Raw genomic sequence first — 57,671 nt, 5'->3', positions numbered from 1 at the left:
CACTGCGGCGAAGACATTCAACGCCCGCGGTTTGCATGAAGATGCCAGAACCATTGTCGAGAAGACGCTGGTAGAAGAGTGGGACGACCGCTTGATGCGCGTGTATCGCGATGCTTCGGCCGCCGAAGGTTCTGCCGCCTTGTTATCGCAGATTGAACATTGCGAGCGCTGGACCGAGCAACGACCTACCGATCCTGAGCTGGCTCTGACCTTGGGTACTTTGTGCCTGAAACAAAAATTATGGGGCAAAGCACAACGTCATATGGAGCAAGCGCTGTCGGATGCGATTGAATCCAGGACCGTGCGCGAAGCCAATCTGAAACTCGCACAACTTCACGAGGCCTTGGGCCAGGCTGAAGAAGCAGCGCAACATTATCGCCAGTGCGCGATTGCAACATTGTTATAGAGCAATCGATTTGAGGATGTTGCTGCGCACAATCCGAAGCACGAATTGCGCCTGAAAACGGCTATAATCCATCCCCATCACAGTTTTGATTTTTACTTTGAAAGAGCACTATGAGCTTGAATAACGTTCCTGCCGGCCGCGACTTGCCGAAAGACTTCAATGTCATTATTGAAATCCCGATGAATGCTGATCCGATCAAATATGAAGTCGATAAGGATACCGGCGCGATTTTTGTCGACCGTTTTATGGGTACGGCAATGCACTATCCATGCAACTACGGATATGTGCCGCAAACCATCGCCGGCGACGGCGATCCGGTAGATGTGTTGGTGATCACACCTTTCCCTTTGATCCCTGGCGTGGTTGTGCGTTGCCGCGCGGTCGGCGTGTTAAAAATGACCGATGAAGCTGGTAACGATGCCAAAGTATTGGCGGTGCCTGTGGATAAAATCCTGTCGATCTACTCACATTGGCAAAAACCGGAAGACATGAACGAATTGCGTTTGCGCCAGATCCAGCATTTCTTTGAGCATTACAAAGATCTGGAAAAAGGTAAATGGGTCAAAGTCGAAGGCTGGGGCGGTCCAGATGAAGCGCACGCAGAAATCATGGACGGCGTCGCCAACTACGCCAAGGCAAAATAACCGGCATCTTGAATTTGAACGCCCATTAATAATTGGTATTCACGAATAACAAAAAGGCACAGTTTTCTGTGCCTTTTTATTGGACGATGGATTTATTTCAGCAGATACGCCGCAACCAGTGCGATTGCTGCGAACAATGCGACCCAACTGATCCAGGAAATAGTAGGTTTGTCCTCCACGCTGGCGCTACTGCTGTCATTGCCGCCTTGTTTGCGCTTACGTTTTAAGCGTTGATCCCGTTCCAGAACTTTTTGCAAGGATTGCGCCATTTCTGCAGCGCTCGCATAACGATCCGCGGGATTTTTTTGCATCGCTTTTAATACAATATTCGACAGACTGACAGAAACATTCGGATTCAGCTCAGACGGCGGTTTGGCTTGTTTGTGCGCGATCTGGTGCAGGAGTTTGTCCAGGTCGTTCGATTGAAACGGTTTTTGTTGCGTCAGCATCTCGTACATTACTGCACCCAGCGAATACACATCGGTCAAGGCGTTGACCTGTTGACCCATGGCTTGTTCCGGCGACATGTAATTCGGTGTGCCCAGAATATTATTATTGAATAAGGTTTGCTGGGGATTATTCGGGTCAGCCAGGATGCGATTCGGCGCACGGGCAATACCGAAATCCACGACTTTCGGTTGTTTGTTCGGCAGTATGAAAATATTCGCCGGCTTGATGTCGCGGTGTATCACGCCATTATCATGGGCATAGGCGAGTGCTTCGGCGATTTTGTGGATGATATTCGCGGTCTCGATGCTGTCGAAACGTTTGCCGCTTGCCAGCAATTCCCGCAAATCCTGACCTTGCAAAAATTCCATCGCGATGAAGGTCGTGCCTCCCTCGCTGGAGGCATCAAAAATCGTGACGATGTTGGGATGAGACAGCCGGCCGGCGGCACGGGCTTCGTTAATGAATTGCTGTTCCCGCTGTTTTTTATCCGCAACACCGTGGCTGGTGCCGAGTATTTTGATGGCAACGGCGCGATCAATCACTGGATCATGACCTAGAAATACGGCGCCATTCGACCCTTTACCTAACTTGTCGGTCAGATAAAAACGGCCAATTCGGCGCATAGGCAATCCCTGTGCAGAGCTTTGAACGCTGGATGGAGTAGTCGAAGAAGAAGTCATGAATACAGCATGCCTTGGACGGAGAAGAAATTCAAGTGTTTATAAAACGAATTATTCCTTTGGGCTTTTAAAAGGGATGCGATCATTGAGTTCGTTCAAATAATCAGCGACGCCATTTGTCTCGCGCTCTAAAAAATGGGCAACCGCATCGGAGAACTCAGCTTGCGCCAAAAAATGGGCGGAACAGGTTTTTTGCGGCAGGAAACCGCGTGCCATCTTATGCTCACCCTGGGCGCCGCCTTCAAACAAGCCGATTTTTTTAGCGATACAAAACTCGATCGCCTGGTAATATGCGGTTTCAAAATGCAGGCAAGGTACTTGCTCAATACAGCCCCAATATCGACCATATACGCGTAATTCATCATACACCAGCAGGGATGACGCGATTTTCCTGCCATTGCGTTCAGCGAAGATAAGATGAAGGTGCTGAGGCATGCTGGCCCCGATTCTCAAAAAGAAATCGAGATTCAGGTAAGGCGATGAATGATGGTCGGCATAGGTATGGTCATAGCAACGCTTGAAGAAGCGCCAGTCTTCCTCCTGCATTTCCTCGCCGGGAATATGGCGGAACGTGACGCCTGCCTCAGCCACTTTGCGACGTTCGGCGCGAATATTTTTTCGTTTTTTCTGTTCCAACTGGGAAAGAAAATGTTCAAAATGGAGGTAATCTTGGTTTATCCAATGGAACTGGATCCCGGCTCGGAGTAAATAAGCTCTTGTCTGTAACAGCTCGGCTTCTGACTGAGTGGGGAAGAGTATGTGGATTGACGAGTAAGCGCCGCTTGCTTGCTGCGCCTGGAGCGCGTCCAGTAATGCAGTACGCGCCTCCTGATCCCGGGCGAGCAGGCGATTGCCAGTCACAGGGGTAAATGGAATCGCCGACAGCAATTTGGGATAATAGTGAAAACCATGTCTTTGATAGGCATCGGCCCAAGCCCAATCGAATACATATTCGCCATAAGAATGCGTTTTTTCGTATAGCGGCATAGCGGCAAGCAAATGGCCGGCATCCCAAATCGTCAGATAGCGAGGCTGCCAGCCAGTGTTCGCCGAGGCCGACCCTGACTCATGTAAAGCGTGCAGGAAAGCGTATGACAGGAAAGGGTTGCCGTTGCTCTGCTGGCTAAGTAAAGCATCCCATTGGTTTGCTGATATTGCTGACAACGAATCGAGCACTCGCGTGCGATAATGTATTGGTTTCGACATGCTGTTCGTATTATCCCTATTTCAAATTCAATTCAAATTCAATTTTCTTCATCAATTTTTTCGAATTCAGACCAAGTGCTATGACAGTCAAAGTTGCAATCGCCCAGATGAACAGCGTGGTCGGTGATCTCGCCGGTAACGCTGCGCAAATTATTCAATATGTTCAACGCGCTTTTGAACAGGGTGCGGATATTGTCGTCACGCCTGAATTATCGTTGGTTGGTTATCCGCCTGAAGATCTGTTATTGCGCAGTGCATTCTACGCAAAAACTCAAGAAACCTTGCTGAGTCTTGCTAACAGTCTGGCGAGCGTGCCGGATGTGTATGTGCTGGTCGGTCATCCAGAGGAGAGTAATGGTGTTCGCTACAACGCGGTCTCAGTGCTGTGCAATGGCGCTATCGTCGGCCGCTATTGGAAACACGACCTGCCGAATGATATGGTCTTTGACGAGAAGCGCTATTTTTCGTCAGGCACAGAAACCTTAGTATTTGAAGTGAAGGGCACCCGTTTTGGGGTGAATATTTGCGAAGACACCTGGTATCGCAATGCGCCCGGCCTGGCACGTCAGGCTGGCGCTGAGGTGCTATTGGTGCCGAACGGCTCGCCATACCATATGAGTAAGCAGCATCAGCGTTACGATGTCATGCGCGCCAACGTTACGGCTCAAGGCATGTCCTTGGTCTATGCGAATTTGGTCGGCGGGCAGGATGAGTTGATTTTTGACGGTAATTCTTTCGTCATGAATCAGCAAGGCGTGTTGCTGACGCAGCTCAAGCATTGTGAAGAAGACTTACAGATCATCGAGTTTGACGGTGCCACACCGCTTGTGACTAAAGCCAAGCTATCAGAACAAAGCCATGCAGCCACCATCGAGGCGCTGGTGTATCAGGCGCTGGTATTGGGGGTGCGTGATTATGTCGGCAAAAATGGCTTCCCCAGCATTGTGCTGGGTTTGTCCGGCGGGGTCGATTCTGCCCTGGTGCTGGCGATTGCCGTGGATGCTCTGGGTGCCGACAAGGTCAGGGCGGTCATGATGCCTTCCCCGTATACGGCAGAGATTTCCTGGCTGGATTCGCGGGAAATGGTGGAGGGCCTCGGCGTGCGCTATGATGAAATATCGATCGCAGATTGTTTTAGCGCCTTCCGCAACACACTGAGTCAGGAATTTGCCGGTCTGGCAGAAGATACGACTGAGGAAAATATTCAGGCCAGGATACGTGGCACTATCCTGATGGCCTTGTCGAATAAGTACGGCTCTATCGTGTTGACTACCGGTAATAAGAGTGAAATGGCGGTCGGCTATTGCACTTTGTACGGCGACATGGCGGGTGGTTTTGCCGTCATCAAGGATATTGCGAAAACACTGGTATACCGTCTATGCGCTTACCGGAATACTCTGTCGCCGGTGATACCTGAGCGTATCCTGACGCGCGCGCCCTCTGCTGAGTTGCGACCGGATCAAAAGGATCAGGATTCATTGCCACCTTATGAAGTGCTGGATGGCATCATGCAGCGTTATATGGAAGAAAATCAAAGCCGTGCCGAGATTATTGCAGCCGGGTATCGTGAAGAAGATGTTGAACGAATTACGCGTTTGATTAAAATTAATGAATACAAGCGCCGTCAGGCGCCGGTCGGCATCAGGGTCACGCATCGTGCCTTCGGACGCGACTGGCGCTACCCGATTACTTCAAAATTCCGTGATTGAGTGCAATATATTTTTATCGATCACATTTCAAGTTACAAAATTCAAGGATAAAAAATGAAACAAATTACCGCAGTAATTAAACCCTTCAAACTTGACGAAGTACGTGAGGCACTGGCTGAAGTCGGCGTCACCGGATTGACTGTGACGGAAGTCAAGGGTTTCGGTCGCCAGAAAGGGCATACAGAGCTTTATCGTGGCGCAGAATATGTCGTCGATTTTTTACCGAAAGTCAAAGTCGAAGTCGTGGTTGATGACAATGTTTGTGACAATGTGGTGGACGCCATCATCAAAGCCGCTCATACAGGCAAAATCGGCGACGGCAAAATTTTTGTGCAAAACGTGGAACAGGTAATCCGCATTCGTACCGGTGAAACTGGTTCCGATGCTGTTTAGTGCCAAATAAACCGATTGGTCGACCTGTTGCCCGCATAGACGGGCCTGGCGCTGGCTTGATGTTATTGCTCCGTTGACGCAAGCCAGGCCGACGTTAGTCTCGTGACATTGGTACTGCTATTGACTTTGATTCATGCAGATTGACGGCGATTTTAGGCAGACTTCAGCAGCACAATCAGCGCGCCGGAACCGCCGTCCGGCGCAGTTGCCTGGCTGAATGCCAATACTTCATCTTTTTGGATCAACCAGTTTTTTACCTTGTTTTTTAACACAGGCTCTTTGTTGATGGATCCTAGGCCTTTGCCGTGAATAATCCTGACGCAGCGATGTTCATTGCGTAAGCAGCGGCGCAAAAACTCACCGAGACTGTCTCTGGCCTGATCGCGGCGCATGCCATGCAAATCGAGTTGTGCCTGTATCGTCCAATGACCGGTGCGCAATTTCTTCGCGACGTCGATACCGACCCCCGCCCTTGTATAACTCAGGCCATCATCGGTATCGAGCAAGCTGCTGGCGTCGAATTCGTCTGACAGCGACTCGTGCAGCGCCGCACGCTCATCGGCGATGTGCTGAAAGGGAATGGGTTGTGGGTGAACTATGGGCGCGCTGTGTTTGGCCGCCGTTTTCAGCGGCGCTACTTCACCAACGCTATTGCGGAAAATATTCGCTTCCAGCTTGGCCTGATGCTCGCGCTTGATGCGTTCAGCCACTTCTTTTTGGCGCAGCTCTTCTCGTTGTTTTAGTTGCTGACCTAAACTTTTCAGGTCAGCAAAATTTTTTAATGAAGCAGGCATGGGAGAAAAACGACTCGATCAGGTTTCCAGGTAGCGTTGCGCATCCAGCGCCGCCATACAACCGGTACCGGCACTGGTGATTGCCTGGCGATAGACATGATCCTGCACATCGCCTGCGGCAAACACGCCTGGGACGCTGGTAGCAGTTGCCATGCCTTCGAGGCCGGTCTTAGTCTTGATATAGCCGTTATGCATGTCGAGCTGACCTTCGAAGATGCCGGTGTTCGGTTTGTGGCCAATCGCGATAAACAGGCCATGTAAAGTCACATCGCTGACGCTGCCGTCCTTGACGGACTTGATCTTGATGCCGGTCACGCCGGAGTCGTCGCCGACGACTTCTTCCAGAGTGTGATTCCACTTGATTTCAATTTTACCTTCGGCGACTTTGGCCATCAAGCGGTCGATCAGGATGGCTTCCGCACGGAATTTATCGCGACGGTGCACCAGGGTGACCTTGCTGGCGATATTCGACAGGTACAAGGCTTCTTCAACTGCCGTGTTGCCGCCACCGATGACCGCGACTTCTTTCGCGCGATAGAAGAAACCGTCGCAGGTCGCGCAGGCAGAAACCCCTTTGCCCATGAATGCCTGTTCTGACGGCAGGCCCAGATATTGGGCGGAGGCGCCGGTTGCGATGATCAGGGAGTCACAGGTGTATTCCGCCTGGTCGCCGATTAGGCGGATCGGTTTTTCGTTCAATTTGGCGGTGTGAATATAGTCGAAAATGATTTCTGTATTGAAGCGCTCCGCATGTTGCAGGAAGCGTTGCATCAATTCAGGACCCTGGACGCCCATCGGGTCTGCCGGCCAGTTTTCGACATCGGTGGTCGTCATCAATTGTCCGCCTTGCTCGACGCCGGTAATCAAGACGGGCTTCAGGTTCGCGCGAGCCGCATACACCGCTGCCGAGTAACCTGCAGGGCCAGAACCGAGGATCAAGACATGAGCGTGTTTTGGTGTTGTGGGAGTTGACATAAGCTAACCTGAAAATGATGTTGAAATGAGGTATGAATGATGTAACGACGATAGGTGCAGGCAAAACAGCAGGCAAAAGCACGTAATAACCGGAAATCTACTCTTTACAGATGACAGAAATGGCGCTGACCGGCAGAATTTCAAGGGAAATCGATGATTTTGCATTCCCGCTATCATGCAGGACAATAACAAGGCGAGATTATAGACGATTACAGCGAGCCGGACTTTGCGCCCCGGTTTTCCGGTGCCAAATGCGGGGATTGAGGTGGGAAGCGCAGTCAGATTTGGCGACACTTATCAGGCATGCTATCTTATGCTGGTTTTTCACTTGATTGCGTCTGGCGGTTTATCCTGAAATATGACTACTAACAATAACGAAGCCTACACACGCAACCGCAATAAAACCCCGGCACCGCCTCTGCCGAATCGCCTGGTGATTTTATTGACCGAGGCGCGCTGGATGGTGTTTGCCGCGTTGTGCGTTTATCTGGTCTTGATCTTGTTTACATATAACAAACTCGACCCGGCCTGGTCGCATGCCAGCGTGGTTCCCAAGATTCATAATGTCGGCGGCAGAGTCGGCGCCTGGTTCGCCGATCTGTTTCTGTTCATCTTTGGCCTGTCCGCATGGTGGTGGACGGTCGTCCTGATTCGCCTGGTATGGGAAGATTATCGTCAGCTAAGCAAGCGTTTTTTGGTGGAAGTCGATCACGAAAAAGCCCACCAGTACGAAAAATTCATCCAGGCAGCAGGATTTACCTTGTTGATGATAGGCAGTATGGGGATCGAGTATCTGCGCATGTACTCGCTGAAAACGCCGCTGCCGCGGGCACCTGGCGGCGTGTTGGGTGAATTGGTCGGGACTGTCGCCTTCAATGCGTTTGGTTTCACCGGATCGACCTTGCTGTTGCTGCTGTTTTTTGCGCTCGGACTGAGTTTGTATTTCCATATTTCATGGTTGCAGATTGCAGAAAAAATCGGCGCCGGTATCGAAGGTGCATTCAACTTCATTCAACATAAATATGCGGCACGCGAAGATCGGCGTGTCGGTCAAACCGCCGCCGTCAAACGTGAAGAAATTGTGGTGACCGAGCGTGCCAAGATCGTTGAGGCACCACCGATTCGTATTGAACCGCAGGTGGTGTCGGTACAAAAATCCGAGCGCGTCGAGAAAGAGCGCCAGGTTTCTCTATTCAACGATATGCCGGACAGCCATTTGCCGCCGCTGTCGTTACTGGATGATGCGCCGCCGGCGCAAGAAACCGTCAGTATAGAAACCCTGGAATTCACCAGTCGCCTGATTGAGAAAAAACTCTCGGACTTTGGCGTAGATGTGAAAGTGGTTGCCGCCTATCCGGGGCCGGTTATTACTCGTTATGAAATCGATCCGGCGACCGGTGTCAAAGGTAGTCAGATCGTTGGTCTGGCACGCGATCTGGCGCGTTCTTTGTCGCTGACCTCGATCCGTGTGGTGGAGACGATTCCCGGCAAAAATTATATGGGTCTGGAATTGCCGAATCCTAAGCGGCAGATCGTGCGCCTGACCGAGATTTTGGGGTCGAAAGTGTATAACGACAGCGCCTCGAGCCTGACCATCGCGCTCGGTAAGGATATCGGCGGGCATGCCGTGGTGGCCGATCTGGCCCGCATGCCGCATCTGTTGGTGGCCGGTACCACCGGCTCCGGTAAATCGGTCGGCATTAACGCCACGATTTTGTCACTGCTGTATAAGTCCGACCCTAACGATGTGCGCATGATACTGATTGATCCCAAGATGCTGGAGATGTCGGTATACGAAGGTATTCCGCATTTGCTGGCACCGGTGGTGACGGATATGCGCCAGGCCGGCCATGCCTTGAATTGGGCCGTGGCTGAAATGGAGCGCCGCTATAAATTGATGTCGAAACTGGGTGTGCGTAATCTGGCCGGCTACAATGCCAAGATTACCGAAGCCACCAAGCGTGAAGAGCATATTCCGAATCCGTTCAGCCTGACGCCGGATGCGCCGGAGCCTTTAGAAAAGTTGCCGACCATCGTCATCATCATCGACGAGCTGGCGGATCTGATGATGGTCGTCGGCAAGAAGGTCGAAGAATTAATCGCCCGTATTGCACAGAAAGCGCGTGCCGCTGGTCTGCACCTGATCCTGGCGACGCAACGCCCATCGGTCGATGTGATTACCGGTCTGATCAAGGCGAATATTCCAACCCGTATCGCGTTCCAGGTCAGCAGCAAGATCGACTCGCGTACGATTCTCGATCAGATGGGTGCAGAAGCCTTGCTGGGCATGGGCGATATGCTGTACATGCCGCCAGGCACCGGCCTGCCGGTACGCGTGCATGGTGCTTTTGTATCGGATGAAGAGGTGCACAGGGTGGTGCAGCATTTGAAGGCGCAAGGGGAACCAAATTATATTGAGGGCATTCTGGAAGGCGGTGTTCTCGAAGAAGGCGGCGAAGCCGGTGCCGCGCCCGGTGAGGGCGGTGGCGAGGCGGACGCCTTATACGATCAGGCGGTCGCGATCGTACTTAAAAATCGTCGTGCTTCGATTTCGCTGGTGCAAAGGCATTTGCGCATAGGCTACAATCGCGCCGCCCGTTTGCTGGAGCAGATGGAGGCCAGCGGCGTCGTCTCTACCATGCAATCGAATGGCAATCGTGAAATCCTGGTACCAGCCGGGAATACTGAGTAAGCACAAAATCAGCAGTAAACGGAACCAAGGCATTGGTTCTGTACATGAAACGGAATCTCTGTGAAAAAAAATGGTATGAATTTCAAATCGGACAAGCCGGGTCGCTGGCTTGCAGCGCTGACACTCAGCGCATTAAGTTTGCCGTTATGTTTGCCGTTATTGGCGCAAGCGGCGGCGGTTGAGCAATTCAAAACCTTTGCCGCCGGTAGCAAAAGCGCCAAAGGCGAATTTATCCAGCAACAAATCAAGATGGTTGATGGCAAGCCGAAAGTCACCAAGACATCGACCGGCAATTTTATTTTTGCACGCCCAGGCAAATTTATCTGGACCTACCTCAAACCTTACGAACAGACCTTGCAGACCGATGGCGAGCAACTGTATATCTACGATAAAGACCTGAACCAGGTCACGATTAAAAAGATCGGTAGTGTCTTAAGCGCCAGTCCAGCCGCGATTTTGTTTGGCGGCGGCGAGATAGAAAAAAGCTTCCATCTCAAAGAAGCCGGTAGTAAGCAGGGACTGGAATGGCTGGAAGCCGTACCTAAGGAAAAAGACCCTAATTTCGAACACATCGGTATCGGCATGAAGGACGGTGTGCCGGTCGCGCTGGAGTTGCGCGACGGTTTTGGTCAGGTGTCCCTGCTGACACTGAAAAACATAGAAAAAAATCCCGCGATCAAAATAGATCAATTCAAATTTATCGTGCCTGCCGGAGCCGATGTTTCTCGACTATGAATGCAGCACGTAACATCCCGGTGCCGCTGGCGCAGCGCATGCGCCCAGCCAATCTGGACGAGGGCATTGGGCAGCGGCCTCTGTTAGGCGATGAAACCCATCGTTTCAACAAAGCAGTCAAACACTTTATCGATCAATTGTTGAGCAAACTGATGGTGCGGATTTTAGAGATGTCCCCTGTTCCAGCGGGGCGAAATCATGTCTGATCTCTTCAAAGTGGAGCCTACCCCGCCACTGGCAGAGGCGCTCCGGCCCAAGACCCTGGATGAGGTGATCGGGCAGTCGCATCTGCTGGGTTCAGGCAAACCGCTCCGCCTGGCTTTCGAGTCGGGTAAGCCGCACTCCATGATCCTTTGGGGGCCGCCTGGTGTTGGCAAAACCACCTTGGCACGCCTCACCGCCACTGCCTTCAAGTGCGAATTCATCGCCTTGTCCGCCGTCTTTTCCGGTGTCAAAGATATCCGTGCTGCCATGGAGCAGGCCGAGCAGAATCTTTCTATGGGCAAGCACACCATCTTGTTCGTGGACGAGATTCACCGGTTTAATAAGTCCCAGCAAGACGCTCTGTTGCCCTATGCCGAATCCGGACTCGTCACCTTCATTGGCGCAACCACCGAGAACCCTTCTTTTGAAGTGAACTCGGCCTTGCTGTCGCGTGCTCAGGTGTATGTACTCAAATCGCTTACGGAAGACGAGTTGAAGCAACTTGTAGCGATCGCACAGGATAAGGCGCTCTCTCATCTTCATCTGGAAGACGCGGCGATAGATACCTTGGTTGGCTATGCCGACGGCGACGCTCGTAGATTACTCAATCTGCTGGAGCAGACCAGCACCGCAGCGAAAGCAGCAGGCACCACGCAGATCACCCCAGAGTTCATCCAGAATGCGCTCACCCTGAATGCCCGCAGGTTTGACAAGGGCGGCGACAATTTTTACGACCAGATTTCCGCTCTTCACAAGTCAGTTCGCGGCTCCAATCCTGACGCCGCGCTCTATTGGCTATGTCGCATGTTGGACGGCGGCGCCGATGCCCGATACCTGTCGCGCCGTATCGTTAGAATGGCATGGGAAGATATCGGACTGGCCGATCCACGCGCTATACAGCTAGCCAACGATGCGGCAACTACCTATGAGCGACTTGGTTCACCGGAAGGCGAGCTGGCCCTTGGGCAGGCCGTGATCTATCTGGCAATCGCGGCCAAGAGCAATGCAGGTTACAACGCCTTCAACCAGGCAATGGCATTTGTGAAGCAGGACAAGTCGCGTGAAGTGCCTGTTCACCTACGCAATGCACCTACCAAACTCATGAAAGAGCTGGGCTACGGGCATGAGTACAGATATGCTCATGACGAACCCAATGCCTATGCTGCTGGTGAAACCTACCTTCCTGACGGCATAGAAGAACATGGCTGGTATCAACCAGTTCCAAGGGGCTTGGAAATCAAGATCGCTGAAAAACTCGCTTTATTGAAGAAGTGGGATGAGGAAGCGGGAAAAGAATAATTGCAGGAGGCTATTTCACTGGTCAGATCATCGATGCGCTGACGGCGGTTTCCCAGCCGGTCAAGAGCAGGGCTGGTCTTCAGCTTTTTGATCTGAATCCGCTACCTTGAGAATTTTTTCAAAGACATCCTGAACATCGTTTATGGCTACAAGCTGATCAACCTCAACGAAGAGCGATCAAACAATCCGGGCTTGGCTTGGGCGATGAAGCGGGTCGGGGAATTTCCGAAGCTTCTAAATTTTTTCCAGAATATTGTGACGGTTGAATGAGCTTCCCCTGAAATTTAGTCTGCCACAGGTGACGTAAAATTAACGTTACTTGAGAAAGACAGAAAATGAAGAGAATACCGAAACAAGCGTACACAACCGAGTTCAAGGAACTGGCGGTCAAACGCGTCCAGGATGGTGAATCGGTTGCGGTCGTGGTCAAGGAGCTGGGGCTGGGCGACCAGACGCTGCGAAACTGGATCAAGGCGGCCGCCGAAGGAAAACTCAAAGGCGCCAGCAGTAAAGTGGTGACGCCAGAGGCGATGGAACTCTCCAGACTGCGTGCGGAAAACGCCCGCCTGAAGCGGGAGAATGAAATCATAAAAAAAGCAGCGGCGTACTTCGCGAAGGATGTTCTGTGAAGTACGCCTGGATGGACGGTCAAATCAAGAGCTATGCGTTGACCGAAATGTGCGTCGTCCTCAACGTCAGCATCAGCGGCTATCGGGCGTGGAAGCGTGGCGGCACACCTGAGCGCAAACGGTTGACGGATGCGCAGATGCTTGCGCTGATACGCGCCATTCATGCCGAACTCAAGGGTGCTTACGGCAGTCCGCGCATCGTGCGCGAACTGCGGCAGCGAGGCTTCACCGTTGGCAAGGAGCGTGTCGAGCGTCTCATGCGAGAAATGGTATCCGTGCCCGTCATAAACGGCGCTATAAGGTCACCACGGACTCCAAACATGGTTTGCCGGTGGCGGAAAATCTGTTGAATCGGAATTTTACGCCGACCGCCCCCAACCAGGTCTGGACGTCGGATATCACCTACCTGTGGACCACCGAGGGTTGGTTATATCTTGCAATTGTTCTGGATCTGTTCAATCGGGAGGTGGTCGGCTGGTCGCTCAAGCCGCGCATGACGAGCGATATTGTGACGGATGCTTTGACGATGGCCTGGTTTCGCCGGCGACCGGACGCCGGCCTTATGCATCATTCTGACCGCGGCAGTCAATACGCCAGCCAGGCCTTTCAGGACAATCTCAAGAAATATGGCATGACGTGCTCGATGAGTCGCAAAGGGAACTGCTGGGACAATGCGCCGACCGAGAGCTGGTTTAACAGTTTCAAGAACGAGCGATACCATGGCGTGCGTTACGCTACCCATGCTGAAATGAAGGCAGCCAGCTTCGAATATATTGAAGTCTTTTATAATCGAATCCGTCAGCATTCAACGCTCGGCTATCAATCGCCGGTGCAGTATCTCAATCACTGGAAGCGTGACCAAAATCAGGAAAAACTGGCTGCATAAAATTCATCTGATGGCAGACGAAATATCGAGGGAACCTCAGAATTCAAAAGTAAGGAAAAGGTAAATATTACAGACGGAAGAGTAGGAGGAGATTATGAAAAGCGGAATGAAACTTGTTGTGATGGCCGCGCCTGCTGGATTTTTGTTCTTGATTACGATGCTGGCTATGCCTGGCAGCGCGGCACAGGCGACTGTGCCAGCAGACGATGAATCGCCGGCCTTCAAGCGTGCCTTACCTGAACACTATTTCAAATGTCATACCGACAGCGAATGTGTGATGGTTCAAGGGTGGTGTTCTACCTTCTCCATCAACAAAGCATATGCTGACAACTACAACAAGATCCCAAATGATCCAAAAGGAAAGGCTTCAAGGCAATGTCCTCCAGGATGGCTACCGCCAAATCCCCATCCTGTTTGTGTGAAGAGTAAATGCTCAATCATTAGCAATCTGAAATAGTGTTGGAAAAGAAGATGTAAAGATGCACCCTGTAGGGTATGAACCAGTTCCGAGAGGCTTGGAGGGTAAGATCGCTGAGAAGATGGCTTTTCTTAAAAGTCTTGGTGATGAAACGAACAAAAGAAGTAGCTTACTTCTTCTATCCTGACGGCTTTCTTGTCGTTGACCTTGTGTTGCCATAGAATGGATTTGAATACCTCAAATATCCCCCTGGATTCAAGCAAAAAAAGGAGCAAATCATGCATTTGAAAACTCTCGTCACTGGCATCGTCCTCCTGTTAGGTATGCCAATCTACGCGCCCTTTGTTGACGCACAGCAGATCTTGTCGGATCAGCGGAAGGCAGATAAACAGTTCACTGTTTCTGCGGGTAATAGCCAGAAGGACGACGGACAAAGAGACCAAAAGAATGATGGGCCGCAAGGCCAGAAAGATGACGGACAAAGAGGCCAAAAGGATGACGGGCAGCAAGGCCAAAAGGACGATGGGCAGCGAGGCCAAAAGGATGACGGACAGCAAGGCCAGAAGGATGACGGGCAGCGAAACAAGTAGACAGGTCAGGGATTAGAATCTCTCAGTTCTTGCTTGTAACGGCGTTCATCGCTTTGTTATAGGTTTCAACAAGAATCAGCAAGACGGCGCGCGGCTCAAATCTTGGGATCAGCCGGTGCCGCGTGGACTGGGAATCACCGGCAAACTCGCCTATTTACGTTTTCTGGATGATGAAGCAGCATCCGGATCTTGATTTGTGCGGCGTCTGAAGTTTCTAGTTGAAAAAATATACTCCACTATAGTATTTTTTAATATACGCAATACTTATGTGCGGATCGCGGCACATTTTTAGGAAAAAATGGGGAGTATATATTATAGATAACTTAAAACCCGCTTACTTTCCAACGCTCGGCGCTGTTCCATAAAGCCGACAATCGAATCGACCGTGATCGTATCAATCTGACCTGCCATGCGTCGATCAAACGGGTGATCGACGGACGTGACGTTCGCCCGGAACATCCTTGCGCCTATCGAAGTTTGGGGAAACAAGCCTGCCTTGGTACAATATGCGGCTAATTATCTTTGCATTACTTTTGCATCTACTTCTAACCTGGCTCAAGCATTCCATGATCGACATTCAACTCCTACGCAAAGACATCGAGACCGTTGCCGCCCGTCTGGCGACCCGCAAGTTTCAATTGGATGTGGCGACTTTCAATGCGCTCGAAGGCGAGCGCAAACAGATACAAACGCGCACCGAAGAACTGCAAGGCAAACGTAATTCTCTCTCCAAGCAAATCGGTATGCTCAAAGGCAAAGGCGAAGATGCATCCGTCCAGATGGCCGAAGTCAACAGCATCGCCGATGAATTGAAAGCCTCTGAAGTGCGCCTGGGTGAAGTGCAGGCATCGATGAGCGAATTCATGTTGACGATTCCGAATCTGCCTGATGAATCGGTGGCTGTCGGCGAAGATGAAACCGGTAACGTCGAAGTACGTAAAGTGGGGACGCCGCCAGCGTTTAATTTCGAGGTCAAAGATCACGTCGATATCGGTGCCGGCCTCGGCCTGGATTTTGAAGTCGCGGTTAAATTGACGGGTTCCCGTTTTGCTTTGCTGAAAGGCGGTATCGCCCGTCTGCACCGCGCCTTGACGCAATTCATGTTGGATACGCAAACGCTGGAACACGGCTACACCGAATGCTATACGCCGTACATCGTAAACGCAGACTCCATGCGCGGTACCGGCCAGTTGCCGAAGTTTGAAGCAGATTTGTTTGCGGTGAAAAAAGGCGGACAAGAAGGCGAGGGCGAGACCCTGTACCTGATCCCGACCGCCGAAGTGTCATTGACGAATACCGTGCGGGACGAGATCGTCAGCCTGGAGAGTTTGCCGATCAAGATGACCGCGCATACCCCATGCTTCCGCTCGGAAGCCGGCAGTGCAGGGCGCGATACGCGTGGCATGATACGCCAGCATCAATTCGATAAAGTGGAATTGGTGCAGATCGCCCATCCGGAAAAATCTGCCGAAGCCTTGGAAGAAATGGTCGGCCATGCCGAAGCGATTTTGCAAAAACTCGGTCTGCCTTACCGCGTGATGAGCCTGTGTACCGGCGACATGGGTTTTGGCTCGACCAAGACTTACGATCTGGAAGTCTGGTTGCCGGCGCAAAATACCTACCGTGAGATTTCCTCTATCTCGAATATGGGCGCATTCCAGGCGCGGCGCATGCAAGCACGCTTCCGTAATGCGCAGGGCAAACCTGAGCTGGTGCATACGCTGAACGGTTCTGCCCTGGCAGTCGGCCGTACCCTGGTAGCCGTGCTTGAGAACTACCAACAAGCCGATGGCAGCGTGCTGATTCCGGCAGCATTACGCCCGTACATGGGCGGCATAGAGGCTTTACTGCCCACAGCAAAATAAGAGTGCATTTCTGAAAAAACGGCCTGGATGCGCAATCATCCAGGCCGTTTTTTTCGTGATTCAAGAGCAATTTCAAGCGCAATTTTGATCGAACTTTTGATCTGGTCCAGGCAATTTTTTTGCCGCTGTCCAATCTCCGTTTTTTCGGAATACTTCAATTGGAACCTTCTTATATCGCCATATGTCGTCATTAGAGTTTTTATACTAATGAGATTTTGATCTGCGTGTTTGTCTATGTGCTTCTATGGAGAAACGTCGTTTTCCCGCCTCATATTTTGTTGCATTGCAAATTGACAATGACACCCGCTCGTTCAGATACTGCGTTCCGATCAGCTGGCGCGCATTTCGACTTCGCTGATTAATTTGTTCCCGTTTCTGCGTCATGGTTCTTAGGTGGATTTACTTCAAGTGGTTTTACTTGTCCATGTTTTACTAGAGGGGATTTAAATGGCGAAATTATGTCGATTATTTGCAGCGGTGTTGTTCCTGGCGCTGAGTGCGATGTCCAGCATTGCCAGCGCGACCAATTACACTTTATGGATCAATGGCCGTACCGGCGGCGGTGTGGTCGGCGACTACAATAGCTTCACGTATTGGGGACCGTCGTCCACGGCGGCAGGCATTAATAAAAAATCCGTCAACTGGGACGGTTACAACAGCATTTCTTCCCAGAACGGCAAAATCCGCGATGCGCTCGATTGCTTCTGCACAGGTTCCAACTGGTGCTATGTCGCGACGCATAGCGCAGGCGATTTGATGATGGGTTATACCATGGCGAATTATGGCGGCTCCACCAGGACCGTTAAAAATGCTACCGCCAATGCATCCGGTCAATGCGGCGATGCCGGCGCCGGCACCCAGGTCGGCTGGAACATCAAATGGGTGCGTGCCGCATCCGGTGCGGGCGGCGGGTCTGAGCTATCTGATGTGGGATCATGGTCAACCTCAGAGCCTCTGGTGAAAGACTTGAAAACCACCACGGCGCGAGCGATGTACAACCACAATGAAACGCGCAACGTCTGGTTCTATATGTATGCCGGGGCTAAAGGCACATTCTATTCGGGTATCTTGCCGGGGCAGGACGATGAGGCCGTGGCCTACCATAGTTCCGGCGGCGTATCCGGTTCTGCCGGCGCGGCATTTTGCAATCCGAGTGACTGGTTCTGCAATGACCTGACCATGGGTACCGCGGCAAACGAAGGGGGAAGCACCAAGTGGAGTTATCATTCCGTCTCGTTCCGCGACGATGCCGAAGCCTACAATCACTACGCCAACAGTAATTGGCAAGGCATCATCTCGGTGGTGCGAACGGCCATGGTCAGCAGCGCGATATAAGTCCAGTTAGATTCGATTTAAAAACGCGATTTCAATATGCGCTCCAAAAAAGACGGCTCCAAGCAGGTTGCTAAACCTAAGCGTGGAGCCGTTTTTGAACCAGTCAGTGGCAGGCGTCACTGGCTGGTGCGGCATTGGCGCCCCGCATTGATTGCATCGGTATTAATGATCGTTGTCGGCGCCTGGTGGTTTTCTGCGGGACTGGAATCCGGCCTTGCCAGCGCCGCGCCAAAATCAGTGAATTCGACTTTTTTAAAAATGCCGCAAGGACAGGGGAACTCAGACGTGCTGATGTCAGCAGCCGAGCGCGAACAGCGTCTGGCCGAATTGGCCAAACAAGTCGAGTTGGCAGATCACACGCTGTGCAGCTATCGCAAGGGCAGCCAGTATCCGCAAGAATCCAGGCCGATCGCCGAGCACCCCGATCAGGTTTACCCCAATCAGCCAGTAGAAGAAAAACATGCGATGCGCAAAGAGAACGGACAGGCAGATAAACATGTGCAGATCCAGACCTCGCAATCCCATATCTTTTTAGCCAGTCGTGAGAGCGTCACTTTCTCGCTCAAGGCCAGCGATGAGGATGGAAAAGCTTTACCGATATTCGTCACGCGCGCAGTCGCCCGCGGCCTGACTTTTCAGGGCAGCAGAGAAGCGCCGCAAGTCCCGGTGAGTTTCGGTGACGATGGGAGCAACGGCGACCTGATCCCCGGTGACAATACCTACACTGGTAGCTTGTCGCCGGCCATGACAGGCTTCGCCCAATTCAATGGCACGATACGGCTGGAAGTGAAATACAACGTCGGGGATCGCGCCGGCATCGTGTTTTTCGATGTGATCTATTCACCTGAAGTTCCCGCCACCTGGGCCGGATCGATACGCGAAGCGGTCGAGCAAGGATCCCTGAATTTTTATATGAAAGCCGATATTCGCCAGGCAGGGCGCTACGTAGTCAGCGGCAGGATTGATGATGCCAAAGGCAAGCCGTATGCCCTGGCGACTTTCAACGACGTATTGCCGCAGGGCGCAACCGAAATAAAGCTCAGCGTATTCGGTAAATTGATGCGCGATCAGGAACCGGCTTTTCCTCTAACACTCAGGGATGTCGACGCGTATCTGCTCAAAGAAAATACCGATCCCGACCGCGCCCTGATGTCGCGTATCGTCGGTCCGGCATACACCTCAAAAACCTACAGCACAAAAACATTCTCCGACGCCGAATGGCAAAGCCAGGAACGTTCCCGCTACCTGAATGAATTCAGCAAAGACCTGAATCAAGCCCAAACCGCAATGCTGGAAATGAACCCAGCGCTCACAAAGGCATCTCTGCCGCGCAGTGACTGCACCATCGCAATGGAAGCCAAGCTCTAGGAAATGGTCATGCAAACTATCAAATCCAGAGTTTCTTTGCTATAATCGCAGGCTTGCTTTTAATCATCAAAGCAAAACAGGAGAGGTGGCAGAGTGGTTGAATGTACCTGACTCGAAATCAGGCGTACGTGCAAACGTATCGGGGGTTCGAATCCCCCCCTCTCCGCCAAAGATAAGTAAGCCCTTGAAAATCAAGGGCTTTTTTATTTTGTTTTCGCACTTGGTGGCACTCATAGGGGTACCTCTTCATTTTAGAGGCTACTATGAAACTCGCATGCAAAATTCAGCAATCGCGTCACGGTGTGTATTACTATCGCCACCAGTTTTCTATTGAAGGCGTTCGCAAGGAGTGTCGTATCTCGTTGCAAACTAAAAATCCCACCGTCGCCAAGCAAAAATCGCTACTCATTTCCGCTATCATGGTCAAAAACAAAATGGCTGGCTTTATGGACGACGAACAAGACATTCTCAAATGGATTCATACCCTCACTCAGAAAGAGTTAGAAGAATCCCTGCGCAATCTTGAGATCACAATCACGCCCCCCAATGGCGACAATATCACCATCAAAGCAGACCCCAACAATCCTGCTGACATTCAAGCCATGCTTCAGGCGAGTAAAGATTTTTGGGATAGCGATTTGGGCCAATCCATGAAGTTCAACATGGAAAAAGCTAAACAAGAGGAAAAGGCTTCAACACCCGTACAGCCTGTTCAAACAGCTGCTGCCGAATCTGGAATCGTTGCAGGCACACCGTTACTCGACCTGATTGAACGGTTCGCCACCCGCAAGAAAAACACCCTCGCACCCAAAACCCTGTACGAATACCGCAACTATCAGCAGATTTTTTCCGACTGGCTTGCAGTCCGAAAACACAGTCAGCACTTTCCCATTCATGCCATTAGCAGGCAGGACATGTCCGAATTCATAGACGAACTTCTGCAAAAAGGTTTATCCAGCAAAACCATTCAGCAAAAGTATCTCAGTGCGATCACAGGCTTATTTGAACTGGCAAAAACCTCTGGTGCATGGCACGAAGAAAAACCTTATCCTACGCTTGGGCATAAATTATTTACCAAAGCTACCGCCAAAAAGGTGAAAGAAAAAAATAGCTGGAAAGAATTCACGCAAGAAGACCTTGCCAGAATTTTTGATCCAGCGACTTTTTTAAAACAAAAAAATCCCACCGATTTTTGGCTACCACTTTTAGGATTACACACGGGAGGACGATTGAAAGCCATGATCACTGAAGACGTGAATTCGATTAATGACAAAGGGCGACCTGAGATTCAAGTCAAGAACTATTCTCGTATTTTTGTGGCATCCAATGAAGAATGGTGTGTGCCTGTGGGCGAAGAAGATCGTCGCTTCTTTGTGATTGATGGTAACCCTCGCTACAAGGGCAAGACGAAGCCAGGTGAGTTTTTCTATCAATACAATGAATGGATTAAAAACGGTGGTCGTGAAGCGATTTTTCATACACTTAAAAATCGTGATATCTCTGGTTTCACACCACGAGATTTTCCAAATACCAAGGCACGCATGACATTGATGATTCGTAGCTTACCAATGCCAGAGCGATTTATTTATGAAGTCTTGAATGGTTCAGCCTTGGTTGAGAATAAAACGATTGTGAAGGCTCCTGATAACACCCAGAGCCGTTGTTATCGCAATGCTTTCTATGCTGACTGCTTGGAATGGTGCAAAAACCTTGGCTTTCGTTTTATGCCCAGTGCAGACGAAATGGGTAAGGCCATGAGCAAGGTATTTGCCTTTGAGCAGGATAATCCCAACTGGCGATCCAACTGGAAGAGTAAAACACAGGGCTATTTTTATCAGTTACCAAGCCGAGCTGAATGCATGAAGCGATTCGCTCAAAACATTTGCAGGGCTGAACCAGCGATGGTTTTCTTTGACTATGAAGACGACAGCACCTTGAAATCTAATGACGACAAATCCAATATCGTCAATTTCCAGAAGCAAGCCTGATCAATTCAACCTGCAAAAAACGAAGAGCCGAAAGGCTCTTTTGCATTTATGGGATAGGCATGTTCGATCATGCCAAATGCGCAGAACCGGGAAAGCCAATGCCAGCAACACTTTTATTGTGAAATCTATGCTGGTATTGATTCTCCTGCGAGTAGAACCGTAAGAGTCAACAGTCATGCGTGTTTCAGGTAAAAAAGCAGGTTCTGCACGAATCACTGAAGTTTGGTACAAGTAAAAAGCGCTGTATGCTTCAGATTGTTGAAAAAGTAACCGCTTTGTCTATGTTATTCATGTCCACGTATTTTTCATCTCGCAGTCAGAATTAATCAGTCCAAAGACAAACGATTAGAATCAAAGTCAGCAGAATCATTGTTCACTCCGAATAAAGCATAGTCCCTAGGCTCAAGCATTCCTGCTGCAATCAATTCCCTGCCCAGCTTTTTCAAATCATTGTCTGCCAGCTTAATCACATAAGCACCTGCCAGAATCTTTCGCCTGGTATCTCGTTTCCTTTCCTCCATAGCCTCACGATTTCTGGTTTGCTGAATGCGGGCTTCAAGTTCAGCTTTCTGCTGAAGTAATTTATTCAAATTCGGTTTGCTCATCTTTTATCTCCTGTTTTTATTGTTTGAGCGTTGACATTTCAAATTCACGCTGTAGTACACAAATAACAAACAAAAAAGAAACGTCAAGAGCAGAACAGCGAAATGCGCACTTATACGTCGTTACTCGACGTGTGCTCAAAGCTGAAAGCCAAACGTTCAGGAGAATAACTATGGCTATATACCACTTGAGTGTAAAACTCATTACCCGAACCACTGGAAGAAGTGCTACCGCAGCCGCCGCTTATCGTACAGGTGAAAAAATCCACGACAACCGCACTGGTCAAACTTTTGACTACACCAGAAAAAAGGAAGTCACTTATCGCCGTATCTTCACACCGCCCAACACACCGCAATGGATGAAAGACCGTGAACAGCTTTGGAATGCCGTAGAACAGTCAGAAACCAGAAAGGATGCGCACTAGCCCGTGAAATAGAAGTCGCCTTACCGATTGAGTTGAGCCCCTCACAGCACATTATTTTGCTTGAACGATTTGTACATACACAGCTAACTAGCAAAGGCATGATTGCAGATGTCGTTATTCACAATAAGAAAGGAAATCCCCATGCTCATATTTTGCTGACCACTCGTGAGATCAATATCACCAATGATGGCTTTGGTAAAAAGAACCGTGACTGGAATAGCAAAGAGCAATTGGATGAATGGCGCGAACAGTGGGCGAAACACTGCAATAGGCGATTGTCAATCGCTTCTAGTAAATCGCGCATTGACCATCGCAGTCTGCAAGACCAAGGGTTAGACCAAATACCTACCGTGCATGTTGGTGCCAATTGTCATGCAATGGATAAACGAGGTATCACCTCAAAACGAAAGGAACTCAACACACTGATCAAGGAGAAAAATATGAGTAACGAAAAAAGCAAACAATTCATCGCTTCATTGAAATTGGAAGGTGAATTCAGCCCAATCCAGGAGGAAATTGTTCATACAAAAAAATCCAGGCATTTATTTTTGAATCCCACCGATACAAAGAACAATAAAAAATACCGCGAAGCGATTTTTTCCAGAACCTACATTCCGATTTTGTTGGAGATATTTGCAGACCATTGCATTGGCGTGGACGAGCTTGAAACCGATATCGGCACATGCTTTCAAATCAATCTCAATGGCGGTGGAAAAGTTTATGACTACGGCAGTCAAATCAAAGTAGCGAGTGGCACGGATGAGGAAGTTAAAGCGGCTATCAAGTTGGCGATAGAAAAAGGCTGGCAAGGACTTCACCTGACTGGGAGTGATGAATTCAAGTCCCAAGTATTTTTGCAAGCAGTTTTGTCAGGCGCATTTCGACCTGAGCTGATTACAGGCTACACACCCAGCAAAACCGATCTTGAAGTCATACGTGATTACAAACCGACTCTGAAGATTGCCAACGACAGCAATGTGATTAAAAGCTATGTCGTTGAAAAATCAGACGACAGTGGTACCGGTGGTGCTGAGCAGATTCATCTTCCTCGATTGAAAATTTGATTGGTCCAAGTGTCCTGTATCGCTTTTGGCATTAAGAAGAGTTTGTATATCCAAGATGATGTGGTTTTTCCACTCGCTGTTTCTGATGACATAGACGAAGATGGATAAAATTTCCCGTAAAACACAACATCTAGTTATTAACAACTTGACAGTTGTTAGTTTATCCATATAAACTTCTCGCCAACTAAATTTCCACAGAGTCATTTGGGACGATTTGGCTCTGATCGCTAAGTTCTAGTCTCCTCCGTTTGTCATTTTTTAAACGAGGATGTAAAGCCGTGCTCTTTTTTGCTAAATAGTTCCGAACTCTGTTTTTCTGATTTCGGCTGCGTTTCGCGTAAAGAGAACATATGGCTTCCATACAAGTTCGTAAATATTCCTGTTTCTATTTAGACTCCATATGGAGGTTCATTACTGCGTTCTGTGCAGGTCTGCTGTTCATCTTTGTTTCGCAAAATGCGTTCGCTCAAGCTAGTTTTAATTCTTCCAGCGCAACGACTGCTGGAGGCCAGGTTGCGATAGGGGGGACTTTAAGCGCCGGCATTACTTATGGTGCTAACGCGGTTGGACTGGACTCGATCAACAAGATCGAGTTAAGGGAAGGTGATACGGTTTTAAATTCAGTCCCCTATGTAGTGGTTTTTAAAGCAGGAGATCCTGTTAATACCGGTCGGCAGGGAACACTTTCAGCAAATCTTGGAATCGGTACTCATGTAATTTATCTCAGAGGTTATACCTACGAAGGGTTTCAAGGGGACTCTCCTAGTTACACTGTGACGGTAACGGGGCCTTCCAATGTGGCGCCTATGGCGACCCTGACAGCGCCTGGGAATGGCGCTACATTTACGACAGCTGGCACCACTGCGAATGTGACCGTAAGCGGATTCGGCAGTGATTCCGATGGATCTGTCGTTACGATGGAAGTCTTAGATAATGGAAGTCCAGTCACGTCAGTCAATGCAGCAAGTATTAGTGTCGCATTGAATTTTGCGATTGGTAGTCACAGTATCCAGGTTCGGGCAACGGATAATTCAGGTGCGGCTACAACCAGTGCTGCTGTCAGCATCACGGTATCGGCCAGTAATGCAGCACCATCGGCAACCTTAAATACACCTGGAAATGGCGCAACTTTTGTAGCGGCCGCAAATGGGCAAGCACTTGTCAACATCTCTGGCACAAGTTCAGACGATCAACAAGTCAGTTTGTTGGAAATCTTAGACAATGGTACGCCTATCTCCTCTGTTTCTGGCATATCAACTACACTGAGCATCAATACTTCAGTTGCCTTGGGTACCGGAGCCCACGCCATCAGTCTTCGTGCAACCGACAATCAATCCGTCACTGGATTGAGCGCAGTAGCAAACATTACGGTTACCGGCAATAGCGCTCCTACCGCCAACATAAGTTCTCCTTTAACGAATGCTCGCTATGTATTAACGACAGGCACCACCGCGAGCGTCACTGTAGTAGGGGCGGGTTCGGATGCCGATGGTAGCGTGACACAACTAGAATTACTGGACGGTGCCAGTGTTATCGCTACTGTCTCTGCTGCCAGCATCAATGTACCAGTCAATTTGGCAATCGGCACGCATACCTTGCAATTGCGAGCAACGGACAATGCATTGGCGACGGGACTCAGTAACGCCGTAACGGTGATTGTTGCGAATAACACACCTCCCACCGTTAGCATTACCGCACCGACAAATGGCGCTGTATTCAGTACAACAGCAAGTCCGTTGTTGACTGCATCAGCAACTGATAGCGATGGAACCATTGCGAGTGTCGCGTTTTATCACGGTGGTGTTTTAATCGGCACAGCCACTTCCAGTCCATACAGCTATATCTGGAACAATGCCCCCGTTGGTGTTTATAGCATTACCGCAGTAGCGACCGACGATCTTGGCGCGCAAACTACATCCAGTCCAATTAGTATGACGGTTGGTACACCAGGCTCCTCGGATATTAACTATATTGCCGTTCAGGCGACAACTACCGGCGGCGTCGCCGGCGCTGGTGGAACCTTAAATGCTGGCATCAGTTATACCGTCAACGCCACAAGTGGCACTGATTCTGTAAATAAGGTCGAACTCAGAGAAGGTAATACGGTCCTAGACAGTATTTCTTACACGGTAACCTATAAGTTTGGAGAACCTGTAAATACGACCAGAAATAACGCACGCTATGCAAATTTTGCGGTCGGTACACATCAAATCTATCTGCGTTCTTACACTATCGGAGGCTTGCAGGGTGACTCTCCGGTGTACACAGTCACGGTAACGGCACCTTCGAATGTTCCCGCAATCACTTTGAGCGGGCCAGGCAACGGCAGCGTATATAACGTTTCTGATGTAATCAATTTCAGTGCAACTGCGACTGGTGCAGGTAGCGCAACAATTTCCAATGTGCAGTTTTTTAACGGTGGCACATCAATAGGAGTCGTAACTACGTCTCCCTACAACTTCAGTTGGGTTACTCCACCGATTGGCAACTATAGTGTCACGGCGGTAGCGACAGATAATCTTGGTGTTCAAGGCACAAGTATTGCTGTCACAGGTAGAGTCAATGCGCCACCGACAATTACCCTTTCTGCCCCGGCCCAAGCTACACCAACAGGTGGTATTGCTGTCACTGCTAATGCCAGCGACAGTGACGGTGTTGTGCAAAAAGTGGAGTTCTACGGCGACGGCAATTTATTGGCTACGGTGACACAAGCGCCATACACCTTTACATGGACCAGTCCGGCATTGGGGAATCACAACGTCGTCGCGAAAGCCTATGACAATAATAATGCGGTAAGTACGTCAAACACTGCGATGGTGAGTGTCGTTTCCGCCGTAGGTAATCCACCGACAGCTATATTAAATATTACGCCCACCAATTTCAGGATTGCTCCAGGTTCCACGACGAATATCGTGATTAAAGGAACTGGAACTGACGATCAGCAAGTCGTTAAACTGGAATTGTTTAAAGACACCGGCAGCGGATATGACGCTACGCCAATACAAACAGCGACCGGCACAACTGCTTCACTAACTCTGAACTATACCTATGCCGCTCCTACGGGAACGTATCGCTTCAAGCTGCGTAGTACCGATAACTCCAACAATGTGACTGATTCTGTACCTGTTATTGTCAACGTGACTGACAGTACCTTACTTGGTGCAGTGAGCGGGGTACGTAGCAATGCGGCGAATGTACCTATTCTTTATGGCTGGGCTTGCCAGGACACCGTGGCTCAAGCCTTAAACTTCCAAGTTTATGTTAACGCACCGGCTAGCCTGGGCGGCGCACTGATCGGAGCAGGTACGGCAGGTGTCGCGACAGAAGTTGATAACATCGCCGTGCAAACACAATGCCATACAGCGGGATCTGCACATCATTTCAACTTTGATCTCAGCAGTTTTACTAGTCAATATCCTGGTGCGGCACTTTATGTACAAGTGCAAAGCACAATGGGTGCTACCACTGTCTTACCTTGCAGTGACGGACTCTGCAATATGCCTGGCAGCCTGCGTATTGCAATGGCAACGCCCGCCAACGGCGATCACTATCCGGGTCCCGCTAACGTATTTATGCAGGCAAAACTACTCAACGGTAGTGCTCCTTATGATGAAGTTGCGTTCAATATCAATGATGAATGGATTACCGCAGCCGTAGACTCAACTGATGCAACAGGCAACACCTATTTTGCAAGCAAAGCAGCGTTACCAAGTAGTGCAACCCCTTATGTTGTCTATGCCAAAGTCAGAAAAGGCAGCAGTACCCTGTTTTCTGTACAAAACCTGATTTATGTTGATGCAAATAATGGGGCAAGCGTCACGGTTTCTGCACCCGCCAGTGGTGCCACGCTAAATATTGCCAGCACAATTCCCTTAACTGCGACAGTATCTTTGCCACAAGGAAGCTCCGCCTCAGTTGCTAGTGTGAAGTTCTATGCGAACGGACAATTGATTGCGACGGCGTCGAACACCAATGCGCTCTGGACCGCCTCCTGGAAGTCAACTCAGGTCGGCGCATTTGCTGTCACAGCCAGAGCATTTGATGGAGTGGGGAATCAACTCGCACAGTCCACATCTACCTCGGTCACATTAGTCAGCTCAGCAGGCGCCAGTCCGGCAGATCCAATCGCCGTAACGATCGCGCCGCCGCATCTTGCCAACACCGATGCTGGCAGCCTGCCAGGCAATTTGGCAGTCGGCAATGATGGTGCTGCGACCTACAGCATTCCTCTGGCCATCCCACCAGGAACAGGTGGTTTGTCTCCCAATTTATCACTGAATTACTCAAGCCTTGGCAGCAACGGTATGGTTGGATTGGGCTGGTCACTCGGCGGCTTGTCGACCATTCATCGCTGTAATAAAACGATTGTCCAAGACATTGATTCAGGCCGCATTAGCTTTGATCATGGCGATCGTTTATGCCTGGATGGCCAGCGCTTAATACGTGTTAACGGCACCTTGCCATCACCCAATACTACTGCCTACGACGACTTCTATTGGAATTGGACTAGCACCGCAGAGTATCGTACGGAACAAGAGAGTTTTAGTCGCATTACCACAGTTGCAGGAGGTGGCTTTAAGCTGGAAAGTAAAGACGGACGGATTCATTTGTTCGGTACGGATACTAACAGTGCAATTGCTGCGCAAGGCCGTAGCGACGGGCAGCCATTGTTATGGGCGCTGAAAAGTACGCAAGATCGCTCTGGTAATGTGATGACGGTGGAGTATAACCAGGACGCCACGACCGGAGAATACACGCCAAAACAAATTCGTTACGGTGCCAATAGCACGGCCAATCAAACCAGCGACCTGGCAGTGAAATTCTCTTATGAGGCACGACCAGACGCGCAAGTCCAATATATGGGCGGCTCACACAATGACCTGATCAATCGCCTGACTCATGTGCAGACTTTCATCGGGACGGATGCCGGTGGCAATGGCGGCACGCTGGTGCGCGACCATACCTTGCACTACACCATAAGCACCAATAGTGGCCGTAGCATGGTCGACTGGATGCAAGCCTGCGCGATCAATCCCGTTACTTCAACCAACGAATGTTTGCCTAAGACAACGTTTGATTGGGGGGCTGCGGCACCGGCTTATGTGCAAAAGCCTTCGATTGCGTTGCCATACTTCCCAACGGCTACTTTGGGTGAAAAGCGCGTCCAAGGTAATCTTGATGGTAGCGGCAAACCTAGTTTTATGATCGCCAACTACGTGGCGAAATGTAATGGTGGACAACAACTTGATTGCAGCGGCTCCCAAGATCCGGAATTTACAAAGAAATGGCCCGTCTTCAATGGACAATTGCGCATTCGCTTGCCCAATGACACCATCAGTGATTTGACTTTAAGTTTTGCAACAGATGCAAATCTGGTGACTGATTACGCACTTGCTGATCTGGACGGCGACGGACGCGACGATCTCATCTTGGAGAGCCGCATACCAGGCATGCCAGCCATGGTTGGCTATTGCCTGAATACGCCTGGCAGCGGCGGCTTGCCGAATTTTGTTTGTACACAGAGGTCGATCAGCATGTCTGGCAACTCTTCAGAGAGCGGTTTGCCAACCATCGTCGATTTGCGTAATGATCGCCAAATGCATTTGAATTTTGGGATTAATTATCCCGGCACAGGTACGAGCGGCACGATGGTTGATTGCTCTTACCATGCTTCCAGTGGTGTGCAATGCCAAAACTTAAGCATCGTCGATAACACACCGCAGACACCGCCTTATGTGAGTCTGTTGGGTTACGCTTATTTCAGGCCTGCCGGTATTGATCTCAGCAAACAAGATGTGTCTGATTTTTTCTCGATCTGGCAAAACAGTAATTACTCCTCCCGCAGCTACGAAGGTGTCACTGTTTGTTTTAATAAAAAGAGCATCCAATGTCAATCAGCTTATGTCGCCAGTTCGCCGATCGGCACTGGTGGAGCGACATTGCCACCACTGCAAGGCGTTAGCGGGGTAGGGGATATCAACGGTGACGGATTAACCGATTTTGTCTTCACTGTTGGCGGAGCACCGTGGACGTGCCTGAGTAAAGAAACCGCATACGACTGCAAGCCAACACCGGCAAACTCCGGATCCACTGTCGTCACTCGTCATCTCGGTGACTATACCGGGGACGGCGTAGCGCGCATTGTCGGCGATCTTGTTCCTAATTATCCTGACTACACCGGCGCGACTACACAACTATGCCGCTGGACGAATGGGGTTTATACCTGTCAGGCCGTGCCGAATAACCACGCCAGTCTGTCCTTGATTGGACAATTCGATCTGGATGGCAGTGGCGTTCCGAGTTTTGTATTCAGAGACCCTGCCGCCGGATCAAATGCCGGTCTGGTTTATTCGCTGGCGGTGCCTGCGTCACAGGACCGGATCATCGGCGTGACCAATGGCGTCGGACAACGCGAAGAGGTGGATTATGCGCGCGGTGACGACTCCACTGTTTTCAGCACATTTACTCACGTCAACGGCGTAGAACAAAAGCCGACCTATCCGCAAATCCTGCGTCCAGCCGGCGTTATGGCCAAGCAATTACGCCGCAGTAACGGGCAAGGCAATTGGATCAAAAACAATTACTACTATGAAGGCGCACTGAGCGACGCAACAGGTCGTGGCTCGCTCGGCTTTGGTCTGGTGCAGGTCACTGATGTACAAAATAATATCGTCAAAACTTCGTACCTGACGCAGGGCTATCCTTACACAGGTATGCTTAACCGTAGCGTCACCGTGCATGGCAGTGCCGTACTGGAAGACACGGTTAATATTCTCAGCAATCTGATCGTGCCGCAGGCCAATGGCAATAACACCATATTTGCCTATATCTCTCAAACCAATACCACTAAAAAAGATTTGGATGGCAGTGATCTCGGCAGCAGTGTGACCGTCAATGTCTATAAAGATTTGTGGGGCAATCTGAATAACCAGAAAATCACCGCAAGCGGCGCCGGAAAAACTTTCGCTAGCGAAACCATCATTTCGTACAACAACGATAAGACCTCCTGGTTAGCCGGCCTGCCCCGCAAAAAGACCATCAAAAAAACGGATCCTGTCTCAGGTACACTCGCTCGCACTACGAGTTATACCTATCTGGCGGGTACCACTTTGCCGCAAACAGAAACAATCGAGCCGCACAATACGGCACTCAAAGTCGTCAATACCTTTGACCGCACAGGCAATGTATTCGGACTGGTCAATAAAAAGATCCAGACCTGGACCGATCCTTACACGGCTCAATCCGCCACAAGAACCGAATCCGATACGGCCTATGATCCGCGTGGCCGTTTTCCGCAAACGATTAAAAATGCAGCGGGTCATACCGAGACGCGCACCTACTACCCAGGCACCGGAGCGCAAAGCAGCCTGACCGGTCCCAACGGTCTCACCACCACATGGCAAGCGGATGGATTTGGCAGAGTGACCAAAGAATTGCGAGCAGACGGCAATGAAACACGCTCCTACCGCAAGCAATGCCAGAACGACTGCCCAAGCTACGCCACCGTCGCCAGCATTACAGAGAATTTCCACGGCAATGACCGTGTCACTGTACCGCAAGTCAGCTACAGCGACAGCGCGGGGCACACGGTACGTCAAATGAGCTGGGGCTTCGATGGCCGTAGCATCGTCACCGACCAACGCTACGACAGCCAGGGCCGACTCAGCGAAGTCGATCAGCCGCGCTTTATCAATGACAGTGCGCATCTGTCACAACGCCAGTATTACGACGACCTCAATCGCGTCACCGATCTCATCACCCTCGATGAGAATGGCGCCGCCCTGACCACGCACACCACCTATCAAGGATTGGTCAATATCATCACCAATCCCAAGTCACAAACACGCACTGATACCCGTGACGTACTAGGCCGTGTCATCAATGTCATCGACGCCCATGGAGGTAACAACAATTTTGGTTACGACCCGTTCGGCAACCTCATCAGCACCATCGATCCGAATGGCAACCTCATCACCGTCACGTACGACGCACTCGGTCGCAAGACCGACCTGCGCGACCCCGATCTCGGATGGACGCATTACGACGTAGACCCGGTTGGCCGCACCTGGAAACAAACCAGCCCGAACCAACGCGCCCTCGGCAAATTCACCCGTATCGAATTTGACGCCATCGACCGCATGACCGCCCGTCATGAAAGCGACCTGGAAAGCCGCTGGACCTACGACACCGCCGCCAAGGGCATAGGCCAACTCGCCGAAGCCTACACACTCACCGGCAGCGCCAAAGACTACAGCCGCCTGCACACCTACGACAGTCTCGGCCGTCCGTCGCGCAGCAGCCAGCTCATCAATAGCCAGGTCTACAGCCAGACCCCCGACTACGACCTGTGGGGCCGACTGATCCGCACCACCTACCAACGTGGCAGCGACAGCGCCAAAGTCTACGACACCCGCTACAACAACACCGGCTATCTCGCCAGAACCGAGCGGGGCGCACTCATCCTCTGGCAAGTCACCACCCAGGACGCCGCACAAAGACCCACCAGCGCCTTGCTCGGCAACGGCCTGTTTGACCTGCGCAGCTACAACGTCAACACCGGACGACTAGACAGCGGCACCGTCCACAGCAACGGCACCCCGCGTCTGCAAGAAAGCTACCAGTACGACCCCCTCGGCAACGTCACCCAACGTGCCCAATACTGGGACAGCGGCAGCTTCAACGAAGGCTTCAGCTACGACAGCCTCAACCGGCTCAGCACCAGCCAGGTCGGCGGCCAAGCCCTGCAAACCACCAGCTACGACCCCGCCGGCAACCTCAGCAGCAAAACCGGCATCGGCAGCTACACCTACCCAAGCCAAGGCAGCAGCGCCATCCGCCCCCACGCCGTCCAAAGCACCAGCAGCCAAGGCAGCTTCACCTACGACAACAACGGCAACCTCAAGACCGGCGCAGGACGTAATCTCACCTGGACCAGCTACGACATGCCAGTGCAAATCCAGCGCGGCACCATCACCGACAACTTCGTCTACGGCCCCGAACACCAGCGGGTCCGCCAAGACCGCAATGACGGCAGCAGCCTCATCTACGCCGGCGCCCAGGAAATCGACACCAAAGGCGGCACCACCATCAAAACCTACTGGCCCGGCGGCATCGGTGTCGAGATCGACAAACCCGGCGCCAGCAACAGCGAGCTCTACTGGCACCACAAAGACCGGCTAGGCAGCCCGATCGCCCTCAGCGGCAGCGACGGCAGCCTCAGTGAAAAACTCGCCTACGACGCCTGGGGCAGAAGAAGAACCCTCGACGGCAGCGCCCCGTTGGACAACAGCACCAGCCACCTCGACAACAAAGGCTACACCGGGCATGAAATGCTCGACCAGGTCGACCTGGTCCACATGAACGGCCGGATCTACGACCCGATCACGGCACGTTTCCTCAGTGGCGACCCATTAATCCAAGACCCGATCAACGGACAGAACTATAATCGCTATAGCTATGTGCTGAATAACCCGACGAATCTGACGGATCCGACCGGGTTTGCCATAGCGACAGCCGAGTCTAAGACCTGCGCAGAAACACCGGGTGCAAACTGTGGCATCATCAGTGGAGAAAGGAATCCACAAGGAGAAGCGAATTCGGGGGAATCTAAGAAAGGCGATGCCAATGGTCGCGGTAATGGGAACGGTAATAATAATGCGACAAACAGTGTAGGCGTTGTTGAGAAAGTCGGCAAATACTTAAAGGGGGAGTGGCAACAGCTCAAGAATAATGTTAATTACGATCTTGACCATCCTCTTGAAGCGGTAGAAAAACTTACAACTCCATTTGGTGCTGGCGGTATGGTTGCTGGATCTATCGGTGGTGCGGGTAAGATCACAGGTTTTTTTGCGAAATTATTCTCCGGTGAAAAGGCAGTTGAAGAAGGTGCGGCAGCAGGGACGACGTTCTTCCGTACTATGAGTAAAGAGCATTACGAGCAACTTGTAGCTACAGGTAAAGTGCCAGCAACGGCGGAAACATTTATTTCCCCAACAAAGCAATTTTCACAAGCTTATGACGGTGTTCTTGTTCAGTTTAATATGAAACCCGGAGCTCTCAGTGCATTAGAAAGTATTGGAGTTCGCGACGCTTCGGTTCTTGCTAAGGGCACATATGGTGATATGTCCTTAGTGTCCAAAGGCTGGTCTTCGAGCAATGCTTTCTTTAAAGCAGAAGGCACTCAAATAAATATCGGCCTCGGCAAAGGTACTGCCTTGGAAACGTTTAACTCGTATATTAAAAACTTTCAAGTTCCATGACATCAGATCAATTAAAACTAATACTCGACCTATCCTTAGGTAAAATTTCGAAGGATAAATTCTTAATATTTTTTCCGGAAAGCTCCGGGATTAATGCTGAATATATCTCTAACGCCTTAGAGGACGCATTCTCACGTAAAGATTCCAATGAAGTTGAGCATATTCTTCTACTTGGATTTCATTTTGGATTTTTTGAAAGATGCACAGACGTGCTGTGTAAACTTTTGTTGGAGGATTGGCATACTCAGCATGAGAACATAGCATTGATACTGAAGAATTTGAAATGCCCTAGTACTGTAGATTGCTTGTTCCATGCTGCTTTGATCGCTTTCCCGTATTTAGATTACGACGAAAGCTACGCATTCGGAGTGAAATGTCTATATGCGCTTCGTGCAATCGGGACAGATAGTGCAAAAGAAAAATTGGCTTTGCTTGCTCAAGTCGAGAATGAAATCATTGCAGAAAATGCGGCACGTTTATTAAAAACTATGGAAAGTTAAATGTCGTGATAATCAGCATAGGAGCGAAGTAGACACGAGGTATGGCAATTCTGCTGGCAATAACGCTTGTGCTTGTTCGAATTCTTTATCTATAACAAATGTATGAATGGCATGCGCCAACGGAGTGACATCTGTAATACTTTGTATCCATTGATTCACATACAGGTTCAAGGCCTCTTTGCTGAGGCCGATCTGAATGGCTCTATGTTGTAGCGAACGCAAAAGCAAATCTCTTTCCGGGTCCCATTGAATGCGTACAGGTGATGCATTCTTTTTAGCTTCCCATTCTTCCTTACTGATCGATTCGTCCGCATGACTTAAACAACCATGTGCTAACGCCCACTCAAATCCTTCTCTGCTGATATCAATTGCCAGAATACGTTTTTGCCCAACGTCCTTTAAGCCCCAGCCTGCACGGTACATCATCCATAGAAAAGAAGGTTTAATCCAGGTCATCCGTTCCATCTTAAATGGTGGCGAAACAAAGGTTCCCTTCTCTAATGCAGCGTTTGCAATGGCATCAGAATAGGCTTGATAAACGCGAATGGTGGTAGCGTCATAGACCGCTCTGATTTGGCGATGTGGTATTTCGGAAATATTGTGATGATTTTGCATTTCTATTCCGTTTTAATTTGATATTGATAGCTATAGCATTTATCAAGAAAAAAAGCCACGCCGGACACGCCACGTAAACCGCCTGTCACTGCATCTGCAAGCCGTGCAAAGAAATGGAGATGGCGCACGGGGCAAACACTGCGCTAGGCTAGCGCCAACCCTGCCCCACCATCACGGCTCCGGCACACAAACAAGCTGGTCAGCAAGCGTAGCGTGCGTACCAAGTAGGTGCGCCATGCGCACCATTTAACTAGGCCGTGTCATCAACGTCATCGACGCCCATGGAGGTAACAACAATTTTGGTTACGACCCGTTCGGCAACCTCGCCAGCACTATCGACCCGAATGGCAACCTCATCACCGTCACGTACGACGCACTCGGCCGCAAGACCGACCTGCGCGACCCCGATCTCGGATGGACGCATTACGACGTAGACCCGGTTGGCCGCACCTGGAAACAAACCAGCCCGAACCAACGCGCCCTCGGCAAATTCACCCGTATCGAATTTGACGCCATCGACCGCATGACCGCCCGTCATGAAAGCGACCTGGAAAGCCGCTGGACCTACGACACCGCCGCCAAGGGCATAGGCCAACTCGCCGAAGCCTACACACTCACCGGCAGCGCCAAAGACTACAGCCGCCTGCACACCTACGACAGTCTCGGCCGTCCGTCGCGCAGCAGCCAGCTCATCAATAGCCAGGTCTACAGCCAGACCCCCGACTACGACCTGTGGGGCCGACTGATCCGCACCACCTACCAACGTGGCAGCGACAGCGCCAAAGTCTACGACACCCGCTACAACAACACCGGCTATCTCGCCAGAACCGAGCGGGGCGCACTCATCCTCTGGCAAGTCACCACCCAGGACGCCGCACAAAGACCCACCAGCGCCTTGCTCGGCAACGGCCTGTTTGACCTGCGCAGCTACAACGTCAACACCGGACGACTAGACAGCGGCACCGTCCACAGCAACGGCACCCCGCGTCTGCAAGAAAGCTACCAGTACGACCCCCTCGGCAACGTCACCCAACGTGCCCAATACTGGGACAGCGGCAGCTTCAACGAAGGCTTCAGCTACGACAGCCTCAACCGGCTCAGCACCAGCCAGGTCGGCGGCCAAGCCCTGCAAACCACCAGCTACGACCCCGCCGGCAACCTCAGCAGCAAAACCGGCATCGGCAGCTACACCTACCCAAGCCAAGGCAGCAGCGCCATCCGCCCCCACGCCGTCCAAAGCACCAGCAGCCAAGGCAGCTTCACCTACGACAACAACGGCAACCTCAAGACCGGCGCAGGACGTAATCTCACCTGGACCAGCTACGACATGCCAGTGCAAATCCAGCGCGGCACCATCACCGACAACTTCGTCTACGGCCCCGAACACCAGCGGGTCCGCCAAGACCGCAATGACGGCAGCAGCCTCATCTACGCCGGCGCCCAGGAAATCGACACCAAAGGCGGCACCACCATCAAAACCTACTGGCCCGGCGGCATCGGTGTCGAGATCGACAAACCCGGCGCCAGCAACAGCGAGCTCTACTGGCACCACAAAGACCGGCTAGGCAGCCCGATCGCCCTCAGCGGCAGCGACGGCAGCCTCAGTGAAAAACTCGCCTACGACGCCTGGGGCAGAAGAAGAACCCTCGACGGCAGCGCCCCGTTGGACAACAGCACCAGCCACCTCGACAACAAAGGCTACACCGGGCATGAAATGCTCGACCAGGTCGACCTGGTCCACATGAACGGCCGGATCTACGACCCGATCACGGCACGTTTCCTCAGTGGCGACCCATTAATCCAAGACCCGATCAACGGACAGAACTATAATCGCTATAGCTATGTGTTGAATAACCCGACGAATTTGACGGATCCGACTGGGTTTGAAACGGTTGAGATCATTGGACATAGGCTGTTCGATTTTGTGGGCCCATCTGTTACCCGCGTATTAGAGCAAATGCGCAATACAGCGCTGCAACAGACGATGAATGCGCAAGCGGCGGGTCGTAGTGTGGCTAAGAGTACCGTCCGTTTTATTGTTCCCACTGCAGCCAGAGCCTTTGTTGTATTAGGGACAGTCATCACCGCTGGAAATCAATTCCAGGATAATGACGAAGATGTTCAAATAGCAGCGATCAATGCAGCAGCCATCGCTGCGGCGGCTTCCAATGCGGATGCTGGGAAAAATGCTAGTGATGCGCTTAAAGGTACTACAAACAGTGCAACGGCCAGTCCGCCACCGGATGGCGAAGATAAAAACAAGGGGAAAGATAAGCTAACTCAGGGTGAACAGAAAGCAGTCAATAAGATCGATAAAATAATAAATAATTTTAAAGATCATGACATCGAAGGTGCAATTAAAGACATGCAAGGTAATCCTGTTTCGAAGCCTGGTGGTGGAACTTGGAATCATTTGCAGGAAGTTCAGGATGTGCAGCGTGGACTTACCAATCACGCAGAAACTCTGAAAGGTGTAAATAATCCTGAGGCAATAGCGGCGCGCAATAACGCGCTAAACTTATTAAATCGAATTGACACCGCATTTCGCGGGGCGGGATTTTGAAAATGAAATTTGCTGACCTTGAAACGACATTGGACGCTGAACTTATTGATAAACAACAATCATCATTTATGAGCTGGTATATGAGTATTCGAGAAATTCCAATTGAAAAAATGGAGCTTGATGATATATGTAAGGCTCTTCGTCAACGACTTTTTGTTACTCATGTATTACCGGTTGGGATTATGTACCTTAAAGCTGATGTTCTTGCTGGTGACGATTATGAGGGGCAACTTATTTCTGCGTTGAAAATACTCACACATGAAGATTGGAGTAATTGCCCAATTGAAGCGCAACGGGCTATTCATATAATTCAAAATGCATTGGACAATAAATCCATTCCTGCCACTATTGAACACGATGCGCGGCAAATTCTTGACGCTGTTGTGCGGTAAGGTGTAAAGGGTAATTGGCTTTATCTGTCGCGCTGCCCTGTCCACTCGTTTGCAACAGCTAAAACATCCTGCACCCAGACCATTTTTTGGAAAAAGGTGCAGGATTGCAGAAGGAAACGAATCTGCCCTGCACCAATATTAAATAAATCTCAGCGACATTTTTTCTCGCCGCCTAAATTTTAGGCAAATATTTTCCATGCAACGTGTTTACTTCTGAACAGTTAAATTCTCGATTAAAACAGGAATGTTAAGCAGCGAATAAAACGCTAACGCAGCATATAAAACCCTTTAAGCATCCCACCCCAACCGCTAAAACGAAATATCCTATTCGGCTTTTCCTTGACGGGATTTACGCCAACCCACACCTCCATCGGCGTAAAATTATGTAAGTGTTGATGTGGTCGAACAGCAAGCGTAGCGTGCGTACCAAGTAGATACTGTCTTGAAGATCAAGCGAATTCTGCATTAAAATGTGTTTTAGACTTGAGGATCGCAAAGGTCAAAGAGAGTAATTTGCGCATACAAGCAGTTTCAGCTACGACAGCCTCAACCGGCTCAGCACCAGCCAGGTCGGCGGCCAAGCCCTGCAAACCACCAGCTACGACCCCCCAGATAACTCCCAGCTCGAGAATGATATTTACGAACATTGCCTTCACTAACAATATTGAGCTGAATTGATACAGAATCTTTTATTGTTATTGACGAATTGTTTTTGATGATGCAATATTGCAAATTATTCATCATTATCTATTTCCAATAGGAGTTGAGTATTCAACTGGAACATCGTGTGTCCGCTAGCGGTAGCCTGTTTGTTGAATGTTTTTTGTTATGGCGGCACATTTATTTCGTTTCAGTCAATTCCATATTCGTCGCCTCCTGAGAACGCGCCCGCGTTTCGTCGTCTTTTTTTGTATTGCTGCACTTGTTTTTGTCTTTGCGTTGATCGTTGCCATACAACAATGGCATGCTCTGCAAGTTGCGGAGAGTGATCTTGCATTGGTGTTGACTGCGTCGAAAAATATCAAACGTGATCCGCCTGCACTATCTAAGTCGCATCAAGAAGCACTCCCCGAATTTGATAGCTCTTTTTTGGTAGAGTCCTTGCATCAAGTTGCAGACGAAACCAAATTGCCCGTCGATGAAATTTCTTACTCCTTAGAAGAAAATACGACGTTTCCGTATATCCGTTATCGGGTGACGCTCTCTGCTACGGCCAGCTATTCGCTGATAAAAAAATTTGTACAGCGATTTGGCTTGGATGGAGCGAATATGTCATTGGATTCGATTAGCTGCTCAAGAGCAGGTATTGCGTCAGTCGTCTTAAATTGCGATTTGGGATTTTCTGCTTTTTACAGAAAGTCTGTGCATGGCTAGCCAATTAGCTTTGCGTTGGATCGTATTGCTTGGTGCACTCGCGCTTACTCTACTTGCTATCTGGTATCCCGTAGAAGAGCCGGGTGATGTAGCAGAGCCGGTAGCAACCAGACTCCGAGTTGAGCACGTAAAAACTGTAGCGTTTCCTCAAGTGCCTGCGGTGACCGCTGACGACTCTGAGGAAGGCTCCGATCCGTTCGCGCCAAGAGGATGGCAAGCACCACCACCGTCAGTTTCTGCGCCCGCTGTAGTGAGCAGTAATACTCCGGTTGCACCGCCGACTCCTGTCGAACCGCCCCCATTGCCGTTTAGGTTTATTGGTCGAATGAATGACGGTGACCAGCAAATTATTTATCTTGGACGGGGAGACCAGTCCTTAGCGATACATGGCGGAGAAACCTTGGACGGTATTTATAAGGTTTTGCAGATCGATCTCAATCGTGTCGAATTTGAGCATATCCCAACTGGTGAAAAGCAAGAGTTGACCTTAACTGTTACGAGTAACTGAACCCATGTTGTTTTTACGAATGCATTACAAACTTTATCGTGCCTTCCTTCTCCTGATGTTAGTCAGCTTGGCTGGCTGCGCAGCCCATACCCATCATCGTTCAGGTATGCAGGCGATCGAACATGGTAATTTCGAAGAGGGCGTATTGGAGCTTCAGCAAGCTGTGGAATTGTCTCCGCAGGATGTTGAATACAAAAAAGACTGGTTGCAGAATCGAGAAAAGGCGACTGCTGCCTTATTGATGCAGGCTGACAAGGCGTTGTCTGAATCCCATGATGGAGAAGCAGGTCAATACTACAAACGAATACTTCGCTATGATCGTGAGAATGAACGCGCTAAACGTGGCTTGGATTTGATCGTTCGCAGAGGTCGTGTAAATCAAGACGTTGACGAGGCGCGTAAAGCACTATTGCGCGGGGAGGTGGCACAAGCCTGGCAATTGACTGGGCGGGCATTAGAGGTTGTCCCTAATCAGGCTCAAGCACAGTTGATCAGGCAAGAGATTGAGGCGATTAAATCAAAGGACGTGTTGGTCGTTCCTAGTTTTGGGGCCTTGTACAAAAAGCCGATTAACCTTGAATTTCGTGATGCCAGCGTCAAGATGGTTTTTGAGGCGTTGTCACGTACGACTGGGATTAATTTTATTTTTGATCGGGATGTAAAAACCGATCAGCGTACCACCGTTTATCTAAAACAAACCACGCTGGAAGACGCCATTGACGTCATTCTGACGACTAACCAGTTAGATAAAAAAATCTTGAATGCCAATAGTGTTCTGGTCTATCCAAATACACCAAATAAAATCAGGGAATATCAAGACTTGGTGGTGAAGGCTTTTTACTTAAGCAATGTAGAAGCGAAACAAGCCGCTAACATGCTGAAGGCCGTACTGAAAACGAAGGATGTTTATGTTGATGACAAAATCAATATGCTGGTTTTGCGTGACAATCCAGAAATGATTGAACTCGCAGAAAAGCTCATCGCTTTACAAGACATGGAAGAGCCTGAGGTGATGTTGGAAGTCGAGGTATTAGAAATTAATCGCTCTCGACTTCTTAATCTTGGAATTCAATTCACCAATCAGTTCACGATTGCTCCTTTATCAAATTCCACTCAATCCAGTACTGGCCCCATCACAGGGACTGGTACCAATAGCACACCTTTGCCAACTTACAAACTGAGTGACCTTAAACATCTCAATTCAGATCTGCTAGGGATTACGCTGCCAAGTGCCACGGTCAATTTGCAAAAAACGGATGGTGACGCGAATTTACTTGCGAATCCCCGGATTCGTGTCCGTGATAAAGAAAAGGCGAGAGTCATGATCGGTGACAAGGTACCAGTCGTGACGACGACTAGTACTCCCAATGGATTTGTTGCTGAGAATATTCAATATCTGGATGTGGGATTGAAACTCGAAGTAGAACCGAATATCCGTTTGCGGGACGATATTGATTTGAAAATCGCTCTGGAAGTAAGTTCCTTGGTATCTGTCGTCAAAACCAACAACGGATCTCAGGCATACCAAATCGGCACCAGAAATTTTACCAGCGCCTTACGCTTGCGAGATGGTGAGACACAACTTCTCGCGGGCCTCATTAGCGATGAGTCACGTTCTGCCGCAAACGGCATTCCCCTCCTTGGTGATTTGCCTGTATTAGGTCGACTGTTTTCCAGCCAAAACGATAATCGGCAAAAAACAGAGATCGTGATGTCAATTACGCCACATCTAGTCAGAAATATTCGACGTAAAGATCCTTCGTCCGAATCTTTTTGGTCGGGTACTGAATCAACTTTACGTACGAAACCTTTACAGTTGCGTACCATCGAAAATGGCAATGCAGCGCCTTTCTCCGGTGGCGTTTTAGCGTCTCCTGTTGCAGTAAGTGATACGCAGGCTGCGGAGGTAAGTCCGATTAAGTTGCAATGGAAGGGACCGTCTCAAGCGAAAGCTGGGGAGGTGATTAACGTTGAATTATTGATGAATAGTCAAAGCCTTTTACGTGCCACACCAATGCAACTGCAACTGGATCTTAGTCAGTTTGAGATTGTGTCCATCAAAGAAGGTAATTATTTTAATAAAAACGGCAAAGGAAGCTTTAACCAGGTGACGGATAAACCAAGTGGCCGGATATCCATCGGTACCTCAAGTAATGATGGAGCAGGCGTCAAAGGTAATGGCCAATTATTAAATCTGGAATTGCGAGCATTAGTTGCCAACCCTGATGCTCAGATCAGTTTGATTAATATGACGCCGGTAGGAAGCGGGCAGGCCATCACGAAACCTGTTTTGCCTCTGGTTTATAAATTGATCGTTACGCCTTAATGATGGTTGAATACGCGCGACATTCTCGATTCAAGATTGGCATCGCCGGTTTTAGTTACGTCGAGTTACTGGTGTCTGTTGCCATTATGGCGTTGTTGGCAACGGTGGCGATGCCTTTAGCTGAGACTACGATGCAAAGACAAAAGGAAACAGAATTGAGGCTAGCACTGCGTCAAATTCGACAAGGGATTGATGCTTATAGACAGGCGGTCGCCAGTGGAAAAATTGCGACAGTACCAGGGGATAGCGGATATCCCCCTAGTTTGATTGAGCTGGCCTCTGGAGTGGACGATATGACACATCCTGGCACTCGCCTATATTTTTTGCGTAGAGTGCCACGTGATCCCTTTGTCTCCGATATGGCGATTAGCGCGGTGGATACCTGGGGGAAACGCAGTTTTGCGTCGTCTGCAGAGAATCCCCAACCCGGAAAAGACGTGTATGACGTTTATTCTCTGGCTGTTGGAAATGGATTGAACGGCTTGGCATATCGGGACTGGTGAAGATGCGACCAAGAGGATTTACCTTAATTGAACTATTAGTCGCATTGGCGATCGTCGCAACGATTTTGTCATTAGCTGCGCCAAAATATTTTACTAATGTTGATAGAGCAAAAGAGGCCGTGTTACGTGAGGACTTATACGCAATTCGCGACGCGATTGATAAATATTATTCGGATAAAAATAAATATCCAGCAGTGCTTGAGGACTTGGTGACGGCAAAGTATCTACGCAGTGTTCCAATGGATCCTTTAACGCAAAGTACGCATAGTTGGGTAATTCAAACACCAACAGACCCGTCTCTTGGTGTCGTCTATGACGTGCATAGCAGTGCGCCAAATAAGGCGCGAGATGGAACTTGGTATAAAGATTGGTGATTCATGAGTAAGGTATTCGTACACATCAATAGGGCTCGGCAACAAGCAGGTTTTAGTTATCTGGTGGCGTTATTTTTTGTGGCAGTGACGGCTATTTTGTCACTCAAAGCACAAAGTAATATGGCGACTAATGAGCGGCGGCGTAAAGAAGACGATTTGCTCTATGTTGGTCAGGCTTATCGGGATGCAATTCGTGATTATTACCGGAATGCACCTGGTTCGGACTCTAGCTACCCGCCAAATATTGATGCACTTTTGTTGGATCAGCGGACTAGTAAGGTAACACGACACTTACGTAAAACCTTTGCTGATCCTATGACGGGTGAAACTTTATTCTTGCTGATGTCTCCACAAGGCGGAATCATGGGAGTGTATTCCACTTCTATGCAACAGCCGATTAAAACCGATGGCTTTGCAGAACAGCTTGTCGGTTTTGCTGGTGCTAAAACGTATCAAGACTGGAAATTTGTGTATCAACCTGATTGAGGGCTTGTCGCCCTGAGGATAGAAAATGAAAACAAAACAAAATGGCTTTACGCTGCTTGAATTATTAGTCGTGGTTGTGATTATCGGCTTGTTAGCCAGTTACGTTGGTCCGAAATATTTTGGACAAATCGGTAAATCAAGGACACAGACGGCTAAGGCGCAAGTTGATGCTTTTGATAAGGCACTAGAGCAATATCGTATTGACGTTGGTCATTTCCCCACGACAGCACAAGGCTTAAATGCTTTGGTCGCAGGTCCAGCGGGTGAGGGACTTTGGAAGGGGCCTTATTTGAAGAAGGCGATACCACAAGATCCTTGGGGTAAAGCTTATCTGTACACGTCACCGGGCAGTGATCCAACACATGAATTTGAAATCATCTCCTATGGCAAAGACGGTCAGCCAGGCGGTGCCGACGAAGACAGCGACGTCACAAGCTGGAACTAATCCAAGCTCTCTATGCGTTATCAGGCCAAAGTAATGACGGTCGCGTCCACCATCGAGGAAATTGAGTTCGACTCTGGCAGCGAAACGGAGGCTCGACATTTTGTTGAGTCGTCAGGCGTTCGTCTTTTAAGTCTGAAGCAATTGCGTGGACGTTGGAATCAAACCGCCGACTCAGCGTCCTTCAACTTAACTGTCTTTAACCAGCAGCTTTACTCGCTACTGGATGCGGGGCAGCCAATTGTGGATGCAATACAAGTGTTGGGATTAAATGATAAACGAGGAAAGCATCGGGGTATTTATGACGCTTTATTACTGAGTTTGCGGCAAGGTCATCAGCTCTCAGATGCTATGGCAGGCTTGCCTTCCGTTTTCCCTCAGCTCTATGTTGCCATGGTGCGCTCTAGCGAAACTACGGGGACAGTTCGAGCATCGATAAAACGGTTTATGCAATACCAGTATCAGGTGGATGGAATTCGCGCAAAGTTAAAAGCAGCGATGACTTATCCGCTCATACTACTCAGTGTCGGTTTTCTGGTTATTTCGTTCTTACTCTTCTATGTGGTACCGCGATTCAGTATCGTATTTGAGGATGTCTCTTCGCCAAATCAGACGTCAATGGGCTTTGTACAACTTTGGGGTGGTTTTGTTCGACATCATTCCCTATGGGCTTGGTCTGGCCTGGTTATGGTTGTATTCGTATTGACGACCATTATTTTTCATCCAGGTATTCGCACCTGGATCTCGCGCACCATTCTTAAAATACCGGTGATTGGGGAGCGTGTATGGGTTCTGCAATTAGCTCGCTTGTATCGGACGCTGAGTATGTTGCTGCATAGTGGCGTTAGTGTGTTGACCGCTATGAAAATGACTGAGGCATCTCTCTCGGACACAATGAAAGGACGTCTTCATACAGCAGCAATTGCTGTGAGTGAAGGTCACGCAATGTCAAAAGTAATGAGTGAATGTGAACTTAGTACCGAAGTTGCTCAGCGCTTACTCTTAGCCGGAGAATCATCAGGAAACCTGGACGAAATGATGGAACGTATCGCTGATTTTTATGACCAGGAGGTTGCGATGTGGATTGATGCAGCTGGTCGCATTATTGAGCCGGTACTTATGGTCGGCATTGGTCTCATCGTTGGAGTAATCGTGCTGATGTTGTATTCCCCTATTTTTGATTTAGCCAATGCAGTCTAATTTTTTCTCTGTCCAATGTTAACTCTCCAACATATTTTAGATGCCAGAGCCGATGAGGTCTCACATCATGATTGGCTAAGCATTCTGGCCAATACTCACGGACTGACAAGACAAGCTGCATTGGAGGAAAGCGCAGAACTTGCCGGTTACCCTTTCCTTGATCTTACGAATGGATGGTCGATTCAGCCAGATTTTGAGTTGGTTGGCTATGCCAATATGAGCGCACGAACCTTGCTTATCGGCTTGGATAAGGAGGGACGCTATTGTGCTGTCTTAGGCTTGCCATTAGAACCTCATACCGGCGCATGGCTTGCTCATCTGGAAATCCAATTTCATGCGATTTATCTGGCAGATCCACTCCAAGTTCTTCAAAAATTAGAATTTCATGAGGCTGAATTTAGTGCTGTGGCGGATGCAGTGGGGCTAGATGAGCAAATTGAACTAGCAAGAGATGCAAGTACCGACCTGAGCTTGACATCGATTCAGGGGGAAGTAAGTCCGGCAGTGCGGTTAATTAATTCTACCGTATTTGATGCGTTACGTTTTGAGGCGAGTGACATTCATCTGGAATCCTTACCGCAGGGACTGGTAGTCAAATTTCGCATCGATGGCGTATTAAATCATATTGCTTCTGTGAACAATGTCGGATTGGCTGAACAGGCAATTGCACGGATTAAAGTACTCGCAGAGTTAGATATCGCAGAAAAACGTATTCCTCAGGATGGGCGATTTCGTGTGGCAGCCAAGGGACGCGATATTGATATTCGTGTATCAATTATGCCAAGCATTCATGGCGAAGACGCCGTTCTTCGTATCTTGGACAAAAAAGCACTCATTGACAGCGTTCAACGATTGACGCTCGACTCATTGGGCTTTGACGCTCAAACAATTACGTCGTTGCGACGCTTAGCGGCGGAACCGTATGGAATGATGTTAGTTACTGGTCCCACAGGTAGTGGCAAAACCACGACGTTGTATGCTGCGCTAACGGAAATTAATCATGGTGAGGATAAGTTTATAACGATTGAAGATCCTGTCGAATATCAATTGCCTGGCGTATTGCAGATTCCGGTAAATGAAAAAAAAGGGCTTACTTTTGCAGTCGGCTTACGTTCTATTCTGAGACATGATCCCGACAAGATATTGGTCGGTGAAATACGAGATTCAGAAACCGCACAGATTGCAGTGCAGTCTGCTTTGACAGGACATATGGTTTTTACTTCTGTGCATGCCAACAATACCTTCGATGTGATTGGACGATTTATGCATATGGGGGTCGATCCTTATAACTTTGTGTCGTCGCTCACAGGTGTAGTCGCACAGCGTCTGGTGCGACAGAACTGTCAATACTGTAATGAACCCGTAGTGATCTCGCCTGACATGCTGAAGGAATCAGGAATTACAGACCCTGAGAATTATCGGTTTCATGTAGGGAAAGGTTGCGCCCAGTGCCGTAATACCGGATACAAAGGCCGAAAAGCCATTGCGGAAGTGCTGAGATTGACTGACGAGATTCGAGAAATGATTATTAGTCGTGCCTCAATACGTACATTAAAAGAACAGGCAAGAAAAGAGGGAACGCGCTTTCTACGCGACGTCGCTTTAGAGTTGGTAAAACAAGGGCATAGCACATTACAGGAGGTCAATCGTGTTACGTTTGTTGCCTAGTCCTGTTTTTGTGGGCTTGTTTCCGGACCATTGCTGGTTGCAAACGAGCTCAGGCGAATCCTCTCACGCTATTACATCTGAAAACTTCGGTAATACTGACGATGTTTTGTGCGCGTTCTCCGACATGCTTGACGCAAAAAAGAACCAATTAGCTCGCAATGCGCGTCTGGTTTTGACGGTTTCAGATGAGTTTGCCGTTTTCATTCCTGTTCCTTGGCAGGACGCGTTGCAGCAACTCGATGAGTTGCATAATTATTCAAGCATTTTGTTTGAGAAGCAGGGTATAAAACTAAATGCGGAGTGGATTTTACATACGGAGTTTGCTACTTATGGCGGTACCGGAATGGCTTATGCATTGCGCGCTGATTGGTTAAAGAAATTGATAGAAATTGTTGTTTCAAAAAACTATCAATTAATTTCTGTTATGCCAGTATCAGCCGCGGCATATTGTGAACATCAGCACTACACCAAGAAGAAGAAAACGGTATTGATATTGTCGGAAAATCGCCGGTTGACTTTATTGCGTTTTGATCGCCATGGACTTCAGGCACATGATGTAGAGCCAATTATCGACAGTGCGGATATATCAGGTGTAAGACTACTCCGAAGACAAATATTATCCATGCCAGATACAGAATCTCTTTTATATTGGTGTGCGCGTCCAGAAAAAAGTAATACGCCTATTGAATTTATTCAATTAACTTTTCCTAATTTAACCACACAGTATTTGCCTCATGGAGCATGGTGCCGATGAGGACAGAACTATCTGATTTGTTGCAGCCACGACTTCATTATGGAGTGCGTTTATGGGGAATAGCAATCCTCCTGACTTTTTGTGCAGGATGGCTTGCAGGGGAAGCGTACAACACGACGAACCGTACAACAACGGTGAGAGAAAAAACGAATTCAATCAAATTAGGTATTTTAAAAACGCAACCACCAAAATTGAACAAGCAGGAAGAGGAAATAGAGAAAAAATGGACAGAATTAGCAATTGAACGGAAATTTGAATGGGATGTATTGTTTCAGTCGATCGAACATGCCTCGAATCCTGATATTGAGCTGTTAGAGTTTCAACCAGATAAAACTAGTCGCACAGTGTCTTTTATGGGGGAAGCAAAAAATCATAAGGCGCTCATTCAATTCATACAAGCGCTCTCAAAACAAATTATGTTTCGCCAAGTTTATTTAGTTCATCAACAAACTTTATTGCGTGATCGCTTACAGACCATATCCTTTGAAATAAAGTGTGCCATCGTAGAACAACAAAAGTAGATCCTGTCTGTGCGCGGGAAAACATATCATATACTCGCCAGCCTTTGTTTCTCCATAAAATTTGCTGCCCGGACAGTGGTAGGTATTCGATTTTGAGTTTACCCAGACCTTACCTGCACCACCGTCGGCATTTTGGTGGCAGGTGTTGAAGCAGGCGCTGGAGCGGGAGTTTGAGCAAAGCTCACACCTGCAATGAGAGTGCCAATTGCGAATACAACTAAATTGAATTTCATTTGATATTTCCTTTCAGAAGTACTACTCAAAACGACCGACATAGAAAACCTATGCCAGTATAGGTAAACACCAGAATAACAATTAAGAGGTTTTTTGTAGGAATTTTTCAAAGATGTGGTCAAGTACTTTGCATTCAACTATTCGTTAAATTACACACATCCATTGCTTAAAAAATCGTGAGTGTGGTGAAAGGAAACATTGACAGTTCAAATAAAATCTCGTGTATCTAACAATGAAATACATGACGATTTTTCTAAACTGATTGAAGAAGCTCCAGCAAAGAAATTTCTTCAATCAGTTAATTCGCAGCCCGACGAACAATTAGATTTTGTGAAGTAGTTGACTGCGGATTACCATACAAGGTCGCCAGCACATCCCAATATGTCGTAGAGATTGAATCCCCAATCCCAAATCCATTGAAGTGATTCGCAAGACCCAGTGCATGTCCAAACTCATGGGTCACAATGTCTTGTGTCACGTCGCAGTGACCGTTTCCAAGATTGACGAAAACCGGGCTTGAGCCAACACCATTTTGACTGTCCGGCTGAATGACGTTGCCAATGCTTGGTCCCGTAGCGACATTGGCACAGTAGCTTTGATAATCCGTAGAACCCGGCGGCACATACGAGGTGCTGTAGCTTAGGCGATTAGGCGGTTTTTTTCTAATTCACTAATTTCAAATTGAAAATTGGGACGATCATCTGCTTTATTCCTTGCTAGCCGAATGACTAGTGAATCTAATGCTGTTTTCATCCGAACTTGCTCAAGGGAGTCTTTTAATATGGCTCCTTTCTTTTCAAAAGATAACCAATCGTTGAGCTTTGCATCAACAATCTTACGAACTGTTGAGTCAACGGATATGTAGCTAAGACCTCCTAACGTTAAAACCAAACCAATCGCAACAAGAATCGAGATGCGAAAAAAGCCGAAAGCCTTGGACATCTCATCAATGGCATGCTTACCAATATCAACTTTCGCATTTGCGACTTGTTCAACTAGCTCGGTCTTAAGTTTTCCAAACTCGTTGGTCGCGTTTGCAATCTGTTCAAATAGTTTAGACTTGAACTCCTCAAGTTCACTCTTCGACTTTTCTATATCAAGTTCAGTTTTTAAACGAAAGAGTTCTAAATCATCTTTGGCCATAGTTATATTTTAAAGTCATCGAAAAGGTTGATAATTTTTTCCGGGTATTAACTGAAACTGAAGTTCAATCATGACGAGGCATGAATTATTGCTATTTTAGCATTAATTGTTGTGATGATATCTATTTTCAATCCTGACTATTTAAAATTTTTACAGCGGCAATGGAATAATTCACAAGAGTTGCAAAAGCACTTGTACTACTCGGACACTTGGACAAAAAAATCATTCTCTTCAACGAAGTAATCAGTAATACCGTGCCCAGTCCGTTTAGGTCAGTGCAAGTTAATTCAAAATCTAAACAATAAAATCTACAGCCCCCCTAAGCCAATTTCACGGTATCTCTGTTTTTACCTCAATCTCAATCTGCAACACCTTTTCCCCGTCTCGCTAAAAACGCCAAGATTTGCATGTCTGCGTATCAAAACAAGCATTCCCCTTCGGGATTTTCTGCAATCGGTTCTCACTTCGTTACGACTGCGATTTTGACAAATTGCTTGCATTGCTTCTTGTCCAGCCATGCCATTCGTGGCTTAGGCGAAACGACTCAAAAATGATGCAGATAAACGAGTTGTGAAGTCTGCAAAAACAGAGCAAGTCTTTAATCAAATCAGGCTCAACCAGCCTAAAAACGATACGAAGGCAGAGAGCACCATGAGCACATTTTTCGCACAGCCTTATAGCTTGGATGCAATTGGCTTTTACTTTGACACCTTGGAGTCATACACCGAGAAATCGGAAAACCTGCTGGACGCTTTTGGCAATCCTGTAGAAGAGTTTGAAATCCAGTTTATTGATGGTGAGGACTGCGAGCTATTTTCAGCTTGTGGTATCAATCAAGGCAATTTGGCTTCCTGGTTTGACAACGTTGCTGACCTGAGTGACCAAGAAAAAACAGCTCTGTTTTATTTGCTCAGTGTTTCAGGCTACAGCTTGGAAAATGCTTTGGATAAGTTGGAAGACATGAATTTGTCCGAGGGTAATTTGAAGGATGTAGCGGAAAAACTATTTGACGAATTCTACTTAAACGACGTGCCAGAATCGGTACGTGCTTATATTGATTACGAAAAATATGCGCGGGATTGTGAAATGGGTGGCGATTTATGCGAGTTTGATTTCAACGGTACAACCTGGACATGTACGAATGCTTCGGGCATATAGCTTGAAAAGGTAACTGGATGGGTTCGGGATTTACCCCTCCCCAGCCTATTTAACATCGCTGCGATCAGCAATTCGAATACTAAAAACGGATTCGAACTGAGTCACCGCAGAATTAAAATCTTCAAATATAATTGACAGGTGTCACTCATTGGGGTCACTCCTTTTTGCTGTCATAAGGTGAAAATACAAAAATAAAACTCAATAGATCAGGGACTTACGATTATTGGCGAAGAATCCCCCCTCTCCGCCAAAGATAAGTAAGCCCTTGATTTTTCAAGGGCTTTTTTGTTTTTGTTTCGCACATGACGGTATTCATAGGTGGTACTCTTAACTCAGAGGCTACGATGAAACTTGCGTGTAAAATCCAGCAATCCCGTCACGGCGTTTATTACTACCGTCACCAATTCACCCTTGAAGGCGTTCGCAAAGAACATCGATTCTCCCTCCAAACCAAAAATTCCATTGTTGTCAAAGAAAAATTCCTGCTTATTTCCTCTATCATTATCAAAAATAAGAGGAGCGGACGTATGCAAGACGACGAGCAAGATATTCTCAAACGAACTCACACGCTTACGCCAACTGCTCTGACTCAGCTTCAATGACTGCGCGAAGAAAATTCTTTCAATCCAAGTGCGTCCGTTTCTTGCCGATTTAAGCTATTGCCATTTACAAAGGTGTGTTCTCTACTTGATTCAAATCGAGTGCCATGAAGTGCCAGGTCGCGTGTAATGCCACCGGTACTTCCGCTTCCACATAGGGGGCGCATTCATTGAATCCAAAACTCTTGTAAAGACGTTGAGCGGAGAGCATGAAAGGGGCGGTATCGAGACAGACGCGCTGGTAGCCAAATGCCCTGGCATCATTGAGTACTTTACGCAATAACGCTTCTCCAAGTTGCTTGCCGCGAAATGGCGGGCGCACATACAAGCGCTTGATTTCTGCCACACCGTCGCGCAGCCAGCGCAGGCCCACCATACCTGCGAGTTCTCCATTCAATTCCACAAGATAAAAAGCACCTCTAGGCGGTTGGTCGCTACAGACTTTGTCAATCACGCTTGCTACGTAAGCCGGAATAGACATGCCAAGTAAATTTGCTACCGATATGCCAAAGGACGTCTCAATGCCAGACGCCACCCAGGACATATATTCATTGTTGATGGTCAAGATGGTATCCCGGTGCAAACTCAAATCCGCGAGTTTGAAATTCAGCGATGTCATTGCTTTATCCTTGGGTGAAATAAGTGGGAATACAAAAAATCAAGCGTATTTTAAATTGTTCCATTCATGGTCCATCGCGATCCGCACATCAGTAGATTCATCTTAGTCAGATGCCGGTAATAGCGGTTCGGTCCAGTGTTTTTATCTTCGAAGGCAATCCTGTGATTATTTTTCATTGATCTCAAAGATGGGATCCGATCGAACAGTCACTTTATACTGTGGCTTATTTGATTTTAGTCCTGATGAAAAATAAATCTCTACAAGCCATCCTTGCGCTGCATATCGCCGTGTTACTGTTCGGCAGTGCCGGCGTCGTTGGCAAAGTGCTGGCGGCAAGTTCTTTGCTGCTGGTATTTGGGCGTACCTTGTTTGCTGCATTGAGTTTGTTGCCAGTGTTGCTGGTGCGGCGCGAATTGCGTTTGCGTGGAATGCCTAAGGCCGTGTATTTATGCGGAGTTTTGCTGGCGCTGCATTGGCTGAGTTTTTTTGCATCCTTGAATGTGGCACCGGTTGCTTATGGTTTGATCGGATTCGCGAGTTTTCCTTTGTTTGTGGCCTGGCTGGAGCCTTACTTGTTTAAAGAAAAGCGGCATGCTCGTGACTGGCTGGCGGCTTTGGCGGTGATGCTTGGGATGGTGGTGATGGTCAGCGATACTCGTCTGGAGCAGATCGCTGAAAGCGCTGCCTTGCCTGGTTTGTTATTGGGCGTGCTGTCGGGATTCAGTTTTGCTTTATTGGCCCTGATAAATCGCTGGCAGGGATCGCATATGGCAGCTTTTAATCTGGCGTTTTATCAGAATGGCGTTGCCTGTGTGAGCTTGTTGCCGTTTGTGTTGTTCAGTGGCGCGGCTTCTGGTGTCGCAATGGAAGTATGGTGGGGACTCGCGTTGCTCGGTGTGGTGTTCACTGCCTTGTCGCACGGACTATTCATGTTCAGCCTGCGACATGTCTCTACCCGATTCGCGAGTTTGACGACCTCGTTGGAACCTGTATATGGGATTGTACTGGCGTATTTCGTGTTGCATGAGACACCCTCTGTGCGGGCAATGATGGGCTGTCTGATGGTATTGCTGGCGACGACGTTGGCGACTTATTGGCACTCGGGTAGTCATTGATGGGCGCTATATTGACTAAATACTGACCCATGATTCGGCAATAAAAAACGGCGAAGAAATTCTTCGCCGTTTTGCTTAGCTATTTACATCAGGATTTACGCAAAACGGTAAGTTGCCTGCCGGCGTTTACATTGAATCCGCAGGCTGGATGCGGGTTTTAAAGGCATTTCGTGCCAACAGGCCCGTCCAGCTTGCGGGTTCATTTTCATATCGACGTGTCAGGGAACGAGTTTCTCTTGTTTTTCTCTGTGTCTCTGTGGTGAGCGGTTTCGGTTTCTGCGTAAGTCCTAGCGATGATTTAAGAGCGGGTAACCGGCAAGCCCAGGTCTTCGGTCAGGCTGATATGTTTTGCCAATTCCAATTTGGCGATCGCGTTACGATGCACTTCATCGGGGCCATCGGCCAGACGCAATGTGCGGTTGCCTGCCCATTGCGCTGCGAGCGGGAAGTCGCCAGAAACGCCGCCCGCACCGTGCGCCTGGATCGCCCAGTCCAGCACTTGTTGCGTGACATTCGGTGCCAGCACTTTGATCATGGCGATTTCTGCCTGTGCAAACTTGTTGCCGACGGTGTCCATCATGTAGGCGGCTTTGAGCGTCAGCAAACGCGCTGTGTCGATCTGGATGCGGGACTCGGCAATACGCTCGCGCCAGATGCTTTGTTCGGATACTTTTTTACCGAAAGCGACGCGGCTATTCAGGCGTTTGCACATGAGTTCCAACGCACGTTCTGCCACGCCGATTGCGCGCATGCAGTGATGAATGCGACCAGGGCCGAGGCGGCCTTGGGCGATTTCAAAACCGCGGCCTTCGCCCAGCAGCAAATTGGAGGCCGGGACGCGCACGTTTTCAAACAAAATCTCGCAATGACCGTGCGGCGCATCGTCATAACCGAATACCGGCAGAGGACGTACCACGGTAATCCCCGGCGTTTTGGCGTCGACCAGAATCATCGATTGTTGCGAATGGCGTGCTGCGTTGACATCGGTTTTGCCCATCAAAATATAGACGGCGCAGCGTGGGTCGCCCGCACCGGAGATCCACCATTTATGGCCATTGATCACATAGTGGTCGCCATCGCGGTCAATCCGGGTCTCGATATTGGTGGCATCGGATGAGGCGACATTCGGTTCTGTCATGGCAAAGGCAGAGCGGATTTCGCCGCGCAGCAGCGGTTCCAGCCATTGTTTTTTATGTTCCTCGGTGCCGTAGCGTTCTATCGTTTCCATATTGCCGGTATCGGGTGCCGAGCAGTTGAATACCTCTGGCGCCCAGCTGACGCGGCCCATGATTTCGCACAGCGGAGCGTAATCGAGATTCGATAAGCCTTCCGGCGCGCGTACCGATTTTGGCAAAAATAAATTCCACAAACCTTGTGCGCGGGCTTTCGGCTTCAGATCCTCGATGATCTTGGTCGCGATCCAGCGATTGCCTTTTTCCTGGCCGTTACGGTCGATTTCTTCTTTGTAGGCTTTTTCGTTCGGATAGATATGCTCATCCATGAACTTGAGTAATTTACCCTGCAATTCTTTACAGCGATCCGAGTAATCGAATTCCATGCTTGTCTCCTGATGGTTGGCTTGCTGTTGATGTGCTTGAAAAAAAATACTAACCGAGGTACGAAGGCACAGAGAAAATCATAAGAAGGACTGCGGAATATTCGCTAATAAACCATGTTCTTTAGTGATTCTTCCATGCCTCTGTGTTTTTTGCGTCTTCGTGGAGGCTACTTATTGACTATTTGCTGACATAACTCCAGCCCAACTCGGCCATTGGACGCGCTGCTTCACCTGATTTTTTCGCTTGTGCGCTGGATGCGGTGCCATCGACGTAACGTTTCATGATGCCTTGCAAAATACCGGCCATACGGAACATGTTGTAGGCGAGGTAGAAACTGAAATCTTCCTGGCGTATGGTTTTGCCGGTGCGTTCGCAGTATTTGGCGATGTACTCCTGTTCGCTCGGGATGCCGAGTGCTTTGTGATCCAGGCCTTTGATGCCGCGGAATTGACCTGCCGTCACATGCCAGCTCATGCAATGGTACGAAAAGTCAGCGAGCGGATGACCTAGGGTTGATAATTCCCAATCCAATACGGCCAGGATACGCGGCTCGGTCGGGTGGAACATCATATTGTCGAGGCGATAGTCGCCATGCACGATGCTGGTGTCGTCGCCAGGGGGAATGTTATGCGGCAACCATGCGATCAGGTTATCCATGGCGTCGATCTTTTCGGTCTCGGAGGCTTTATATTGCTTGGTCCAGCGGTCGATCTGGCGGGCGAAATAGTTGCCGGGCCGGCCGTAATCTGCCAGCCCGATTGCGGCGTAATCCATCGTATGTAATTGCGAGATGACGCGATTCATCTCATCATAAATTTCGGCGCGCTGCGGCGGCGTCATGCCTGGCAGCGATTGGTCCCAAAGCACGCGGCCATCGACAAATTCCATGATGTAGAAGGCGCGCCCAATCACGTCTTCATCGGCGCACAGGGCGTATTGCCTGGCTGCCGGGAAGCCTGCTTTGTTCAAGGCATCCATGACTTTGAATTCACGTTCTATCGCATGCGCCGACGGCAAGAGCTTGGCGACCGGGCCGGGTTTGGCGCGCATCACATAACGCTGATGGCCTGCAGTGATTTTAAAAGTGGGATTCGACTGGCCGCCTTTGAATTGCTCGACGGTCATGGTGTCGGCAGCTTTGGTGTCAAAGCCTTCTACATGCTGATGCATGTAAGCGGCAAGCGCGCCAATCTCAAATTTTTGACGGTCGGCCACCGGCATGGTGCCCATGAATTCTTCAAACATTATGTCTCCTGTCGATCGCTTTAGCGTGATTTTGGTTTGCCTGAGTGGGTTCAGAACTGCTCCGAGGCATGTTATCAAACTATTTTATCTTAAAAAATCGTACGTCCGTACTATTTTTTAAAAGGAGTGAAAATATCTCATGTTCCATAAAAAAACCCATCAGCGAGCGCAGATGGGTTTTGGTATTGCTTGTCAATTTATTTGCCTGTCTCTCTATGGATGCAAGACATTCAGCACCCCGTCCAGGCCGACAAAATTCAATGCCACATCGGCTTGCGCCCTGACGACCGGTTTGGCGCGGAAGGCGACTGACAGGCCTGAGATACCCATCATCTTGAGGTCATTGGCACCATCGCCCATGACGATGACTTGTTTGGTAGCAATCCCGAGTTCTGCTGCGACCCGCTCAACTGTGCGTTGTTTTTCCAGTGCATCGACGATGCCGCCGACGACTTTGCCGGTGAGTTTACCCTGCTCAATTTCCAGCACATTGGCGTGGGTGTAGTCGAGATTGCAGCGGGTCTTCATCCGATCGGTGAAGAAGGTGAAGCCGCCGGATACCAGCAGCGTTTTTAAGCCTGCCTGCTGCACGGCCTTTAGCATATTCTCCGCGCCGGGCGACAGGCGCACGCGTTCCTCGTAGACTTTTTGCAGCGCCGCTGCATCCAGGCCTTTCAGCAGGGCGACGCGGCGGGCCAGGCTTTCTTGAAACTCGATCTCGCCACGCATGGCGGCTTCGGTGATTGCGGAGACCTGCGGTTTCAGGCCTTGCATATCGGCGATTTCATCGATGCATTCGATGGTGATCAGGGTGGAATCCATGTCCATCGCGACCAGCTTGAAATCCGCCAATGTCCGTGGGGATTCGCTCAGGGTGATATCCAGATGCGCCGCCAGACAATCGGCTTCGATTTGCGCTTTGAGCTGGATTGCGGCTTCTTTTCCGCAGCGCAGATTTTCCAGACGCACTGCTTGCGGCGTGATCGCAATCATTTTTTCTGCTTGCGTCAGACTGGCGACATGTTTGATCAGCGTCAGGTCGGTTGTCAGGATTTGCCTCAGGCCTTGAATAGTTAAGTGCATTTTTATTTTGCTTGGATGTGGATCGATCAATATTTAATGTAGTGCGCGCAAGGCGGCTTTGATTTGCGTTACCCGCGCCGCCAGATCCGGCATATTCGCAGTGATGCGCAATTTGTCCTGACCGTTTAACTTGATGTGCTTGTTCTTTTGCACCAGTTCGATGATGCGCATCGCATCGATAGGCGGTTTAGGCTCGAATTGTAAAGTCGCCGCTTCGGTATGCGCATCAATTTTGATGATGCCCAGAGGCTTGGCTGCTACCCGTAGCCTATGTGTTTCCAGCAGGGTTTTAACAGGTTCCGGCAATTTGCCAAAACGGTCGATCATCTCTTCCTGCAAATCATCAATCGCCTCTTGCTTGCTGCAATTCGCCAGGCGTTTGTAGATAGACAGGCGCTCGTGCACATCGCCGCAGAAATCGTTGGGCAACAGCGCAGGGATGTGCAGATTGATTTCTGTGGTGGTCGATAACGGCGCTGCCAGATCGGGTTCTTTGCCATTTTTCAGCGAGCGCACCGCTTCGTTCAGCATATCCGAGTACAACTGGAAGCCGATCTCATGCATTTCGCCGGATTGATTGTCGCCCAATACTTCACCGGCGCCGCGGATCTCCAGATCGTGCATCGCCAGGTAGAAGCCGCTGCCTAATTCTTCCATCTGCTGGATCGCTTCGAGGCGTCGATCGGCTTGTTTGGTCAGGGTTTGCACATCATTGACCAATAAATACGCATACGCCTGATGATGCGAACGACCGACCCGGCCGCGCAATTGATGCAACTGTGCCAGGCCGAATTTATCGGCCCTGTGCATGATGATGGTATTCGCCGTCGGGACGTCGATGCCGGTTTCGATAATCGTGGTGCACAACAAAATATTATGGCGTTGGGCGACGAAATCGCGCATGACTTTTTCCAGATCGCGCTCATGCATCTGGCCGTGGGCGACCACGATGCGCGCTTCGGGCAATAGCGCTTCCAGCATGGCTTTACGGTTCTGGATGGTATCGACTTCGTTGTGCAGGAAGTACACCTGGCCGCCGCGTTTTAACTCGCGCAGGCAGGCTTCGCGAATCAC

The 57,671-nt window shown here is 49.3% G+C and carries 50 protein-coding genes, 1 tRNA gene and 2 pseudogenes (2 of these 53 cut by a window edge); 37 read left to right on the top strand and 16 right to left on the bottom strand.

Annotated features, from left to right (window positions below; all coding sequences use genetic code 11):
- Positions 1–406, top strand: the final stretch of a protein-coding gene (locus tag LPB67_RS07995) for a heme biosynthesis protein HemY (protein WP_262836593.1). The gene continues 791 nt to the left of window position 1, outside the view; the window shows 406 of its 1,197 coding nt (coding positions 792–1,197); its start codon lies beyond the left edge, outside the window; the stop codon is at positions 404–406.
- Positions 407–516: 110 nt separating this feature from the next.
- Positions 517–1,050 (top strand): inorganic diphosphatase, encoded by a 534-nt coding sequence (ppa, locus tag LPB67_RS07990; RefSeq protein WP_262836592.1) that lies wholly within the window; start codon positions 517–519, stop codon positions 1,048–1,050.
- Between the two features lie 92 nt (positions 1,051–1,142).
- On the opposite strand, the gene LPB67_RS07985 is transcribed toward ppa, so the two are convergent.
- Together LPB67_RS07985 and LPB67_RS07980 are read right to left on the bottom strand one after the other, a co-directional pair.
- Complete coding sequence (locus LPB67_RS07985; RefSeq protein WP_262836591.1) at positions 1,143–2,123, bottom strand: serine/threonine protein kinase; 981 nt, start codon at positions 2,121–2,123, stop codon at positions 1,143–1,145.
- Positions 2,124–2,231: 108 nt separating this feature from the next.
- Positions 2,232–3,386, bottom strand: a complete 1,155-nt coding sequence (locus LPB67_RS07980; protein WP_262836590.1) for a GNAT family N-acetyltransferase — start codon at positions 3,384–3,386, stop codon at positions 2,232–2,234.
- Between the two features lie 80 nt (positions 3,387–3,466).
- Here LPB67_RS07980 and LPB67_RS07975 point away from each other — a divergent pair, with 80 nt between their 5' ends.
- Positions 3,467–5,095, top strand: a complete 1,629-nt coding sequence (locus LPB67_RS07975; RefSeq protein ID WP_262836589.1) for an NAD+ synthase — start codon at positions 3,467–3,469, stop codon at positions 5,093–5,095.
- A 54-nt stretch (positions 5,096–5,149) separates the two neighbouring features.
- A complete protein-coding gene (locus LPB67_RS07970; RefSeq protein ID WP_262836588.1) occupies positions 5,150–5,488 on the top strand; it encodes a P-II family nitrogen regulator in 339 nt (112 codons plus the stop codon).
- Between the two features lie 152 nt (positions 5,489–5,640).
- On the opposite strand, the gene LPB67_RS07965 is transcribed toward LPB67_RS07970, so the two are convergent.
- Both LPB67_RS07965 and trxB read right to left on the bottom strand, forming a co-directional pair.
- Positions 5,641–6,282: a Smr/MutS family protein gene (locus tag LPB67_RS07965; RefSeq protein ID WP_262836587.1), complete on the bottom strand. Its 642-nt coding sequence runs from the start codon at positions 6,280–6,282 to the stop codon at positions 5,641–5,643.
- A gap of 18 nt (positions 6,283–6,300) precedes the next feature.
- A complete protein-coding gene (gene trxB / locus LPB67_RS07960; RefSeq protein ID WP_262836586.1) occupies positions 6,301–7,257 on the bottom strand; it encodes a thioredoxin-disulfide reductase in 957 nt (318 codons plus the stop codon).
- A gap of 358 nt (positions 7,258–7,615) precedes the next feature.
- On the opposite strand from trxB, the gene LPB67_RS19100 reads away from it, so the two are divergent.
- From LPB67_RS19100 to LPB67_RS07920, 8 genes and pseudogenes are all read left to right on the top strand, one after another.
- On the top strand, positions 7,616–9,949 hold the full coding sequence (locus LPB67_RS19100) for a DNA translocase FtsK (protein WP_316685159.1): 2,334 nt from the start codon (positions 7,616–7,618) through the stop codon (positions 9,947–9,949).
- A 75-nt stretch (positions 9,950–10,024) separates the two neighbouring features.
- Complete coding sequence (lolA, locus tag LPB67_RS07945; RefSeq protein WP_262836585.1) at positions 10,025–10,684, top strand: outer membrane lipoprotein chaperone LolA; 660 nt, start codon at positions 10,025–10,027, stop codon at positions 10,682–10,684.
- Entirely contained in the window at positions 10,681–10,890 is a 210-nt protein-coding gene (locus tag LPB67_RS07940) for a hypothetical protein (protein ID WP_262836584.1), read from the top strand. Before lolA ends, LPB67_RS07940 begins: the two co-directional genes overlap by 4 nt.
- Complete coding sequence (locus LPB67_RS07935) at positions 10,883–12,187, top strand: replication-associated recombination protein A (RefSeq protein ID WP_262836583.1); 1,305 nt, start codon at positions 10,883–10,885, stop codon at positions 12,185–12,187. Before LPB67_RS07940 ends, LPB67_RS07935 begins: the two co-directional genes overlap by 8 nt.
- Before the next feature lie 96 nt (positions 12,188–12,283).
- Positions 12,284–12,457: an SMEK domain-containing protein gene (locus LPB67_RS19185; protein ID WP_410482721.1), complete on the top strand. Its 174-nt coding sequence runs from the start codon at positions 12,284–12,286 to the stop codon at positions 12,455–12,457.
- Between the two features lie 65 nt (positions 12,458–12,522).
- Positions 12,523–13,702, top strand: a pseudogene (locus tag LPB67_RS07930) (IS3 family transposase).
- 94 nt (positions 13,703–13,796) lie between these two features.
- The gene (locus LPB67_RS07925; protein ID WP_262836582.1) at positions 13,797–14,159 is read left to right on the top strand and encodes a hypothetical protein; all 363 of its coding nucleotides are present in this window, start codon (positions 13,797–13,799) and stop codon (positions 14,157–14,159) included.
- 239 nt (positions 14,160–14,398) lie between these two features.
- On the top strand, positions 14,399–14,710 hold the full coding sequence (locus LPB67_RS07920; RefSeq protein ID WP_262836581.1) for a hypothetical protein: 312 nt from the start codon (positions 14,399–14,401) through the stop codon (positions 14,708–14,710).
- Positions 14,711–15,022: 312 nt separating this feature from the next.
- Here the strand turns inward: LPB67_RS07920 and LPB67_RS07915 are convergent, their stop codons facing one another.
- Positions 15,023–15,199, bottom strand: coding sequence for a DUF2145 domain-containing protein (locus tag LPB67_RS07915; protein WP_262836580.1), 177 nt, complete (start codon positions 15,197–15,199; stop codon positions 15,023–15,025).
- A 77-nt stretch (positions 15,200–15,276) separates the two neighbouring features.
- Between LPB67_RS07915 and serS the strand changes: the two genes are divergently transcribed.
- From serS to LPB67_RS07890, 5 genes are all read left to right on the top strand, one after another.
- On the top strand, positions 15,277–16,575 hold the full coding sequence (serS, locus tag LPB67_RS07910) for a serine--tRNA ligase (protein ID WP_262836579.1): 1,299 nt from the start codon (positions 15,277–15,279) through the stop codon (positions 16,573–16,575).
- 447 nt (positions 16,576–17,022) lie between these two features.
- Positions 17,023–17,910, top strand: coding sequence for a hypothetical protein (locus LPB67_RS07905; protein WP_262836578.1), 888 nt, complete (start codon positions 17,023–17,025; stop codon positions 17,908–17,910).
- A gap of 36 nt (positions 17,911–17,946) precedes the next feature.
- On the top strand, positions 17,947–19,278 hold the full coding sequence (locus LPB67_RS07900) for a hypothetical protein (protein WP_262836577.1): 1,332 nt from the start codon (positions 17,947–17,949) through the stop codon (positions 19,276–19,278).
- Between the two features lie 79 nt (positions 19,279–19,357).
- A tRNA-Ser gene (locus tag LPB67_RS07895) sits at positions 19,358–19,447 on the top strand.
- Between the two features lie 94 nt (positions 19,448–19,541).
- On the top strand, positions 19,542–21,266 hold the full coding sequence (locus LPB67_RS07890) for a DUF5906 domain-containing protein (RefSeq protein WP_262836576.1): 1,725 nt from the start codon (positions 19,542–19,544) through the stop codon (positions 21,264–21,266).
- A gap of 326 nt (positions 21,267–21,592) precedes the next feature.
- Here LPB67_RS07890 and LPB67_RS07885 read toward each other — a convergent pair whose 3' ends face one another.
- Entirely contained in the window at positions 21,593–21,871 is a 279-nt protein-coding gene (locus tag LPB67_RS07885; protein WP_262836575.1) for a mobilization protein, read from the bottom strand.
- Between the two features lie 170 nt (positions 21,872–22,041).
- On the opposite strand from LPB67_RS07885, the pseudogene mobQ reads away from it, so the two are divergent.
- The 4 genes and pseudogenes from mobQ to LPB67_RS07865 all read left to right on the top strand — a co-directional run.
- A pseudogene (gene mobQ / locus LPB67_RS19180) lies at positions 22,042–22,622 on the top strand (MobQ family relaxase); the annotation flags it as partial.
- A 48-nt stretch (positions 22,623–22,670) separates the two neighbouring features.
- Positions 22,671–23,357 carry an LPD7 domain-containing protein gene (locus LPB67_RS19175; protein ID WP_410482720.1) on the top strand — a complete coding sequence of 229 codons (687 nt, stop codon included), beginning with the start codon at positions 22,671–22,673 and terminating at the stop codon, positions 23,355–23,357.
- 350 nt (positions 23,358–23,707) lie between these two features.
- Positions 23,708–33,616: an Ig-like domain-containing protein gene (locus LPB67_RS07870; protein ID WP_262836572.1), complete on the top strand. Its 9,909-nt coding sequence runs from the start codon at positions 23,708–23,710 to the stop codon at positions 33,614–33,616.
- Positions 33,613–34,116: a hypothetical protein gene (locus LPB67_RS07865; RefSeq protein WP_262836571.1), complete on the top strand. Its 504-nt coding sequence runs from the start codon at positions 33,613–33,615 to the stop codon at positions 34,114–34,116. The genes LPB67_RS07870 and LPB67_RS07865 overlap by 4 nt, the downstream gene beginning before the upstream one ends.
- Before the next feature lie 12 nt (positions 34,117–34,128).
- On the opposite strand, the gene LPB67_RS07860 is transcribed toward LPB67_RS07865, so the two are convergent.
- Both LPB67_RS07860 and LPB67_RS07855 read right to left on the bottom strand, forming a co-directional pair.
- Complete coding sequence (locus LPB67_RS07860; RefSeq protein WP_262836570.1) at positions 34,129–34,731, bottom strand: DUF4291 domain-containing protein; 603 nt, start codon at positions 34,729–34,731, stop codon at positions 34,129–34,131.
- Between the two features lie 250 nt (positions 34,732–34,981).
- On the bottom strand, positions 34,982–35,326 hold the full coding sequence (locus LPB67_RS07855) for a hypothetical protein (RefSeq protein ID WP_262836569.1): 345 nt from the start codon (positions 35,324–35,326) through the stop codon (positions 34,982–34,984).
- Between LPB67_RS07855 and LPB67_RS07850 the strand changes: the two genes are divergently transcribed.
- Complete coding sequence (locus tag LPB67_RS07850; protein WP_262836568.1) at positions 35,255–37,294, top strand: RHS repeat-associated core domain-containing protein; 2,040 nt, start codon at positions 35,255–35,257, stop codon at positions 37,292–37,294. The two genes, LPB67_RS07855 and LPB67_RS07850, sit on opposite strands and share 72 nt — an antisense overlap.
- Before the next feature lie 2 nt (positions 37,295–37,296).
- Entirely contained in the window at positions 37,297–37,686 is a 390-nt protein-coding gene (locus LPB67_RS07845; protein ID WP_262836567.1) for a contact-dependent growth inhibition system immunity protein, read from the top strand.
- Between the two features lie 449 nt (positions 37,687–38,135).
- Here the strand turns inward: LPB67_RS07845 and LPB67_RS07840 are convergent, their stop codons facing one another.
- Positions 38,136–38,333 carry a hypothetical protein gene (locus LPB67_RS07840; RefSeq protein ID WP_262836566.1) on the bottom strand — a complete coding sequence of 66 codons (198 nt, stop codon included), beginning with the start codon at positions 38,331–38,333 and terminating at the stop codon, positions 38,136–38,138.
- Between the two features lie 169 nt (positions 38,334–38,502).
- Here LPB67_RS07840 and LPB67_RS07835 point away from each other — a divergent pair, with 169 nt between their 5' ends.
- The 11 genes from LPB67_RS07835 to LPB67_RS07785 are packed head-to-tail and all read left to right on the top strand — an operon-like array spanning position 38,503 to position 47,842.
- The gene (locus LPB67_RS07835) at positions 38,503–39,060 is read left to right on the top strand and encodes a hypothetical protein (protein ID WP_262836565.1); all 558 of its coding nucleotides are present in this window, start codon (positions 38,503–38,505) and stop codon (positions 39,058–39,060) included.
- Complete coding sequence (locus LPB67_RS07830; protein WP_262836563.1) at positions 39,053–39,568, top strand: hypothetical protein; 516 nt, start codon at positions 39,053–39,055, stop codon at positions 39,566–39,568. The genes LPB67_RS07835 and LPB67_RS07830 overlap by 8 nt, the downstream gene beginning before the upstream one ends.
- A gap of 4 nt (positions 39,569–39,572) precedes the next feature.
- Positions 39,573–41,894 carry a secretin N-terminal domain-containing protein gene (locus LPB67_RS07825; RefSeq protein ID WP_262836562.1) on the top strand — a complete coding sequence of 774 codons (2,322 nt, stop codon included), beginning with the start codon at positions 39,573–39,575 and terminating at the stop codon, positions 41,892–41,894.
- Between the two features lie 2 nt (positions 41,895–41,896).
- Positions 41,897–42,397 (top strand): type II secretion system protein, encoded by a 501-nt coding sequence (locus LPB67_RS07820; protein ID WP_262836561.1) that lies wholly within the window; start codon positions 41,897–41,899, stop codon positions 42,395–42,397.
- 2 nt (positions 42,398–42,399) lie between these two features.
- On the top strand, positions 42,400–42,771 hold the full coding sequence (locus LPB67_RS07815) for a type II secretion system protein (protein ID WP_262836560.1): 372 nt from the start codon (positions 42,400–42,402) through the stop codon (positions 42,769–42,771).
- A gap of 3 nt (positions 42,772–42,774) precedes the next feature.
- Positions 42,775–43,257: a type II secretion system protein gene (locus LPB67_RS07810; protein WP_262836559.1), complete on the top strand. Its 483-nt coding sequence runs from the start codon at positions 42,775–42,777 to the stop codon at positions 43,255–43,257.
- A 25-nt stretch (positions 43,258–43,282) separates the two neighbouring features.
- Positions 43,283–43,702 carry a type II secretion system major pseudopilin GspG gene (gene gspG / locus LPB67_RS07805; protein ID WP_262836558.1) on the top strand — a complete coding sequence of 140 codons (420 nt, stop codon included), beginning with the start codon at positions 43,283–43,285 and terminating at the stop codon, positions 43,700–43,702.
- A 12-nt stretch (positions 43,703–43,714) separates the two neighbouring features.
- Entirely contained in the window at positions 43,715–44,899 is a 1,185-nt protein-coding gene (locus LPB67_RS07800) for a type II secretion system F family protein (RefSeq protein WP_262836557.1), read from the top strand.
- Between the two features lie 15 nt (positions 44,900–44,914).
- The gene (locus LPB67_RS07795) at positions 44,915–46,567 is read left to right on the top strand and encodes a GspE/PulE family protein (RefSeq protein ID WP_262836556.1); all 1,653 of its coding nucleotides are present in this window, start codon (positions 44,915–44,917) and stop codon (positions 46,565–46,567) included.
- Positions 46,548–47,321 (top strand): hypothetical protein, encoded by a 774-nt coding sequence (locus tag LPB67_RS07790; protein WP_262836555.1) that lies wholly within the window; start codon positions 46,548–46,550, stop codon positions 47,319–47,321. The genes LPB67_RS07795 and LPB67_RS07790 overlap by 20 nt, the downstream gene beginning before the upstream one ends.
- The gene (locus tag LPB67_RS07785) at positions 47,318–47,842 is read left to right on the top strand and encodes a PilN domain-containing protein (protein ID WP_262836554.1); all 525 of its coding nucleotides are present in this window, start codon (positions 47,318–47,320) and stop codon (positions 47,840–47,842) included. The genes LPB67_RS07790 and LPB67_RS07785 overlap by 4 nt, the downstream gene beginning before the upstream one ends.
- A 98-nt stretch (positions 47,843–47,940) precedes the next feature.
- Here LPB67_RS07785 and LPB67_RS07780 read toward each other — a convergent pair whose 3' ends face one another.
- On the bottom strand, positions 47,941–48,075 hold the full coding sequence (locus tag LPB67_RS07780; RefSeq protein ID WP_262836552.1) for a hypothetical protein: 135 nt from the start codon (positions 48,073–48,075) through the stop codon (positions 47,941–47,943).
- Positions 48,076–48,715: 640 nt separating this feature from the next.
- Positions 48,716–49,219, bottom strand: coding sequence for a hypothetical protein (locus LPB67_RS07775; protein ID WP_262836551.1), 504 nt, complete (start codon positions 49,217–49,219; stop codon positions 48,716–48,718).
- Positions 49,220–49,870: 651 nt separating this feature from the next.
- Between LPB67_RS07775 and LPB67_RS07770 the strand changes: the two genes are divergently transcribed.
- Complete coding sequence (locus tag LPB67_RS07770) at positions 49,871–50,377, top strand: antirestriction protein ArdA (RefSeq protein WP_262836550.1); 507 nt, start codon at positions 49,871–49,873, stop codon at positions 50,375–50,377.
- Positions 50,378–50,721: 344 nt separating this feature from the next.
- Positions 50,722–50,979, top strand: a complete 258-nt coding sequence (locus tag LPB67_RS07765) for a hypothetical protein (RefSeq protein ID WP_262836549.1) — start codon at positions 50,722–50,724, stop codon at positions 50,977–50,979.
- 64 nt (positions 50,980–51,043) lie between these two features.
- Here the strand turns inward: LPB67_RS07765 and LPB67_RS07760 are convergent, their stop codons facing one another.
- Positions 51,044–51,595: a GNAT family N-acetyltransferase gene (locus LPB67_RS07760; RefSeq protein WP_262836548.1), complete on the bottom strand. Its 552-nt coding sequence runs from the start codon at positions 51,593–51,595 to the stop codon at positions 51,044–51,046.
- A 242-nt stretch (positions 51,596–51,837) separates the two neighbouring features.
- Between LPB67_RS07760 and LPB67_RS07755 the strand changes: the two genes are divergently transcribed.
- The gene (locus tag LPB67_RS07755) at positions 51,838–52,710 is read left to right on the top strand and encodes a DMT family transporter (RefSeq protein WP_262836547.1); all 873 of its coding nucleotides are present in this window, start codon (positions 51,838–51,840) and stop codon (positions 52,708–52,710) included.
- A gap of 298 nt (positions 52,711–53,008) precedes the next feature.
- On the opposite strand, the gene LPB67_RS07750 is transcribed toward LPB67_RS07755, so the two are convergent.
- The 4 genes from LPB67_RS07750 to mfd all read right to left on the bottom strand — a co-directional run.
- Positions 53,009–54,268, bottom strand: coding sequence for an acyl-CoA dehydrogenase family protein (locus tag LPB67_RS07750; protein WP_262836546.1), 1,260 nt, complete (start codon positions 54,266–54,268; stop codon positions 53,009–53,011).
- Between the two features lie 178 nt (positions 54,269–54,446).
- Positions 54,447–55,514 carry a phosphotransferase gene (locus LPB67_RS07745; protein ID WP_262836545.1) on the bottom strand — a complete coding sequence of 356 codons (1,068 nt, stop codon included), beginning with the start codon at positions 55,512–55,514 and terminating at the stop codon, positions 54,447–54,449.
- A 213-nt stretch (positions 55,515–55,727) separates the two neighbouring features.
- On the bottom strand, positions 55,728–56,597 hold the full coding sequence (gene serB / locus LPB67_RS07740) for a phosphoserine phosphatase SerB (protein WP_262836544.1): 870 nt from the start codon (positions 56,595–56,597) through the stop codon (positions 55,728–55,730).
- A gap of 33 nt (positions 56,598–56,630) precedes the next feature.
- A protein-coding gene (mfd, locus tag LPB67_RS07735) for a transcription-repair coupling factor (RefSeq protein ID WP_262836543.1) crosses the window boundary here: on the bottom strand, positions 56,631–57,671 show its final stretch. 2,382 nt of this gene lie beyond the right edge of the window; only the last 1,041 of its 3,423 coding nucleotides appear in the window; its start codon lies beyond the right edge, outside the window; its stop codon occupies positions 56,631–56,633.

It is taken from the genome of Undibacterium sp. Jales W-56 (genome assembly GCF_025548535.1).
Classification (GTDB): domain Bacteria; phylum Pseudomonadota; class Gammaproteobacteria; order Burkholderiales; family Burkholderiaceae_D; genus Undibacterium.
Note: the sequence above shows the minus strand (reverse complement) of the source record. Positions and strands in the feature narration are given on the sequence as shown.

What these genes read in the sequence shown, in the direction of transcription:
- ppa (WP_262836592.1), top strand. Translation starts at nt 517, where the DNA reads ATGAGCTTGAATAACGTTCCTGCCGGCCGCGACTTGCCGAAAGACTTC.
- LPB67_RS07985 (WP_262836591.1), bottom strand. Translation starts at nt 2,123, where the DNA reads ATGCGCCGAATTGGCCGTTTTTATCTGACCGACAAGTTAGGTAAAGGG.
- LPB67_RS07980 (WP_262836590.1), bottom strand. Translation starts at nt 3,386, where the DNA reads ATGTCGAAACCAATACATTATCGCACGCGAGTGCTCGATTCGTTGTCA.
- LPB67_RS07975 (WP_262836589.1), top strand. Translation starts at nt 3,467, where the DNA reads ATGACAGTCAAAGTTGCAATCGCCCAGATGAACAGCGTGGTCGGTGAT.
- LPB67_RS07970 (WP_262836588.1), top strand. Translation starts at nt 5,150, where the DNA reads ATGAAACAAATTACCGCAGTAATTAAACCCTTCAAACTTGACGAAGTA.
- LPB67_RS07965 (WP_262836587.1), bottom strand. Translation starts at nt 6,282, where the DNA reads ATGCCTGCTTCATTAAAAAATTTTGCTGACCTGAAAAGTTTAGGTCAG.
- trxB (WP_262836586.1), bottom strand. Translation starts at nt 7,257, where the DNA reads ATGTCAACTCCCACAACACCAAAACACGCTCATGTCTTGATCCTCGGT.
- LPB67_RS19100 (WP_316685159.1), top strand. Translation starts at nt 7,616, where the DNA reads ATGACTACTAACAATAACGAAGCCTACACACGCAACCGCAATAAAACC.
- lolA (WP_262836585.1), top strand. Translation starts at nt 10,025, where the DNA reads ATGAATTTCAAATCGGACAAGCCGGGTCGCTGGCTTGCAGCGCTGACA.
- LPB67_RS07940 (WP_262836584.1), top strand. Translation starts at nt 10,681, where the DNA reads ATGAATGCAGCACGTAACATCCCGGTGCCGCTGGCGCAGCGCATGCGC.
- LPB67_RS07935 (WP_262836583.1), top strand. Translation starts at nt 10,883, where the DNA reads ATGTCTGATCTCTTCAAAGTGGAGCCTACCCCGCCACTGGCAGAGGCG.
- LPB67_RS07925 (WP_262836582.1), top strand. Translation starts at nt 13,797, where the DNA reads ATGAAAAGCGGAATGAAACTTGTTGTGATGGCCGCGCCTGCTGGATTT.
- LPB67_RS07920 (WP_262836581.1), top strand. Translation starts at nt 14,399, where the DNA reads ATGCATTTGAAAACTCTCGTCACTGGCATCGTCCTCCTGTTAGGTATG.
- serS (WP_262836579.1), top strand. Translation starts at nt 15,277, where the DNA reads ATGATCGACATTCAACTCCTACGCAAAGACATCGAGACCGTTGCCGCC.
- LPB67_RS07905 (WP_262836578.1), top strand. Translation starts at nt 17,023, where the DNA reads ATGGCGAAATTATGTCGATTATTTGCAGCGGTGTTGTTCCTGGCGCTG.
- LPB67_RS07900 (WP_262836577.1), top strand. Translation starts at nt 17,947, where the DNA reads ATGCGCTCCAAAAAAGACGGCTCCAAGCAGGTTGCTAAACCTAAGCGT.
- LPB67_RS07890 (WP_262836576.1), top strand. Translation starts at nt 19,542, where the DNA reads ATGAAACTCGCATGCAAAATTCAGCAATCGCGTCACGGTGTGTATTAC.
- LPB67_RS07885 (WP_262836575.1), bottom strand. Translation starts at nt 21,871, where the DNA reads ATGAGCAAACCGAATTTGAATAAATTACTTCAGCAGAAAGCTGAACTT.
- LPB67_RS19175 (WP_410482720.1), top strand. Translation starts at nt 22,671, where the DNA reads ATGGATAAACGAGGTATCACCTCAAAACGAAAGGAACTCAACACACTG.
- LPB67_RS07870 (WP_262836572.1), top strand. Translation starts at nt 23,708, where the DNA reads ATGGCTTCCATACAAGTTCGTAAATATTCCTGTTTCTATTTAGACTCC.
- LPB67_RS07865 (WP_262836571.1), top strand. Translation starts at nt 33,613, where the DNA reads ATGACATCAGATCAATTAAAACTAATACTCGACCTATCCTTAGGTAAA.
- LPB67_RS07860 (WP_262836570.1), bottom strand. Translation starts at nt 34,731, where the DNA reads ATGCAAAATCATCACAATATTTCCGAAATACCACATCGCCAAATCAGA.
- LPB67_RS07850 (WP_262836568.1), top strand. Translation starts at nt 35,255, where the DNA reads ATGACCGCCCGTCATGAAAGCGACCTGGAAAGCCGCTGGACCTACGAC.
- LPB67_RS07845 (WP_262836567.1), top strand. Translation starts at nt 37,297, where the DNA reads ATGAAATTTGCTGACCTTGAAACGACATTGGACGCTGAACTTATTGAT.
- LPB67_RS07840 (WP_262836566.1), bottom strand. Translation starts at nt 38,333, where the DNA reads ATGTTCGTAAATATCATTCTCGAGCTGGGAGTTATCTGGGGGGTCGTA.
- LPB67_RS07835 (WP_262836565.1), top strand. Translation starts at nt 38,503, where the DNA reads ATGTTTTTTGTTATGGCGGCACATTTATTTCGTTTCAGTCAATTCCAT.
- LPB67_RS07830 (WP_262836563.1), top strand. Translation starts at nt 39,053, where the DNA reads ATGGCTAGCCAATTAGCTTTGCGTTGGATCGTATTGCTTGGTGCACTC.
- LPB67_RS07825 (WP_262836562.1), top strand. Translation starts at nt 39,573, where the DNA reads ATGTTGTTTTTACGAATGCATTACAAACTTTATCGTGCCTTCCTTCTC.
- LPB67_RS07820 (WP_262836561.1), top strand. Translation starts at nt 41,897, where the DNA reads ATGGTTGAATACGCGCGACATTCTCGATTCAAGATTGGCATCGCCGGT.
- LPB67_RS07815 (WP_262836560.1), top strand. Translation starts at nt 42,400, where the DNA reads ATGCGACCAAGAGGATTTACCTTAATTGAACTATTAGTCGCATTGGCG.
- LPB67_RS07810 (WP_262836559.1), top strand. Translation starts at nt 42,775, where the DNA reads ATGAGTAAGGTATTCGTACACATCAATAGGGCTCGGCAACAAGCAGGT.
- gspG (WP_262836558.1), top strand. Translation starts at nt 43,283, where the DNA reads ATGAAAACAAAACAAAATGGCTTTACGCTGCTTGAATTATTAGTCGTG.
- LPB67_RS07800 (WP_262836557.1), top strand. Translation starts at nt 43,715, where the DNA reads ATGCGTTATCAGGCCAAAGTAATGACGGTCGCGTCCACCATCGAGGAA.
- LPB67_RS07795 (WP_262836556.1), top strand. Translation starts at nt 44,915, where the DNA reads ATGTTAACTCTCCAACATATTTTAGATGCCAGAGCCGATGAGGTCTCA.
- LPB67_RS07785 (WP_262836554.1), top strand. Translation starts at nt 47,318, where the DNA reads ATGAGGACAGAACTATCTGATTTGTTGCAGCCACGACTTCATTATGGA.
- LPB67_RS07780 (WP_262836552.1), bottom strand. Translation starts at nt 48,075, where the DNA reads ATGAAATTCAATTTAGTTGTATTCGCAATTGGCACTCTCATTGCAGGT.
- LPB67_RS07775 (WP_262836551.1), bottom strand. Translation starts at nt 49,219, where the DNA reads ATGGCCAAAGATGATTTAGAACTCTTTCGTTTAAAAACTGAACTTGAT.
- LPB67_RS07770 (WP_262836550.1), top strand. Translation starts at nt 49,871, where the DNA reads ATGAGCACATTTTTCGCACAGCCTTATAGCTTGGATGCAATTGGCTTT.
- LPB67_RS07765 (WP_262836549.1), top strand. Translation starts at nt 50,722, where the DNA reads ATGAAACTTGCGTGTAAAATCCAGCAATCCCGTCACGGCGTTTATTAC.
- LPB67_RS07760 (WP_262836548.1), bottom strand. Translation starts at nt 51,595, where the DNA reads ATGACATCGCTGAATTTCAAACTCGCGGATTTGAGTTTGCACCGGGAT.
- LPB67_RS07755 (WP_262836547.1), top strand. Translation starts at nt 51,838, where the DNA reads ATGAAAAATAAATCTCTACAAGCCATCCTTGCGCTGCATATCGCCGTG.
- LPB67_RS07750 (WP_262836546.1), bottom strand. Translation starts at nt 54,268, where the DNA reads ATGGAATTCGATTACTCGGATCGCTGTAAAGAATTGCAGGGTAAATTA.
- LPB67_RS07745 (WP_262836545.1), bottom strand. Translation starts at nt 55,514, where the DNA reads ATGTTTGAAGAATTCATGGGCACCATGCCGGTGGCCGACCGTCAAAAA.
- serB (WP_262836544.1), bottom strand. Translation starts at nt 56,597, where the DNA reads ATGCACTTAACTATTCAAGGCCTGAGGCAAATCCTGACAACCGACCTG.